General features: G+C 61.4%; 54 protein-coding genes (2 of these 54 running past the window's edge). 21 read left to right on the forward strand and 33 right to left on the reverse strand.

From position 1 onward, the window contains the following. From NE851_RS30105 to trhO, 3 genes are all read left to right on the forward strand, one after another. A protein-coding gene (locus NE851_RS30105) for a CHAD domain-containing protein (RefSeq protein WP_183906207.1) crosses the window boundary here: on the forward strand, positions 1-817 show its 3' portion. Its footprint begins 95 nt before the window's first position; 817 of the gene's 912 nt are visible here — the last part of the coding sequence; its start codon lies beyond the left edge, outside the window; it ends in the stop codon at positions 815-817. 150 nt (positions 818-967) lie between these two features. Further along, positions 968-1,444, forward strand: a complete 477-nt coding sequence (locus tag NE851_RS30110) for a VOC family protein (protein WP_127430725.1) — start codon at positions 968-970, stop codon at positions 1,442-1,444. Between the two features lie 72 nt (positions 1,445-1,516). After that, the gene (gene trhO, locus NE851_RS30115) at positions 1,517-2,446 is read left to right on the forward strand and encodes an oxygen-dependent tRNA uridine(34) hydroxylase TrhO (RefSeq protein ID WP_063475296.1); all 930 of its coding nucleotides are present in this window, start codon (positions 1,517-1,519) and stop codon (positions 2,444-2,446) included. Between the two features lie 49 nt (positions 2,447-2,495). Here trhO and NE851_RS30120 read toward each other — a convergent pair whose 3' ends face one another. Next, the gene (locus NE851_RS30120; RefSeq protein ID WP_132575832.1) at positions 2,496-4,709 is read right to left on the reverse strand and encodes a putative bifunctional diguanylate cyclase/phosphodiesterase; all 2,214 of its coding nucleotides are present in this window, start codon (positions 4,707-4,709) and stop codon (positions 2,496-2,498) included. Between the two features lie 201 nt (positions 4,710-4,910). Further along, on the reverse strand, positions 4,911-6,284 hold the full coding sequence (locus NE851_RS30125) for a GH1 family beta-glucosidase (RefSeq protein WP_047616296.1): 1,374 nt from the start codon (positions 6,282-6,284) through the stop codon (positions 4,911-4,913). A gap of 265 nt (positions 6,285-6,549) precedes the next feature. On the opposite strand from NE851_RS30125, the gene NE851_RS30130 reads away from it, so the two are divergent. Then, entirely contained in the window at positions 6,550-6,954 is a 405-nt protein-coding gene (locus NE851_RS30130) for a DoxX family protein (RefSeq protein WP_127430723.1), read from the forward strand. 76 nt (positions 6,955-7,030) lie between these two features. Here the strand turns inward: NE851_RS30130 and NE851_RS30135 are convergent, their stop codons facing one another. From NE851_RS30135 to NE851_RS30155, 5 genes are all read right to left on the reverse strand, one after another. Further along, entirely contained in the window at positions 7,031-8,218 is a 1,188-nt protein-coding gene (locus NE851_RS30135) for a Gfo/Idh/MocA family protein (protein ID WP_127430722.1), read from the reverse strand. 193 nt (positions 8,219-8,411) lie between these two features. Continuing rightward, the gene (locus tag NE851_RS30140; protein ID WP_062939707.1) at positions 8,412-9,467 is read right to left on the reverse strand and encodes a sugar phosphate isomerase/epimerase family protein; all 1,056 of its coding nucleotides are present in this window, start codon (positions 9,465-9,467) and stop codon (positions 8,412-8,414) included. Between the two features lie 250 nt (positions 9,468-9,717). Next, positions 9,718-10,665, reverse strand: coding sequence for a substrate-binding domain-containing protein (locus tag NE851_RS30145; protein WP_063475293.1), 948 nt, complete (start codon positions 10,663-10,665; stop codon positions 9,718-9,720). A 69-nt stretch (positions 10,666-10,734) separates the two neighbouring features. Next, complete coding sequence (locus NE851_RS30150) at positions 10,735-11,739, reverse strand: ABC transporter permease (protein ID WP_254959552.1); 1,005 nt, start codon at positions 11,737-11,739, stop codon at positions 10,735-10,737. A 77-nt stretch (positions 11,740-11,816) separates the two neighbouring features. Then, complete coding sequence (locus NE851_RS30155; RefSeq protein WP_063475292.1) at positions 11,817-13,343, reverse strand: sugar ABC transporter ATP-binding protein; 1,527 nt, start codon at positions 13,341-13,343, stop codon at positions 11,817-11,819. 170 nt (positions 13,344-13,513) lie between these two features. Between NE851_RS30155 and NE851_RS30160 the strand changes: the two genes are divergently transcribed. Then, positions 13,514-14,545 (forward strand): LacI family DNA-binding transcriptional regulator, encoded by a 1,032-nt coding sequence (locus tag NE851_RS30160; protein ID WP_047616282.1) that lies wholly within the window; start codon positions 13,514-13,516, stop codon positions 14,543-14,545. 63 nt (positions 14,546-14,608) lie between these two features. Here the strand turns inward: NE851_RS30160 and xylA are convergent, their stop codons facing one another. From xylA to NE851_RS30185, 5 genes are all read right to left on the reverse strand, one after another. Continuing rightward, positions 14,609-15,919, reverse strand: a complete 1,311-nt coding sequence (xylA, locus tag NE851_RS30165; RefSeq protein ID WP_047616280.1) for a xylose isomerase — start codon at positions 15,917-15,919, stop codon at positions 14,609-14,611. A gap of 162 nt (positions 15,920-16,081) precedes the next feature. Next, the gene (gene xylB, locus NE851_RS30170; protein ID WP_132575828.1) at positions 16,082-17,536 is read right to left on the reverse strand and encodes a xylulokinase; all 1,455 of its coding nucleotides are present in this window, start codon (positions 17,534-17,536) and stop codon (positions 16,082-16,084) included. Positions 17,537-17,557: 21 nt separating this feature from the next. Continuing rightward, positions 17,558-18,583, reverse strand: a complete 1,026-nt coding sequence (locus NE851_RS30175) for a LacI family DNA-binding transcriptional regulator (RefSeq protein WP_183904150.1) — start codon at positions 18,581-18,583, stop codon at positions 17,558-17,560. A gap of 208 nt (positions 18,584-18,791) precedes the next feature. Then, complete coding sequence (locus NE851_RS30180) at positions 18,792-20,390, reverse strand: DHA2 family efflux MFS transporter permease subunit (protein ID WP_254959553.1); 1,599 nt, start codon at positions 20,388-20,390, stop codon at positions 18,792-18,794. Positions 20,391-20,417: 27 nt separating this feature from the next. Further along, positions 20,418-21,632, reverse strand: coding sequence for an HlyD family secretion protein (locus tag NE851_RS30185; RefSeq protein WP_254959554.1), 1,215 nt, complete (start codon positions 21,630-21,632; stop codon positions 20,418-20,420). 152 nt (positions 21,633-21,784) lie between these two features. On the opposite strand from NE851_RS30185, the gene NE851_RS30190 reads away from it, so the two are divergent. The 5 genes from NE851_RS30190 (at position 21,785) to lysS (ending at position 27,495) form a co-directional block, all read left to right on the forward strand. Further along, entirely contained in the window at positions 21,785-22,465 is a 681-nt protein-coding gene (locus tag NE851_RS30190; protein ID WP_132575824.1) for a TetR/AcrR family transcriptional regulator, read from the forward strand. Positions 22,466-22,569: 104 nt separating this feature from the next. Further along, a complete protein-coding gene (locus NE851_RS30195; RefSeq protein ID WP_132575822.1) occupies positions 22,570-23,409 on the forward strand; it encodes an AraC family transcriptional regulator in 840 nt (279 codons plus the stop codon). Positions 23,410-23,515: 106 nt separating this feature from the next. Then, complete coding sequence (locus NE851_RS30200; protein ID WP_047616605.1) at positions 23,516-24,265, forward strand: TerC family protein; 750 nt, start codon at positions 23,516-23,518, stop codon at positions 24,263-24,265. Positions 24,266-24,509: 244 nt separating this feature from the next. Then, positions 24,510-25,976 (forward strand): glutamate--tRNA ligase, encoded by a 1,467-nt coding sequence (gltX, locus tag NE851_RS30205; RefSeq protein ID WP_047616688.1) that lies wholly within the window; start codon positions 24,510-24,512, stop codon positions 25,974-25,976. Between the two features lie 22 nt (positions 25,977-25,998). Continuing rightward, positions 25,999-27,495 carry a lysine--tRNA ligase gene (gene lysS, locus NE851_RS30210; protein WP_097543071.1) on the forward strand — a complete coding sequence of 499 codons (1,497 nt, stop codon included), beginning with the start codon at positions 25,999-26,001 and terminating at the stop codon, positions 27,493-27,495. Positions 27,496-27,662: 167 nt separating this feature from the next. Here lysS and NE851_RS30215 read toward each other — a convergent pair whose 3' ends face one another. After that, a complete protein-coding gene (locus NE851_RS30215; RefSeq protein WP_254959555.1) occupies positions 27,663-28,412 on the reverse strand; it encodes a hypothetical protein in 750 nt (249 codons plus the stop codon). A 179-nt stretch (positions 28,413-28,591) separates the two neighbouring features. On the opposite strand from NE851_RS30215, the gene NE851_RS30220 reads away from it, so the two are divergent. The 7 genes from NE851_RS30220 (at position 28,592) to NE851_RS30250 (ending at position 35,497) form a co-directional block, all read left to right on the forward strand. Next, positions 28,592-29,500 (forward strand): LysR family transcriptional regulator, encoded by a 909-nt coding sequence (locus NE851_RS30220; protein ID WP_047616258.1) that lies wholly within the window; start codon positions 28,592-28,594, stop codon positions 29,498-29,500. A gap of 118 nt (positions 29,501-29,618) precedes the next feature. Then, entirely contained in the window at positions 29,619-30,779 is a 1,161-nt protein-coding gene (locus NE851_RS30225; protein WP_183906211.1) for an ABC transporter substrate-binding protein, read from the forward strand. A 205-nt stretch (positions 30,780-30,984) separates the two neighbouring features. After that, complete coding sequence (locus NE851_RS30230) at positions 30,985-31,971, forward strand: ABC transporter ATP-binding protein (RefSeq protein WP_097543070.1); 987 nt, start codon at positions 30,985-30,987, stop codon at positions 31,969-31,971. Next, positions 31,968-32,930 carry an ABC transporter permease gene (locus NE851_RS30235; protein WP_097543069.1) on the forward strand — a complete coding sequence of 321 codons (963 nt, stop codon included), beginning with the start codon at positions 31,968-31,970 and terminating at the stop codon, positions 32,928-32,930. The genes NE851_RS30230 and NE851_RS30235 overlap by 4 nt, the downstream gene beginning before the upstream one ends. Beyond that, positions 32,920-33,732, forward strand: a complete 813-nt coding sequence (locus NE851_RS30240; protein ID WP_097543068.1) for an ABC transporter permease — start codon at positions 32,920-32,922, stop codon at positions 33,730-33,732. The genes NE851_RS30235 and NE851_RS30240 overlap by 11 nt, the downstream gene beginning before the upstream one ends. A gap of 13 nt (positions 33,733-33,745) precedes the next feature. Then, on the forward strand, positions 33,746-35,173 hold the full coding sequence (locus NE851_RS30245; RefSeq protein WP_254959556.1) for a gamma-aminobutyraldehyde dehydrogenase: 1,428 nt from the start codon (positions 33,746-33,748) through the stop codon (positions 35,171-35,173). A gap of 150 nt (positions 35,174-35,323) precedes the next feature. Further along, on the forward strand, positions 35,324-35,497 hold the full coding sequence (locus tag NE851_RS30250) for a DUF1328 domain-containing protein (RefSeq protein ID WP_003566688.1): 174 nt from the start codon (positions 35,324-35,326) through the stop codon (positions 35,495-35,497). A 61-nt stretch (positions 35,498-35,558) separates the two neighbouring features. Here the strand turns inward: NE851_RS30250 and NE851_RS30255 are convergent, their stop codons facing one another. The 8 genes from NE851_RS30255 to tal all read right to left on the reverse strand — a co-directional run bounded on the left by NE851_RS30255 (position 35,559) and on the right by tal (position 42,084). Continuing rightward, positions 35,559-36,218, reverse strand: coding sequence for a DUF3313 domain-containing protein (locus NE851_RS30255; RefSeq protein ID WP_174824462.1), 660 nt, complete (start codon positions 36,216-36,218; stop codon positions 35,559-35,561). 165 nt (positions 36,219-36,383) lie between these two features. After that, positions 36,384-37,760, reverse strand: coding sequence for an ATP-binding protein (locus NE851_RS30260; RefSeq protein WP_047616247.1), 1,377 nt, complete (start codon positions 37,758-37,760; stop codon positions 36,384-36,386). Continuing rightward, on the reverse strand, positions 37,757-38,497 hold the full coding sequence (locus NE851_RS30265; RefSeq protein WP_047616246.1) for a response regulator: 741 nt from the start codon (positions 38,495-38,497) through the stop codon (positions 37,757-37,759). Before NE851_RS30265 ends, NE851_RS30260 begins: the two co-directional genes overlap by 4 nt. Before the next feature lie 253 nt (positions 38,498-38,750). Next, positions 38,751-39,212 (reverse strand): hypothetical protein, encoded by a 462-nt coding sequence (locus NE851_RS30270; protein ID WP_244604805.1) that lies wholly within the window; start codon positions 39,210-39,212, stop codon positions 38,751-38,753. Between the two features lie 2 nt (positions 39,213-39,214). Beyond that, positions 39,215-39,706 (reverse strand): hypothetical protein, encoded by a 492-nt coding sequence (locus NE851_RS30275; protein WP_047616244.1) that lies wholly within the window; start codon positions 39,704-39,706, stop codon positions 39,215-39,217. 121 nt (positions 39,707-39,827) lie between these two features. Then, positions 39,828-40,274, reverse strand: coding sequence for a DoxX family protein (locus tag NE851_RS30280; protein ID WP_047616603.1), 447 nt, complete (start codon positions 40,272-40,274; stop codon positions 39,828-39,830). An 83-nt stretch (positions 40,275-40,357) separates the two neighbouring features. Then, positions 40,358-41,026, reverse strand: a complete 669-nt coding sequence (locus NE851_RS30285; RefSeq protein WP_047616601.1) for a DUF1345 domain-containing protein — start codon at positions 41,024-41,026, stop codon at positions 40,358-40,360. 92 nt (positions 41,027-41,118) lie between these two features. Then, positions 41,119-42,084 (reverse strand): transaldolase, encoded by a 966-nt coding sequence (tal, locus tag NE851_RS30290; protein ID WP_047616243.1) that lies wholly within the window; start codon positions 42,082-42,084, stop codon positions 41,119-41,121. Between the two features lie 422 nt (positions 42,085-42,506). Between tal and NE851_RS30295 the strand changes: the two genes are divergently transcribed. Next, the gene (locus tag NE851_RS30295) at positions 42,507-43,532 is read left to right on the forward strand and encodes a sugar-binding transcriptional regulator (RefSeq protein WP_063475277.1); all 1,026 of its coding nucleotides are present in this window, start codon (positions 42,507-42,509) and stop codon (positions 43,530-43,532) included. 61 nt (positions 43,533-43,593) lie between these two features. Here the strand turns inward: NE851_RS30295 and NE851_RS30300 are convergent, their stop codons facing one another. Beyond that, on the reverse strand, positions 43,594-44,466 hold the full coding sequence (locus tag NE851_RS30300) for a methylated-DNA--[protein]-cysteine S-methyltransferase (RefSeq protein WP_047616239.1): 873 nt from the start codon (positions 44,464-44,466) through the stop codon (positions 43,594-43,596). Between the two features lie 79 nt (positions 44,467-44,545). Then, entirely contained in the window at positions 44,546-45,043 is a 498-nt protein-coding gene (locus NE851_RS30305; RefSeq protein WP_047616676.1) for a DUF2244 domain-containing protein, read from the reverse strand. On the opposite strand from NE851_RS30305, the gene nth reads away from it, so the two are divergent. Continuing rightward, a complete protein-coding gene (nth, locus tag NE851_RS30310) occupies positions 45,042-45,848 on the forward strand; it encodes an endonuclease III (protein ID WP_174824461.1) in 807 nt (268 codons plus the stop codon). The two genes, NE851_RS30305 and nth, sit on opposite strands and share 2 nt — an antisense overlap. Here nth and NE851_RS30315 read toward each other — a convergent pair. Then, positions 45,813-46,391 carry a TetR family transcriptional regulator gene (locus NE851_RS30315; RefSeq protein ID WP_047616671.1) on the reverse strand — a complete coding sequence of 193 codons (579 nt, stop codon included), beginning with the start codon at positions 46,389-46,391 and terminating at the stop codon, positions 45,813-45,815. The genes nth and NE851_RS30315 overlap by 36 nt on opposite strands. Before the next feature lie 82 nt (positions 46,392-46,473). Between NE851_RS30315 and NE851_RS30320 the strand changes: the two genes are divergently transcribed. Further along, positions 46,474-46,899 (forward strand): VOC family protein, encoded by a 426-nt coding sequence (locus NE851_RS30320; protein WP_127430713.1) that lies wholly within the window; start codon positions 46,474-46,476, stop codon positions 46,897-46,899. A 3-nt stretch (positions 46,900-46,902) separates the two neighbouring features. Here the strand turns inward: NE851_RS30320 and NE851_RS30325 are convergent, their stop codons facing one another. After that, the gene (locus NE851_RS30325; protein ID WP_183906215.1) at positions 46,903-47,619 is read right to left on the reverse strand and encodes a sulfate transporter family protein; all 717 of its coding nucleotides are present in this window, start codon (positions 47,617-47,619) and stop codon (positions 46,903-46,905) included. Positions 47,620-47,852: 233 nt separating this feature from the next. Between NE851_RS30325 and NE851_RS30330 the strand changes: the two genes are divergently transcribed. Beyond that, entirely contained in the window at positions 47,853-48,707 is an 855-nt protein-coding gene (locus NE851_RS30330) for a MurR/RpiR family transcriptional regulator (RefSeq protein ID WP_047616230.1), read from the forward strand. Between the two features lie 34 nt (positions 48,708-48,741). Here the strand turns inward: NE851_RS30330 and NE851_RS30335 are convergent, their stop codons facing one another. The 8 genes from NE851_RS30335 to NE851_RS30370 form a co-directional block, all read right to left on the reverse strand. After that, the gene (locus tag NE851_RS30335; protein WP_047616229.1) at positions 48,742-50,325 is read right to left on the reverse strand and encodes an FGGY-family carbohydrate kinase; all 1,584 of its coding nucleotides are present in this window, start codon (positions 50,323-50,325) and stop codon (positions 48,742-48,744) included. Next, positions 50,325-51,014 (reverse strand): HAD family hydrolase, encoded by a 690-nt coding sequence (locus NE851_RS30340; RefSeq protein WP_047616227.1) that lies wholly within the window; start codon positions 51,012-51,014, stop codon positions 50,325-50,327. Before NE851_RS30340 ends, NE851_RS30335 begins: the two co-directional genes overlap by 1 nt. A gap of 98 nt (positions 51,015-51,112) precedes the next feature. Beyond that, complete coding sequence (locus NE851_RS30345; protein ID WP_047616225.1) at positions 51,113-52,594, reverse strand: mannitol dehydrogenase family protein; 1,482 nt, start codon at positions 52,592-52,594, stop codon at positions 51,113-51,115. A gap of 79 nt (positions 52,595-52,673) precedes the next feature. Continuing rightward, positions 52,674-53,672 carry an ABC transporter ATP-binding protein gene (locus NE851_RS30350; RefSeq protein WP_047616223.1) on the reverse strand — a complete coding sequence of 333 codons (999 nt, stop codon included), beginning with the start codon at positions 53,670-53,672 and terminating at the stop codon, positions 52,674-52,676. Positions 53,673-53,689: 17 nt separating this feature from the next. After that, positions 53,690-54,526, reverse strand: a complete 837-nt coding sequence (locus NE851_RS30355; protein ID WP_254959557.1) for a carbohydrate ABC transporter permease — start codon at positions 54,524-54,526, stop codon at positions 53,690-53,692. Then, a complete protein-coding gene (locus tag NE851_RS30360; protein WP_047616221.1) occupies positions 54,523-55,395 on the reverse strand; it encodes a carbohydrate ABC transporter permease in 873 nt (290 codons plus the stop codon). The genes NE851_RS30355 and NE851_RS30360 overlap by 4 nt, the downstream gene beginning before the upstream one ends. A 139-nt stretch (positions 55,396-55,534) precedes the next feature. After that, positions 55,535-56,845 carry an ABC transporter substrate-binding protein gene (locus NE851_RS30365; protein ID WP_047616219.1) on the reverse strand — a complete coding sequence of 437 codons (1,311 nt, stop codon included), beginning with the start codon at positions 56,843-56,845 and terminating at the stop codon, positions 55,535-55,537. A 145-nt stretch (positions 56,846-56,990) separates the two neighbouring features. Further along, positions 56,991-57,671, reverse strand: the 3' portion of a protein-coding gene (locus tag NE851_RS30370) for a sugar-binding transcriptional regulator (protein ID WP_047616217.1). Its footprint extends 273 nt past the window's final position; the window shows 681 of its 954 coding nt (coding positions 274-954); the start codon falls outside the window, past its right edge; the stop codon is at positions 56,991-56,993.

A 57,671-nucleotide genomic window follows, 5' to 3' on the forward strand; every position in this document is an offset into this window, starting at 1 on the left:
ACGGCCGGACGGCACCGATGAGGCAATCCATTCCTTCCGCAAGAGCCTGAAACGACTGCGCTCGCTCTACCGCCTCGTTCGTCGCAAGGTGCCGGATTTCCAGGCCCAGGAAAACACGAGGCTGCGCGATGCCGCAGTGTCGCTTTCGGCGATCCGCGACGCTGCCGCCCTCATCGGCACCGCACAATATCTCCAACAATCAGCCCGGGGGAACGAGGAAAGCGAGGCGCTCGGCCGCATCGTCACTGTTCTCGAAGGACGCCGTGACTGGATGGCCGAAGCCGAAAGCGGCCTGGAGCAGCGGCTGACGGAAACCTCTGCCGTCCTGACGGCGGCGATCGCAGCCCTGGATAAAGTGTCCTTCGACGGCAGCCACCGCAAGAATGCCCGCATGCTGGCAAAGAGCTGGCGCCGCACCGCGCGCAAGGCGAAGACCGCGCTTGCGGCCTGCCACGGCGAGGCATCGGCCGACGATTTCCACGATCTGCGCAAGCGCGCCTACGACTATCGGCTCTACCATGCTCTTCTGCGTGACGTCTGGCCGGGCGCGATGAAGGCCAAGCGCGATGCCGCCACGGAACTTGTCGAAGATCTCGGCCATATACACGATCTCGCCGTGCTCTCCGAACTGGTGGAGGCCGAACCGCAGCTCTTCACCCGCAACGACGATCTCGCACACCTGCTTGACGCCATCATCTTCCGCCAACAGGAAGACCGGCGGCAGGCGCTTGTCAAAGCCGAAATCGTCTTCACCGATGATCCCGACGAGGAAGCCGACCGCATCGAGCTTCTCTGGCTGGCCGCCGGGAATCGATAGGTGGCGACACCGGCAGTGCTTGCGAACGCTGCATTTCCGAATGCCTCAGCGCATCTGAAATATCATGGGCAAACCCATTGACCTCAACCAGTCTTGAGGTCCTAGCCTCCGGTGGTCGAACAAGCAAAGACCTGACGCTGCGAGGAAAAAATGACCGCCGAAAATGCCGCTATGCCGAAGGTGCTCGGACTCTACGAGACCCATCTGACCGTTGCCGATCTCAAGACCTCTACGGATTTCTACCGCGATGTCGTCGGGCTAGAGCCCGCAGGATCGTTCGAGGAGCGCAAAGTCACGTTCCTCTGGGTGGACGACCGGAAGACCGGCATGCTGGGCCTTTGGGAAACCGGAACCGGACCCTTGAAGATGCGGCTGCATATCGCCTTCCGCATGACCGCCGATAGTGTGCTGCAGGCTCCCGCCTTGCTCAAGGCAAAGGGCGTGGAGCCTCTCGGCTTTAACGGTGAACCGGCAACGGAACCGGTGGTTCTCGGCTGGATGCCGGCGCTGTCGATCTATTTCAAGGATCCGGACGGGCACTCGATCGAGTTCATCAGCATTCTCGACGCCATCCCCGACCGGAGTTTCGGCGTGCGGCCGTTTTCCGAATGGCAGGCGCGAGCGTAGTCCGCCACCTGTCGAAATCGCCTCTGGCGAAGGCAATTGCGTGGCCCGCCGATTTTCTGTATTTCCAGGCCTATGACCGACAGCCTCACACACACCAGCCCGTTCCTCGTGGCGGCCCTCTACCATTTCGTTTCCGTGCCGCGTTTTGCCAGCCTGCAGGCACCGCTGCAGGCGCTTTGCGAGGAAAACGGCGTCAAGGGAACGCTGCTTCTGGCGCATGAGGGCATCAACGGCACGATCGCCGGACCGGATGCCGGGATTGGCGCCGTGCTCTCCTTCCTGCGCGCCCAGGCGGAATTTTCGGGCCTGGAGCACAAGGAAAGCCGCGCCTCGAAAATGCCCTTCCTGCGCATGAAGGTGAAGTTGAAGAAGGAAATCGTCACCATGGGCGTCGAGGATATCGACCCCAACAAGGTGGTCGGTACCTATGTGGCCGCCAAGGACTGGAACGCGCTGATCTCCGATCCCGATACGATCGTCATCGACACCCGCAACGATTATGAGACGGCAATCGGCACCTTTCGCGGCGCGCTCGATCCGAAGACCAAGACCTTCCGTGAATTTCCGGATTGGGTGCGCAACAATCCCGGCCTGCACAACAAGCCGAAGGTCGCCATGTATTGCACCGGCGGCATACGCTGCGAGAAGGCCACGGCCTTCATGAAGGCTGAGGGCTTCGACGAGGTCTATCATCTGAAGGGCGGCATCCTGAAATATCTGGAGGAAGTGCCGCAGGAGGAAAGCCTCTGGGATGGCGCCTGCTTCGTCTTCGACGAGCGCGTCTCCGTCGAGCACGGGCTGACGGAAGGCGAACACAGGTTGTGCCATGCCTGCCGTAACCCGATCACATCAGAGGAGATCACCTCGCCGCTCTACGAGGAAGGCGTTTCCTGCAGCCACTGTTATCCCAAGCGCACGGAAGAAGACCGGCTGCGCTACCGTCAGCGGCAGCACCAGATCGCCCTCGCCAAAAAGCGCGGCCAGCGGCATATCGGCAGCTGAGCCGGATTCTGTGTGAATCAAATTTGCTTTCTGAAGATCAGGCCGCCGGTCAGGCTGCGCCTATACGACGCCGGCCTGTCGGCTCCGCTGCCCGTCGCTCGCTCAGCATCTTGGTGATGAGGTCTGCTGTAACAGGCTTTCCGAACAAATAGCCCTGCAGGCAGTCGCAGCCGAAAAGGCGCATGGCGATCGCCTGCTCCTCGGTCTCGATACCTTCGGCCGTCACCGGAATGTCGAGCGAACGGGCAAGCGCCACTGTCGCCTGCAGCATCTCGCGCTGGCGCTTATCCTCGTTGACGCCCATGACCAGCGAGCGGTCGATCTTGATGCGGTCGAAGCCGAACTGCCTGAGATAACCGATCGAGGAGAAGCCGGAGCCGAAATCGTCAAGCGCCACCTTGACCCCCAGCCCCTTCAGCCGTTCGATCGACTGGCGGGTCCGCTGCGGATTCTGGATCATGTAGCCTTCGGTAATCTCGAGCGTGATGCGGCTGGCTTCGATCTCCGTCTGCTTCAGCACGTAACGCACATAGTCGCTGAAGGCGGGATTGCGGAACTGGCCGGGCGAGACGTTGACCGAAACGTTGAGTTCCGGCCATTGCTTGGCCGTCTCGCATGCCTTGCGCAGCACGAACAGGCCAAGCGATTCGATGAGGCCGCTGGTCTCCGCGATCGGGATGAACAGCTCGGGCGAAACAGGACCGTGGCCCGGGCGATTCCAGCGCACCAGTGCTTCGACGCCGGTCATCGCCTGGGTGGTCGCATCGATCAGCGGCTGGTAGGCGAGCGTCAGGTCACCGCTTTCGATGGCGATCCGGAGATCGAGTTCCAGCGCGTTGCGCTGCTCTCGATCCGCATCCATCGACGGATCGTAGAGCGTCATCCGCGCGCGGCCGGCCTCCTTCGCCTTGTACATGGCAAGATCGGAGCGGCGCACCAACTCCTCCCGGCCGATCGAACCGAAGGGTGACATGGCGATGCCGATACTGGCCCCGACGACGACGACGCGGCGCCCGATCTCCAATGGCTCGACAAGAAAATCGAGGATCTGCTCGGCAAGCTGCAGTGCGGCGGCATTCTCGCTGTCGGAGAGAAAGGCGATCGCAAATTCATCGCCGCCAATGCGCGCCAGAACCGCATCCTGTGGAATGAGCACTTCGAGCCCGGCAGCGACCGCACGGATCAACTGGTCGCCGGTGCCATGGCCATAGCTGTCATTGACTTCCTTGAAGCCATCGAGGTCGAGATAGAGGAGCAGCACGTTGCGCCTGGTCTGGCGTGCTTCGACGACAAAACGATCGACGGCGAGCCCGAGCCCGTCGCGATTGGAAAGGCCGCTCAGCCTGTCGCGCAACGCCTCCTCGCGGGCGCTGCCTTCCTCTGCCTTCAGGCGGCGGCCGGCAAGCAAGCCGATGACCAGCAGTACCGCGAAAAACAATCCGACGAGGCCGAGCGCCTGGATGACCATCGGCCGCACCTGCGCATAGGCGATGTCGCCGGGTGAACGCGAGGTCCAGACGAGCTTGCCGAGCGTTGCCCCCGTCGGATCGACGATCGGGACGCGATAGTCGGCCGCAAAGCTGGGTGGCGCCAGCCTCAGGCCGCCAATGACATAGGTCTGGCCGAGAGCGGTCACCCTGTCGTCATCGAGATGGCGGGCGAAAACGAGATACCGGTGCTGGCCGGCGGGCACGTCAAGCGCACCGGACTTCTTCCGAACCAATGCCACGCCGACAGCGGCAATGCCCCGCTTGGTGGTGACGAAACCGACCGCTTGAGGACGATCTGCCGGGCCGGCCGCCTTCACCGTGTCGAGCAGGGTCCAGAGCGACGGCGCGAAGAAATCCGTGAGCGGCTCCTCCATCGGTTTGCCGTCGCGATAGGCGATGATCGCCTTCTTCGCGTCATCGATGACGATCGCCATGTCGAACAGCGAGCTGTTGAGCGACATCTCGCCGTAATTGCTCACCGTCCAGTCCATACCGTCAGGCGCGTAGACGTTGACGGCAGCGTCGTCCCAGGCGGCATAATCGTCGAGTGTCGCGCCGAGCTGATCCTCGAAAGTCTTCACCGCGCCGATCGTCGTTTCGCGCGAGCGCTCGTCATCGAGGAGATTGGCATTTTCGGCCACGCGTTCAAGCGCCGTCAGCACCATGATGGTGACGACGGCGACGACGACCGCGAAGGAGAAAAGCACGCCGGTGACGGCGATGTGGCGGCCTATTCCCGATCCCTTGCTTTGCGACTTTCCGACTGTCTGCATTACGACTCCCTGACCGTTGGACTTTGCCAGTCAAGGGTTCAAAAACGTTTAAGCAACCGCCTGTTGTACGTTTCTGACAATCTATTTTTATGCGTGCCGCCGGCCGCCGTGACATTGACGGCAGGCAGCGTCAGCTTGCCGTGCCGGCCGGTAGTTCGAGTTCAAGAGGCGCCTTATCAACTGCCCGCGCGAGGAATGGCGCTAACCCGCTTTGTAATTGCCCTTCGGGAATTGAGCCGCAAGGTCGCGATACCATTTGCCGCTCTTCTTCACCGTGCGCTGCTGGGTCTCGTAATCGACGTGGACGAGGCCGAAGCGCATGCGGTAGCCTTCCGCCCATTCGAAATTGTCCATCAGGCTCCAGGCGAAATAACCGCGCAGGGGATAGCCGTCCTTGACGAGGTTGGCGACGACATCGAGGTGCTCACCGACATAGTCGAGGCGCATCGCGTCATCGACCTCGCCATCGACGACATCGGTGTTGTCGCAGGCACCGTTCTCGGTGATGTAGCATTCCGGCAGTTCGTAGCGGCGGTAGAGGTCCTCGACGGAGAGCTTCAGACCCGGCGCATAGATTTCCCAGCCGATATCGGTCTTGACGTCGCTTGCCGGCGGCGCCTCCACCGTCCAGGGGAAATCGCCTTTGCGATCGGCATCATCAGTGACTCGCTCGGGCTTGTAATAGTTCAGGCCCCACCAGTCGAGTTTCTGGCTGATGAGCTTCATGTCGCCATCTTCGATGACGGGCATGCGGTCGCCGAGCGCTTCGACGAATTCCTTCGGATATTCGCCCTTGAAGACAGGATCGAAGAAGGCGCCGTTGTGGAACTGATGCGCACGCTCGCCGGCGGCAAGATCGGCGGGGCTGTCGGAGCCAGGGATGATCGAGGCGGCGTTGAGCACGAGCCCGACAGGCACATCAGGGGCTTCCGAGCGGATCGCCTCGACGCCGAGGCCATGGGCAAGGTTCATGTAGTGCATGGCGTGAAGGGCGGCCTGCATGTTGCGCTCGCCCGGAGCATGGATGCCGTAAAGGTGGCTCAGCCAGACGATGCACCAGGGTTCGTTGAAGGTCGCGACGGCATCGAGGCGGTCGCCAAGGCGGTTCATCACCGTCTTGGCATAGCGGTGATAGGCATAGGCGGTCGAGCGCGCCGTCCAGCCGCCGTCGCCGGCGAGCAGCAGAGGCAGGTCCCAGTGGTAGAGCGTCGCAAAGGTCTTGATCCCCCGCGCCTTGCAACCGTCGACCAGCCGGTCGTAGAAATCGAGGCCGGCCTCGTTCACCGGACCCGTGCCGTCGGGGATAATGCGCGGCCAGGCAATGGAGAACCGGTAGGCTTCGACGCCCATATCCTTGATGAGATCGAGATCCTGCTCCAGGCGATTGTAGTGATCGCAGGCAACGTCGCCATTATGGCGATGATAGACGCGACCCGGCATATTGCAGAAGGCATCCCAGATGGACGGCTTGCGGCCGTCTGCCTTGCTGGCGCCTTCGATCTGGAAGGCGGCGGTGGCAACGCCGAAAGTGAAATCGCCTGGAAAGCGGTCTGCGAGTTTTTTCGGATCGATCATCTGTAAATCCCGTTCTCGGCGTGTGGGTGAACCGTTTGGGTTCGGATTTAGCCAAGCCGAAAAGCAAAGTACAGGCCCGGACGCAGAAAAACTGCAACGTTACAGTACGGCCGCGAAGCGGCGGTGACTGCAGTATTCGGTCGCCCTGACCTGCGGCACTTTCCGGCGCGGACTGCTCCCATAACGTGAACGTCAGAAGTCGTGACTTGCCGGCGCGCCCGCGATCGTTGCACAGCCAAGACATCACAAACAGGAAAGGAATCCAATGCTGTCTTCGATCCATCTGCTGCAGCCGCATCTGTTGAGCTTGCTGCGCATCATCTCCTCACTTGTGCTTTTTAGCTACGGAACGCAGAAGATTTTGCATTTTCCGGTTGCGGCAAGCGTGCCTCCCGTCGGCTCGCTGTCCTGGGTTGCCGGTCTTCTCGAACTCACCCTCGGCTTCCTGGTGCTGGTCGGATTCCAGACCCGTATCGCCGCCTTCGTGCTCTCGGGCCTGATGGCCTTCGCCTATTTCATCGGGCATGCGTCGAAGGGCATCTATCCCGCGCAGAACGGCGGCGTCGCGGCAATCCTGTTCTGCTTCGTATTTCTTTATCTGGTGGCGGCAGGCGCCGGACCCTTGAGCGTCGACAACCTGCTGAAGCGTGGCCGCACGGCTGCGGCCTGATCGAGAATAAACAAAAACGCCGAGGCGACTCGAGCCCGCCTCGGCGTTTTTCATTGAGTGACTGGGAACGTCAAATTCAGACCTTGACCCAGGCGCCGTTCTTCTTCGAAGATGCGACGCAAGCCTCGACGAAGGCCACGCCCTTCACGCCGTCATCGACCGTCGGGTAGACCACCGCCTTGTCGACAGCTTTGCCCTTCTTGCGGGCGTTGATGGCATGCGCCGCTTCCGTATAGATCGTCGCAAAGGCTTCAAGATACCCCTCCGGATGCCCTGACGGCACGCGCGAGACACGGCCGGCAGCCGCGCCCGAACCGGCGCCGCCCCGGGTGATCAGCCGCTTCGGCTCGCCGAAAGGCGTGTACCAGAGATAGTTCGGGTCCTTCTGGGTCCATTCCAGCCCGCCCTTGGTGCCGTAGACGCGCACCATCAGGCCGTTTTCATGGCCGGGCGCCACCTGGCTGCACCAGAGCATGCCCTTGGCCGGCTTCTCCGAGCCTTTTGCCTTGAAGCGCAGCAAGACATGGGCGTTGTCATCCAGCCGGCGGCCCGGGACGAAGCTGTCGAGATCGGCGGCAAGGCTGTCGAGTTCCAGGCCCGATATGAAGGCGGCAAGATTATAGGCATGCGTGCCGATATCGCCTGTGGACCCACCGACGCCGGATTGCGCCGGATCGGTGCGCCAGGCGGCCTGTTTCTGGCCGGTCTGCTCGACCGCTTCCGTCAGCCAGTCCTGCGGATATTCGGCCTGAACGACTCTTATATCGCCGAGTTCGCCGTTCGCGATCATCGCGCGCGCCTGGCGGACCATCGGATAGCCGGTGTAATTATGCGTCAGCACGAACAGCGCACCGCTCTCGTCGGCGATCTTCTTCAGCTTCTTCGCATCGGCCAGGTTTGACGTCAGCGGCTTGTCGCAAATCACATGGATGCCGCGCCTCAGGAATTCCTTGGCCGCATCGTAATGCACATGGTTCGGCGTCACGATCGCCACCGCCTCGATGCCGTTCTTCAGCTTCGCCTCGCGGATCGCCATCTCGCGATAGCTGGAATAGGTCCGCGACGGATCGAGGCCGAGGTCGCGGCCGGACTGCACGGCCTTCTCGGGCGTCGACGACAGCGCGCCGGCGATGAGATCGTACTGATCGTCGATGCGCGCAGCGATACGGTGCACGGCGCCGATAAACGCGCCCGCGCCGCCGCCCACCATGCCGAGCCGGATGCGCGGCTCGCGTGTCTGTTCGGATGATGCTTCGATTGCCATTAATTCCTCCTGAAATTTAAACTTGGTGCGGACGCATGCCCCTCATCCGGCTGCCGCCACCTTCTCCCCGTAAACGGGGCGAAGGGGATATGCCGCGATGTTTACGCCCATCTCAACGGCTGGTGCGGCAACTCCCCTCTCCCCGTTTACGGGGAGAGGGTTAGGGTGAGGGGCACCCACGAGATGCCCTGTTTTAGGAAAGCCCCAGCATCCGCCGGTTCGCCGCCTGATCCGTGCCGCTGCCGGCGAAATCGTCGAAGGCTTTCTCGGTGACGCGGATGATATGGGCGGCCACGAATTCGGCGCCTTCGCGGGCACCGTCTTCCGGATGCTTCAGCGCACATTCCCATTCGACCACGGCCCAGCCGTCGAAATTATTGGCGGTCATCTTCGAGAACACCGCACCGAAATCGACCTGGCCGTCGCCGAGCGAGCGGAACCGGCCGGCGCGTTCCACCCAGCCCTGATAGCCGCCGTAGACCCCCTGGCGCCCGGTCGGATTGAACTCCGCATCCTTGACGTGGAACATCTTGATGCGGTCCTTGTAGATGTCGATGTTGTCGAGATAATCCAGGCACTGCAGGACGTAGTGCGAGGGGTCATAGAGCATGTTGGCGCGCGGATGGTTCTTCACGCGCTCCAGGAACATCTCGAAGGTGATCCCGTCATGCAGGTCTTCACCGGGATGGATCTCGTAGCAGACGTCGATGCCGTTTTCGTCCGCATGGTTGAGGATCGGCGTCCAGCGGCGGGCGAGTTCGTCGAAGGCCGTTTCGACCAGACCGGCAGGGCGCTGCGGCCAGGGATAGATGAACGGCCAGGCAAGCGCGCCGGAGAAGGTCGCATGCGCCTTGAGGCCGAGATTTTTGGATGCCGTCAGCGCCATCTTGACCTGCTCGACAGCCCATTCCTGGCGCGCCTTCGGATTGCCGCGCACCTCCGGTGCCGCGAACCCGTCGAAGGCTTCGTCATAGGCCGGATGAACGGCGACGAGCTGGCCCTGCAGATGGGTGGAGAGTTCGGTGATCTCGATGCCGTTTTCGCGCGCCTTGCCGGCGAATTCGTCGCAATAATCCTTCGACGTGGCAGCCTTCTTCAGATCGATCAGCTGACTGGCCCAGGTCGGCACCTGGACACCCTTATAGCCGATGTCGGCCGCCCATTTGGTGATGGCGTCCCAGGAGTTGAAAGGGGCAGTATCGCCCGCGAACTGGCCAAGAAAAAGGCCCGGGCCCTTGATCGTCTTCATGTCAGATTCCTCCCTGAATATGGACCGTAAACGTTTCTGAAGTGTTGTAGCACGCTATTTTGCGGGCGCAAGGCGCCTCCTCGCCCTTGCCAGCGGATTTGGCGCAAAGCCATATGCGGTATGGCCGCGAGCTAATCATGATGGGCTTTGGCGGGCAAGAGGTACGTGCAGCATTTTCGGCCGCACACTGTGTGGAAGCATTAAAAATGCGCCCATCCTTACGAATGGGCGCATGTCTCCAATCGATGGATCAGAACGGCGAATCCGGGAAGTAGAAGTCCTTGGCATTTTCCTTGGTGACGAGCGTCGCGTCGAGGATATAGCTGCCGTGAACCGGGACCTGATCGTAAAGGGCTGCCGCCGTCAGTTCCATCGCCGTGCCGACCATTGCCGGCGGATAGAGGACGTCGACCGGGATCAGCTTATCCCCGTCCATGACCTTCTTGACCATATCCTTGGAGCCGGCACCGGCGACAACATATTTGATGTCGGTGCGCTTGGCCTGCTCGATCGCCTGCAGAACGCCGACGGCCATGTCGTCGTCCTGGCACCAGACGACGTCGATCTTCTGGTACTTCGTCAGGTAGTCCTGCATGACCTTGAAGGCATCGTCGCGGTTCCAGTTGCCGTACTGGCGGTCGAGAACCTTGACGTTCGAGCCGGCAATGCCCTTGTCGAAACCGTCCTGGCGCTGCTGGTCGATCGGGATCGGCAGACCGCGGATGATGACCACTTCGGCATCAGGCGTGTTGTCCTTGATGTATTTGCCGGCGACTTCGCCGAGAGCCGGGTTGTTGCCGGCGACATAGAGGTCGCGCACGGAATTGTCGTTGTTGCTCGGCGCACGGTCGACGAGGGCGACAAACTTGCCCTTGCCCTTGACTTCCTTGATGGCGTTGACGAGCGGATCCGGATCCGACGGCAGGATGACGAGGGCGTCGATGCCTTGCGTATCGAGATCCTGCACGGCGTTCGCCTGGCTGGCGGCATCCGGCGAGGTCTTGACGATGACGTTGAGACCGGGATGTTCGGCCATCAGCAGCTTGGCGACGCGCTCGGCATGGAACACCACGCCCGAAGTCCAGCCGTGGTCGGCCGCCGGAATGGAGACGCCGATGGTGAATTTCTTGTCCTGGGCGTGAGCGGCGCCGGCGAACGTCACCGCCGCAACCGCGAGACCCAACATCAATCTACGCATGCTATTTCCTCCCACTAACTTCAGGGACTTTTCCATATCGGGACCGGACGCCCTGTCAGCCCGGTCAATTCATGATTTGCGCACCAGCGAGCGCTGGACGAACATGGCAATGATGATGATCGCACCCTGGATGGCGCCGATCAGATATTCGCTGATGAAATTCGAAAGCAGCATGATGTTGCCGACGAGTTCGAGAATAAAGGCGCCGCAGATCGTGCCCCAGACCCTGCCCGCGCCGCCCTTGAGCGCCGTGCCGCCGACGACGACGGCGGTGATCGCCTGCAGCTCCCACAGGATGCCCGTCGTCGCCGAGGTCGAGCCGAGACGCGGAACGTAGAGCAGCACGGCAATGGCTACGCACAGTCCCTGGATGGCGAAAGCAATCGTCCTGACGCGGTTGACCGCGATGCCCGAATAGCGGGCGACATCGCTGTTCGATCCCACTGCGACGACATGGCGCCCGTAGCGGGTGCGATAGAGGATGAAGGCTGCAACCGCCGTCACCGCCAGGATCACCACGATCGGTATCGGCACGCCGGCGATATTGCCGAAATAGGCAGGACGATAGAGCGTCTGGATATCGGCGGAGCGAAGCGTGATGGCGCCGCCCTGCGACAGCCATGTCGTCAGGCCGCGATAGATGCCCATCGTGCCGAGCGTCGCGATGAACGGCTCGATCTTGCCCACTGTGGTGATCAGGCCGTTTGCCAGGCCGCAGAGCGCGCCGGCGACGATGGTGAAGGCGACCGCGACCGTCAGCATCAAAGCCGGGTTTTCGACGGCGCCCGAATTCATCAGCAGGATCATCAGGCTGGCGACGAAGGCCACCATGGAGCCCACAGACAGATCGAGGTCGCCCGCTGATATCACGAAGGTCGCGCCGACCGCGATGATGGCGATGAAGGCGCTACGCGTCGCGACATTGGCAAGGTTGGTGATGCCGATGAAATTGGGATTGACCAGGGCTCCGACGATCAGGAGCAGGGCCAGGGCGACAAAGGGCGCGACCGCACGCAGGTCGACATCCCGCCAGGATCGGCGCCGGATTTCCCTGGTCTCCTCGTTGACACTCATTTCCAAAACCAACCTCCCGTCCCATATTTTCTGGGCATCTTATCTGTCGTCCTGATCGGCGAAGCCCTGCTTCAGCCTCAGGCGGCCGCCTTCTTCTTGAGCCCGGCGGCGTAACGCATGATCTCCTGCTCGGAAATCTCGTCTCCTTCGAGCATGCCGACGATACGCCCTTCGCGCATCACCGCCACTCTGGTGCAGAGACCGATAACCTCCGGCATCTCCGACGACACGACGATGATCGACCGCCCGTCCCGGGCGAGCGCCGAAATGAAATGATAGATTTGCTGCTTGGTGCCGACATCGATGCCGCGCGTCGGCTCGTCGATGATGATGATATCAGGATCGGTCTCCATGACCTTGGCCAGCAGCAGCTTCTGCTGGTTCCCGCCCGACATGCGCCCGGCGACGATATTGCCGTCGCGAACCCTGATGTCGAAGCGGCGTTTGGCCTTTGCCATGGCGGCCGCCTCGCTTCCCGGGCTGAGATAGCCGTGACGCGCATGCCTTCCGAGCGATTGCAGCGTCAGATTGGTCACCATGCCGGAGCGCAGCAGCAGGCCCTTCGACTTGCGGTCCTTGGTCATATAGGCGAGCCCGCAGCGATTGGCGGCATGCACGTCGCCGGAGGGAACCGTTTCGCCCTTGATGACCACCTCGCCCTCGAGACGGGTCCGCAATCCGGCGATCGCTTCCATCAGTTCGGTGCGGCCGGAGCCGATCATGCCGGAGAAACCGATAATTTCGCCCTTGCGCACCTCGAAACTCGCATCCTTCACATAACCGGTCGACACCGAATCGACGCTGAGAACGACCTCCTCGTCGATATCGGGCTCGACCTTGGCGGGATAGAGGCTGGAAAGTTCGCGGCCGACCATCAGCTGGGCGATCGATTCCCCGTCCAGAATGGACGTCGGCGACGTCTTGATCCATTGGCCGTCGCGCAGCACGGTGACGCGGTCGGTCAATTCCATCACCTCGTCGAGCTTGTGGGACACGAAGACGAAGCTCGTGCCCTGGTCGCGCAGCTTGCGAACCTGCTTGAAGAGCATGCTGGTCTCTTCCCGCGACAGCACCGCGGTTGGCTCGTCCATGAACACCACCCGCGCATCGCGGCTGATCGCCTTGGCGATTTCGACCATCTGCTTGTCGGCGATGGAAAGCGTGCTGATCAATGCGTTCTCGTCGACATGCGAACCGAGCACGTCGAGAACCTTGCGGGTCTCCGACCGCATATATTTGCGGTCGAGCACACCGAAGCGCGTGACTTCTCGCCCGAGGAAGAGGCTCTCCGTTACGGTCAGGTGGTCGGCGAGGTTGAATTCCTGGTGAATGATGACGATGCCGAGCGCCTCGGCAGCACCATTGGGCGGCAGGACGACGGGCTTGCCGTCGAGCAGGATCTCGCCGGAACTCGGCTGTTCGAAACCGGACAATACCTTGACAAGCGTGGATTTGCCGGCCCCGTTTTCACCCATCAGGGCATGGATTTCGCCGGCGCGAAGATCGAAGTTCACGCTGAAGAGGACCTGCACCCCACTGAAGGATTTGCATATGCGCCTGGCGGACAGCACCACGGGTGCGGTGTCGGCGGCTTCCACGGTCATCTGATCCTCCCCAAAGCGGCTCTCCATCCGCTCTGGACCCTATGTAAACCTTTACATACATCGTGTAAAGGTTTACATCGTTGATTTACACAGATCAGTTGAAGCCTGCCTTTGACCTCTCGACAAGTCTGTGTAGTGTCTCGGCGAAGACAGCCCCAAGGCAGAGCCCAGTGTCGAATTCCACGCCCGCAACCATCGAAGACGTCGCCCGGATCGCCGAGGTCTCCATCGCGACGGTGTCCCGGGCGATCCATATGCCCGAGAAGGTCGCCAACTCCACACGGCTCAAGGTCAACCAGGCGATCGCCATCACCGGTTATACGACCAATGCGATGGCGCGCAGCCTGAGGCTTGGCCGCTCCAACATGATCCTGGTGGTGGCGCCGGATATCGGCGATCCCAATTTCTCCAACATTCTCGTCGGGCTGGAGAACGAGGCGCGCGCGCATGGCTACGGCATCCTGATCGGCCACACGCAGAACGACGCCCAGCGCGGCCTCGAATATCTGAAATTCTTCAATTCCAACCAGGCGGCCGGATTGATCCTCTTCACCGGCATCCTGCCCTTCGGGCATCAGACGATGACTGCGCGGCTGCCGCCGAGCGTCGGCGTTTTCGAGCCTGTCTTCAACGGCGGCATTCCCTATGTCGGTGTCGACGATACCGAAGGCGCCAGGAAAGCGGTGGATCTGCTGCTGGCCGAAGGGCATCGCAAGATCGCCTTCATCGGCGATTCACGCACCCGGCTTGCCTATACCAGGCGCCGCATGGGTTACGATGCCGGTCTCGACGCCGCCGGCATCCCGCCCGACTTGAGGATCGTGCTCGAAGGCGACGGCACGATCGAAAGCGGGCGGCATGCGGTCGAACAGCTTTTCATGCGTGACACGCTTCCCACAGCCTTCATGTGCGTCAACGACCAGACGGCGATCGGCGTCATGGTCGGGCTCGGCGCGCGGGGTTACGACATTCCGCGGGATTTCTCGGTGACCGGTTTCGACGACGTGCCGCAGGCCGTCTTCATATCCCCGCCACTGACCACGATCCGCCAGCCGAGAACGGCAATCGGCAAACAGGCAATGGCGCTGCTGTTGGAACTGCTGTCCGATGGCCGGCCGACCGAAACGGAAATCCTGCTGAGGCCGGATCTGGTGGTTCGAAACTCCGTCTCGGCGCCGTCGCGCAACTGGTTGAAACGGTAAATCCATATAGGCTTCCGGCCGGAGAGGGCTGCGCCGGCGGCCGATGACCGCCGGCGCGCTTTATCAGACGTAACGATTGACGACGTTTTCCAGCAGCTCCTGCTTGCCGGATCTCGGCTGCGGGTTGACGTCGTGGCTTTCGACATAATGGCTGATCTCATCCAGCGAATACTCGCCGCGGAAGAGCTTCTGCGCCTCGGCGGATTCCCAGCCGGCATAACGATCGGCGAGCGGCTGCGACAGAGCCTTGTCCTCGATCATCTTAGCAGCGGCCTTCAGACCGCGGGCGCAGCAATCCATGCCGCCGATATGGCCGATCAGTAGATCCGCCGGGTCGAGCGACTGACGGCGAAGCTTCGAGTCGAAGTTGGTGCCGCCGGTCTTGAAGCCGCCGCCTGCCAGAACGTGATAATAGGCCAGCGCCATTTCGGGAACATTGTTCGGGAACTGGTCGGTATCCCAGCCGGACTGGTAGTCGTTGCGGTTCATGTCGATCGAGCCGAAGATGCCGAGCGCATTGGCAAGCGCCAGCTCGTGCTCGAAGGAGTGGCCGGCAAGAATTGCGTGGCCCTGCTCGATATTGAGCTTCACCTCGTTTTCAAGGCCGTGCTTCTTGAGGAAGCCGTAGACGGTCGCGACGTCATAGTCGTACTGGTGCTTGGTCGGCTCCTGCGGCTTCGGCTCGATCAGGATCGTGCCCTTGTAGCCGATCTTGTGCTTGTATTCGACGACGAGGTTGAGGAAGCGGCCGAGCTGGTCGAGCTCGCGCTTGATATCGGTGTTGAGCAGCGTCTCGTAACCTTCGCGGCCGCCCCAGAGCACGTAGTTTTCGCCGCCGAGCTTCTGCGTGGCATCGATGCAGGTCTTGACCGTCGCGGCTGCGAAAGCAAAGACATCTGGATCCGGATTGGTCGCCGCACCCGACATGTAACGGCGGTGAGAGAAGAGGTTCGCCGTGCCCCAGAGCAGCTTGGTGCCGGTTGCGGCCTGCTTCTCGGCGAAATAATCGACGATCTCGTTGAGGTTTTTGGTGTTCTCGGCGAAATTCTTGCCCTCCGGACGCACGTCGGCGTCATGGAAGCAGTAGTAGGGCGAGCCGAGCAGCGAGAAGAATTCGAAGGCGACGTCGGCCTTGAGCTTGGCGGCCTTCATCGTGTCCTCGAACCAGGGACGCAGGAAGGTCTGGCCGCCGAAGGGGTCGCCGCCCGGCCATGTGAAGGTGTGCCAATAGGCCACCGCAAAGCGCAGATGGTCTTCCATGCGTTTGCCCATGACGATCTCGTCCGGCTGGTAATAGCGGAAGGCCAGCGGATTGGTGCTGTCGGGGCCTTCGTATTTCACTTTCTGGATATCGCCGAAAAATCCGGTGCTCATGTTGGGTCTCCTTGGGTTCGTATCTTTTCGAAGTTCTGAATTGTTAGTCTATGCCAGAGGCCCCCTCATCCGCCTGCCGCACCTTCTCGCCGGCGGGGAGAAGAAACCTGTGGCAACGTCGCGGCTCCCTCGAATGAGGGTAGGGTGAGGGGCGCCTCGATCTCAATGCGCCAGCGACTTGATCGCCGGATAGAGCGCCCGATAGCGCTTGTAGGCATCCTCGTAAGCGCCGCTCAGCGCCGACACCGGCTCGATCGTTCCGGCCGTTACCGGCGGCGTGCAGACGGCAATGGGATCTGCCCCCGTTGCCGCGATCAGGCCGAGGCGGGCAGCGCCGAAGGCGGCGCCGAAATCGCCGTCGGCCGGCAGGTCGACGGGAACGCCGAGCGCGGTCGCAATCGAGGCCAGCCAGTAACGCGAGCGCGACCCGCCGCCGATTGCCGTGACCCGGGATATGCCGGTGCCGGCCGAACGCAGCGCTTCGAGATTGTCGCGGATGGCGAAGGCGACGCCTTCGAGCACCGCCTGGGTAAGCACGACACGGCTGCTTTCATGCTCAAGGCCGATGAAGGCGCCGCGGATGACGGCATCGTTGTGGGGCGTGCGCTCGCCGGAGAGATAGGGCAGGAAGGTGACGCCGGCGGGCGCCTTCAGCGTCTCGCCAAGTTCGCCGGTGAGATCGGCGGCCGACTTGCCGGTCACACCGGAATGCCAGTTGAGCGCATCGGTCGCCGACAGGATGACTCCCATCTGGTGCCAGGTGTTCGGCAGCGCGTGGCAGAAGGCATGCACGGCGCTTTCCGGCTTCGGCAGATAGGAACCGTTGGCGGCAAAAAGCACGCCTGACGTGCCGAGCGAGACGAAGGCGGCGCCATCGCTGACCGTGCCCATGCCGCAGGCCGAGGCCGCATTGTCGCCCGCGCCGCCGGCAACGACGACATCGCCTGATATACCCCATTGCGCCGCGAGTTCAGACCGCAGCTTGCCGGCCTGCGCGGTGCCTTCGACAAGCGCCGGCATCTGCTCCTCGGAAAGGTTGGTGGCGGCGAGCAGTTGCGACGACCAGGCGCGTTTGCCGGTGTCGAGCCAGGACGTGCCGGCCGAATCCGACATTTCCGAAATATATTCGCCGGTCAGCCAAAGACGCAGATAATCCTTCGGCAACAGCACCTTGGCGATCTTGGCGAAGACATCGGGCTCATGCTTTGCGACCCAGGCGAGCTTCGGCGCCGTGAAGCCCGGGAAGACGATGTTGCCGGTCAGCGCGCGAAAGCGGGGATCGGCATCGAGCGCCGCGGCCTCGACGTAGCTGCGCGTATCGTTCCAGAGGATGCAGGGGCGCAGGACCTTATCGCTGGCATCGATGAGCGTCGCGCCGTGCATCTGGCCGGAAAGGCCGATGCCCCTGACCGCGGCGAACTCCTTCGGATGTTTCGCCTTGAGACCGGCGATAGCCTCCTCGGTGGCCCGCACCCAGTGGGCCGGCTCCTGCTCCGACCAGCCGGAATGCGGACGTGAGACGTCGAGCGAACCATTGGCCGAGCCGACGATCTTCTGATCACCATCGATCAGCATCGCCTTGACGCCGGAGGTTCCGAGATCGAGACCCAGATACATGTGGTATTTCTCCCTTTGCCGCTACGGCAGATTGTCTTTCAGAAATATGTCGAGGCGGATGCGCTCCTGCGCCTCGATGACGGCAAGCCCGTCCGCCTTGGCTTTCAGCACGCGGATCGCGCTGCGCACCTCATGGCCGGCATCCTGGTTGAGGATCGCATCGATCGTATTGTCGATCAGGGCTGCACGCGTGTGGGCGGTCAGTTCGTGGGCAATCACCGTCAGCACGCGATCGACGGCCTTCTCCTTCAACGCCCGGATGAGGCCGCGATTGCCGGCGCCAAGGCTGTAGACGCCGATGATGCCGGCATTCCTGGAAAGCGCGTCGGCAACGAGCATATGGGCGATCTCGGGGTCGTCGCGGCCTTCGAGGACTGGCAGAATCGCCAGATCGGGAAATTCCTCGGCCATGACGGCGGTGAAGCCCTCCAGCCGCTCGCGATGGTCGCGCACCAGCATGGAGCCGGCAAGCACGGCAATCTCGCCTTTTTTCGGTCCGAGGAATCGGCCGAGCAGGCGAGCCGCCGTGCGCCCGGCGGCGATATTGTCGACGCCGGCATAGTGATGGCGCAGCGAGCCGGTGAGATCGGAAACCAGGGTGACGATGGGAAAACGCTCGCGCACCAGCCTGTCGACGACAGCGCGCACGTCAGGCGCATCGGTCGCAACCAGTGCGATGCCACAGGGCTTTTCCCGGGAAAGCTCCTCGAGCACCGAGACAAGCGCTGCGGGATCGAAGGCCGGCACCTCGATCGTGCGGATATCGGTGCGCTCGGCCGACGATCGGAGGACTGCCTGGCGGATCTCGGCATTGAGCCCGTGCATGAAGGAGTTGTCGCTGGCCGGCAGGATGAAGACCAGCGGATAGGTGCGCCCTTTGGCAAGATTGGCGGCGGCGACGTCTCTGACATAACCGAGCTCGCGGATCGCGGTCTCGACCTTTTCCCGCGTGACGTGGCGCACACCGGGCCGCTGGTTGAGAACCCGGTCGACAGTCGCCAGACTGACACCGGCGGCGGCGGCGATATCGTGAACGGTTGGTCTCATCATTCCTCCTGACGAGACCATTAGCGCCAATTTTGATGTACGTAAATCAAAAAATCGAACGGGCCGGTTTCCGCGTGGTTTTCCGGCATGGCCTACCCGATTCGGATCGATCCGACCGGCGATCATTCGCCTGATGACACGACGGCCGGAAAACAGCAACAAAAAGGCCCTCCGAAGAGGGCCTTTTCAAGGGGCGGCAGGCCGGAGGTCAGTGGCCGCCACCGCCTCCCCCGCCTTGCGGCGCGGGTTTCTTGATCATGGCGACACCGAGGATCATCGCCAGGAAAAGCGCGGTCAGGATCAGGAATACGTCGCTGAAGGAGAGAACGATCGCCTGCTTGGTGGCAAGGCCGACCATCTGCTTGACTGCGACCGAGGCGCCATCCATGCCGTAGGTGTTGAAATTGGCGGCCATGTTGTTCATCTGGTCGACCGCCGCCGGATTGCCCCAATCCATATTCTCCCGCAGCCGCTCGTAGTGCACGTCCTGCCGGTTGGTGAGCACGGTGTTGATGACGGCAAGGCCGACGGCGCCGCCGAGGTTTCTGGTCAGGTTGAACAGGCCGGACGCGCCGCGAATGCGCGAAGGCGGCATCGTGCCGAGCGCGATGTTGTTGATCGGCACCATGCACATCATCAGCCCGAAGCCGCGCAGGATCTGCGGGATGAAGAGTTCGTAGAAATCCCAATCCGCCGTCAGATGCATCATGATGAAGGTGCCGGCGGCAAAGCTGACGAAGCCGATCACCATCATCAGGCGCAGGTCCATCTTGGTCGACAGTCGGCCGGCGATCGGCGCGGTGAAGAACATCGCAAGCCCGGAGACGAACATCGTCTCGCCGATCATCAGCGAATCATAGCCGCGGATGCGGCCGAGATAGACCGGATAGATATAGGTGAGGCCATAGAGGCCGATACCCATGACGAAGGAGAAGACCGAGCCGAAGGAAAAATTCCGGTTCGCAAAGGCCTTGAGGTCGACGACGGGGAATTCCACCGTGAAGGCGCGATAGAAGAAGATGATCGCGGCAGCGCCGGAAGCGACCGCCGCTATGGTGATCGAGCTGTCGTTGAACCAGTCGTTCGAATTGCCCTCTTCGAGCACATATTCCAGCGCGCCGAGAAAGACGCCCATCGAGATCAGACCCCACCAGTCGAACTTCTTGAAGAGCGACAGTTCCGGTTTGTCGAAATCGATGAAGTTCCAGGTGACGATCGTGACGATGATGCCGGGCACGATGTTGACGAGAAACAGCCAGTGCCAGGAGAAGGCGTGGCTGAGGTAGCCGCCGACGGTCGGGCCGATGGTCGGCGCCAAAGTCGCGATCAGGCCGATGATCGGCGAGACGATGCTGCGCTTCGACGGCGGGAAGATGGTGAAGGCGGCCGCGAAGACCGATGGGATCATGCCGCCGCCGATGAAGCCCTGAATGACGCGGTAGACAATCATCTGGTCGATATTCGTCGCCGTCGCCGCCAGCGCGCTCGCCATGGTGAAGCCGGCAGCCGAGATCGCGAAGAGATAACGCGTCGAGATGATGCGCGCCAGCGTGCCGGATAGCGGGATCATGATCACTTCGGCGATCAGATAAGACGTCTGCACCCAGCCGATCTCGTCGCTGCCGGCCGAAAGGCCGGCCTGGATTTCCGCAAGCGAGGCCGAGACGATCTGGATGTCGAGGATCGACATGAACATGCCGAGCACCATCGCAAAGAAGGCGATGAGCTTCTTCGGGTCCATGCGCTCGTCGGCATGGGCGGGTGCCGCCGGCATCGTCCCCGCCGTTGCTGTCGCGCTGCCGGCCATCAGATCACCTCTGCCTTTCCTGAAGGCTTACTTGCTCGGCGCCGTACGGGTGTCAACATCGACGACGACGCTCAGGCCCGCGCGCAGACGGCCGCTATCGAGCGCATCCTGCGGCAGCGCGATGCGCACCGGCACGCGCTGGATCACCTTGGTGAAGTTGCCCGTGGCGTTTTCCGGCGGCAGCAGCGAAAAGACCGAGCCGGATGCCGGCGAGATCGATTCGACGGTGCCGACGATCGGATGATCGCTATAGGCATCGACATGCACGTTAACCTTCGATCCCGCCACCAGATGCTGGATCTGCGTTTCCTTGAAATTGGCGTCGATATAGAGCTGGCGCACCGGAACGAGCGCCATCAGGCGCTGGCCGGGCGAGACGAGATCGCCTTCCTGGACCGAGCGGTTGCCGACAATGCCGTCATAAGGCGCCTTCAGCACGGTGAAGGAAAGGTCGCGGGCAGCCTTGTCGCGCGAGATCTCGAGCGAACGGACCGAGCCTTCGGCCTCTTTGCGCTGGGCCTGGAGAATGGTGACATTGGCCTGCGCAGCCACGATGTTGGCATCGCCGCCGGAAAGATTGGCCTTGGCCTGATCGAGAGCGATGTTGGCGTTGTCGAGATCGGCGGCAGTGCCGACCGACTTCGCCTGAAGCTCGCTCTGGCGCTTCTGGGTGATCTCAGCACCGCGAACGGCCGCTTCGAGTGCCACCTTCTGCGCCCGCGCCTGCACGAGGCTCGCATTGGCGCCTTCGATCTGCGCGTCGATACGCTGCAGCGAAAGCTGTTCGGTGGCGATCTGGGCCTGGGCCTGGTCGAGGGCGTTCTGATAGTCGCCGTTATCAAGCGTGGCAAGCACGTCGCCCGCTTTGACTTCCTGGTTGGCGACAACATTCACCTTCGCGACGTAGCCCGTGACCTTCGGCGAAATCGTTGCAATATCGCCCTCGATATAGGCGTCGTCGGTCGACACCATGAAGCGGCCGTTCGTCCACCATTCATAACCATACCAGCCGCCGCCCGCGAGAAGGGCGAGCACGACGATCGGCAGCACCGGGCTACGGCGCTTCTTCGCAGCCGCAGGTGCGGCGACCGAAGCCGGCGCCGACTGCGCGGGAGTGGAAGGGACTTCGCGGGCTTCCGCCGTCGGAGCTTCCGCAACAGCCGCGACCTCGGCCTTGACCTCTTCGGTCTCGGCGTTTTCGCTGACAATCCGCGCGACGTTGCTCTTCTGGTTGCTCGACATGGCCACTTTACCGATCTTGGAGTAAATAATCGAACTGAACGGTTCGGTTCAGTTGACTTAAACCTGTTTTACCGTCATATCAAGATGTATAGAACCAATCGGTTCGATTTCTTTTAAAGAAAATACGAAACCGTCAACACGGTTAAGGAGACATGACGCTGAACCCCGACCACGCCGCCGTCTTCAGCCCTCCCGCGCCCGGAGGCCGATTTGCCGCAGGCGAAGATCCGGCCAAGCGCCAGCAGATTCTCGCCGGCGCCAAGCGTGTCTTCATGAAAATGGGTTTCGACGCCGCCAGCATGAACGACGTGACGCGCGAGGCCGGTGTCTCCAAGGGAACGCTCTACGTCTATTTCACCAACAAGGAAGAATTGTTTTCGGCGATGATCGAGGCAGAGCGCGCCGCCTTCGTGGCGGCCGTGCGCACGGCGCTTGCCGAACATGACGATCCCGAAGCCGGCCTGTATGAATTCGGGATAAGCTTCGTCACCCATATGACCGATGAAAAGGTCATCAACGCGATGCGCACCGTTCTCGGCGTTCGCGACCGCATGCCGGTTCTCTGTCAACGCTTCTTCAAGGGTCCGGAAAACCTGCGCACCATCATGCGCGACTTCCTGGAACGGCACATCGCCGGAGGCAGATTTGAGATCGACGACATCGATCTGGCCGCCGGCCAGTTTCTCGATCTCGCCAGCGGCAGTTTCTTCAAGCTCCGCCTGTTCGGAAGCATGGAAGAACCGCCGTCTCGCGACGAAATCGAGCGCGTCATCCGCGGCGCCATCCGGGTCTTCATGGCCGCCTACGGTGCGCCCCGGCACAAGACCGACTGACCGCACCTTGACTGCCCGCCTCCATCGGCCAAAATTCCGCAACTGCGATCAAACCCGGCTGCAGGCTTTTCTTTAAGGAAGAAGCCGCAACCAGGGGAGTGAGGATGAGCGCCGTTGGACGGGCGATCTGGTTCATAGAGAGCCATTTCGAAAACGATATATCGCTGGAAGAGATTTCGGAAGCCGCCGGATTGTCGCGCTACCATCTGTCGCGCGTCTTCGGGCTCGTCACCGGCCACTCGATCAGCGGCTATATCAGAGGGCGGCGCCTCAGCCGCGCCGTGCCGGCCTTGGTCGGCGGTTCATCGACCATTCTCGAGGTTGCGCTTTGCGCGGGCTACGGCTCGCACGAGGCTTTCACCCGTGCCTTCCGCGACCAATTCGGCATGACGCCGGATGCGGTGCGCAGACAGGGACACGCCCGTAACCTTATCTTGCTGGAGCCGATCAGAATGGACCCCGCCCACCTCAACGACCTCGAACCGCCCCGCTTCGAAACCCTTCCGCCGATGCTCTTTGCCGGCCTGCAGGAGATCTATCCCTATGGTGGCAATGCCGCCATTCCCTCCCTCTGGCAGAAGTTCAATGCCCATTTCGGTCATATCCCCGGCCAGAAGGGCAACGTCGCCTACGGCATCTGCACGCATATCACCGGCGAAGCGGAGAAATTCCGCTATATGGCCGCCGCCGAAATCGCCGATGCTGGCGATCTGCCGGCGGATTTTGCAACGCTCAAGCTTCCCGGCCAGCGTTACGTCGTCTTTAGCCATCGCGGCCATGTCTCGGGCATTCCGGCGACGATGAACCGGATTTTTGGCGCATGGTGGCCGACATCCGGCCTGGAGCACGGCGAGATACCCGACATGTTCGAACGCTACGACGAGCGCTTCGATCCCTATACCGGCATGGGCGTCACCGAAATCTGGTTGCCGATCAAGGAATAAAAGTCACATCACTTTCGTATACCCCCTTGCGGCGCTTGTCTGGCAGGCCGGTGTCATTACATTGCGAGCGTCATTTATCCATATGACGCAAAAGGGATATACGCTGATGCAGGAAATCATGACGCTCATTCAGGATCCGGCCGCCTGGGTGGCGCTCATCACGCTGGTGGTGATGGAAGTCGTTCTCGGGATCGACAACCTGATCTTCATTTCCATTCTCACCAACAAGCTGCCGCCCGAGCACCGGGAGAAGGCCCGCAAAATCGGCATCGGCCTTGCGCTCGTCATGCGCCTGGCTCTGCTCGGCACCATCGCCTGGATCGTGCAACTGACCGAACCGCTATTTGAAGCCTTCGGCCACGGCTTCTCCTGGAAGGATTTGATCCTGATTGCCGGCGGCCTGTTCCTCGTCTGGAAGGCCACCAAGGAAATCCATCATACCGTCGACCCGGAAGACCATCAGGAGGATTTCATCGCCACGTCGGCAACGACCGGCTTTGCATCGGCCATCGGCCAGATCCTGCTGCTCGATCTCGTCTTCTCAGTCGACAGCATCATCACCGCCGTCGGCATGACGCCGCATCTGCCGATCATGGTGGTCGCAGTCGTCGCCGCCGTCACCGTCATGCTGGTTGCGGCGACCCCGCTGGCCAACTTCATCGAGAGGAACCCGACGATCGTCATGCTGGCGCTCGCCTTCCTGCTGATGATCGGCACGACGCTGATCGCCGAAGGCATGGGCTTCCACGTGCCGAAGGGCTACGTCTACGCCGCCATGGCCTTCTCGGCGCTGGTCGAGGTGCTGAACATGTTCGCGCGCAACGCCCGCAAGCGAAAACGCGACGCCGCCCATTGAGGCTTGGACTGGAGGGCGCGGCCGAACCGCCGCGCCCTCACCCGCCGCCATCAGGCCTTTGCAAACGTGGTTTTTCTTGACGCGCCCGGTTGAATATGGCCTAAGGCCAGCCGAACGGACGATCGGCGGAGAGTGCGGGCGCATGCCCTTTCCGGCCGGTTTGCCGATGAAGATATCTGCATCCTTCCGGCCGAACGTCGCTTTCCCATGAAAGCCGTCCGGCATTCATTGACGGGCACACACAATGACAGTTTCCGGGACAGCTACCGGCGTCCGCGTCCGCATCGCTCCCTCGCCGACCGGCGAGCCGCATGTCGGCACCGCTTATATCGCTCTCTTCAACTATCTTTTCGCCAAGAAGCATGGCGGCGAGTTCATCCTGCGCATCGAGGATACCGATGCGACGCGCTCGACCCCGGAATTCGAAACGAAGGTGTTGGACGCACTGAAATGGTGCGGGCTGGAATGGAAGGAAGGCCCGGATATCGGCGGCCCCTACGGCCCCTATCGCCAATCCGACCGCAAGGAAGTGTACCAGCCTTACGGGCAGGAATTGCTGGACAAGGGCCATGCCTTCCGCTGTTTCTGTACGCCCGCTCGGCTGGAGCAGATGCGCGAAACCCAGCGCGCCGCCGGCAAGCCGCCGAAGTACGATGGTCTCTGCCTCAACCTCACGGCCGAGGAAGTCACCTCGCGCATGGCCGCCGGCGAAACGACCGTCATCCGCATGAAGATCCCGGCCGAAGGCTCCTGCGACTTCACGGACGGCGTCTACGGCGATGTTTCCATCCCGTGGGATTCGGTCGACATGCAGGTCCTCATCAAGGCCGACGGCATGCCGACCTATCATATGGCCAACGTCATCGACGACCATCTGATGAAGATCACCCATGTGGCGCGCGGCGAGGAATGGCTGGCTTCGGTGCCGAAGCACATCCTGCTCTATCGCTACTTCGGCTGGGATCAGCCGGTCTTCATGCATCTGTCGCTGATGCGCAATGCCGACAAATCGAAGCTGTCGAAGCGCAAGAACCCGACCTCGATCTCCTATTACTCCGCGCTCGGCTATATCCCGGAAGCGCTGATGAACTTCCTCGGCCTGTTCTTCATCCAGATCGCCGAAGGCGAAGAGCTGCTTGAGATAGACGAGCTCTCCGAAAAATTCGACCCGGAAAACCTCTCCAAGGCCGGTGCGATCTTCGATATTCAGAAGCTCGACTGGCTGAACGGCCGCTGGATCCGCGAGAAGCTGTCGGAAGAAGAATTCCAGGCGCGCGTGCTGAGCTGGGCGATGGAAAACGATCGTCTGAAGCAAGGCCTGCGGCTGTCGCAGACGCGCATCTCCAAGCTCGGCGAGCTGCCCGATCTCGCCGGTTTCCTGCTGAAGTCCGATCTCGGCCTGCAGCCTTCCGACTTTGCCAAGATCAAGTCGCCGCCGGAGGAGATCCTCGAGATCCTCAACACCGTTCAGCCGGATCTCGAAAAGATCCTGGAATGGAATGTCGAGACGATCGAGGCCGAGCTGCGCGCGATCGCCGACCGCATGGGCAAGAAACTGAAGGTCGTGGTCTCGCCGCTCTTCGTCGCCGTGTCCGGCTCGTCGCGGTCCCTGCCGCTCTTTGATTCCATGGCGATCCTCGGCCGCTCCGTCGTACGCCAGCGCCTGAAGCTCGCCGCACAGGCGGTCGCCGCCCTCGTCGGCTCGAAGTAAGAACAGTCAGAGGATTTCGACAGTGGCTGACAACAAGACCGAAAACACCCTCTCCTCCGACGCGACTGAGGTGCGCGCCCAGAAGCTGAAGCTGCTGCGCGAACAGATCGGCGAGGTCTATCCGGCGCATTTCCATCGGACGATGGGCAATGCCGAGCTGACCGCGAAATACGAGAGCCTGGAGCCGGATACAGAGACGCAGGATGTCGTCACCGTCGCCGGCCGCGTCTATTCCTCGCGCAACTCCGGCATGTTCATGGATATCCATGACGCCTCCGGCAAGATCCAGATCTTCTCGCACAAGGACGTCACCGGCGAGGAGGCCCGCGCCCTGCTGCCGATGATCGACATCGGCGACATCATCGGCGTCACCGGCATCGTCCGCCGCACCAAGCGTGGCGAGCTGACGATCAATGCGCAGAAGATCGAAATGCTGACGAAGTCGCTGCTGCCGATGCCCGAGAAGTGGCACGGCCTCTCCGACATCGAGCTGCGGTACCGCAAGCGCCATCTCGACATCATGACCAACGAGGATTCGAAGCTCCGCTTCCAGCAGCGCTCGAAGATCGTCTCCGGCATCCGCCGCTTCATGGAAAATGACGGCTTCATGGAAGTCGAGACGCCGATGCTGCATTCGGTCTATGGCGGCGCCACCGCCGAGCCGTTCAAGACGCATCACAACACGCTCAAGCTCGACATGTATCTGCGCATCGCGCCGGAACTGTTCCTCAAGCGCACGCTGGTCTCGGGCCTCACCGACAAGGTCTTCGAGATCAACCGGAACTTCCGCAACGAGGGCGTCTCCACCCGGCACAATCCCGAATTCACCATGATGGAATGCTATTGGGCCTATGCCGACTACGAGGACGTCATGGACCTCGTCGAGCGGCTGTTCGAGACCCTGGCGCTCTCCATTCACGGCACGACGGAATTCGACTTCGGCGACAAGCGGATCTCCTTCAAGGGACCGTTCAAGCGCGTGCCGATGCCCGATGCCGTCAAGGAAGCCACCGGCATCGATTTCCGCGCCATCAAGACCGATGACGAGGCACGCGCCGCCGCCAAGGCTGCCGGCTTCGCGGTCGAGAAGGATTGGACCTGGGGCGAATGCCTCGCCTTCATCTTCGAGGAAAAGGTTGAATCGACACTGATTCAGCCGTCGCATGTCACGCATTTCCCGAAGGACATCTCGCCCTTCGCCAAGGAAGTGCCGGGCGAGCCGCGCCTCGTCGAACGTTTCGAGACCTATTGCAACGCCTGGGAACTCGGCAACGCCTTCTCGGAACTCAACGATCCCGAAGAGCAGCGCCGCCGCATGGTCGAGCAGCTCGAACAGGCGCATGCCCGCGGCGAGAAGGAAAAGCAACTGGACGAGGAATTCCTCGACGCGATCGATCAGGGCATGCCGCCGGCCGGCGGCCTCGGCATCGGCGTCGACCGCCTCATCATGCTTCTCACCAACGCGCCGTCGATCCGCGACGTCATCCTCTTCCCGGCCCGCCGCAACAAGGCCGACTGACGGAAAAAGACGCAGAGAAACGAAGCGGAGTGCCATTGCATAATTCCTTAAATCGGAATCGATTTACGGATAAAATTATGCAGCCATTCAAAGTGCGACAGCGTCCTTTGCGCGTCTGAAAGACGCGCGGCGCTGTAGCCGGCGCTCCGCTTTTTCATGCCGTTTAATCAGTGTTTCTTGGCAGGCGCGGTTTCCGGCGGCTCTTCGGCCGGGGCCTCCGCCACCACATCGGCGCTCCCGCCCTCTGCGGCAGGCGCAGCTTCGCTTTCGCCCGCCGGTGCGCCACCATGGCCGCCGCCGGCGGCCTTCGTTTCCTTGGCTTTTTCCCCATTCTTCGTCGAGCCCACCGCGACCGGATCGACGCAATCCTCGGGGTCCTTGAAGGCAGCGCTGATCATGGCGACCTCCTCGGACGGCATCTCTATCCGTTCGCCGAAGAACAGCCCGTTTTCGCTGGCCTTGCCGTCATAATAGCGCGCCGTATAGGACTTGTCGTCGAGGCCGGGAACGGTCTGATCGGGATGCGGGATATAGACGACATCGGCGCCGATCGCCCGGCCGCGAATGTCGGCACGCAGCGTCGGCCCGTTCTCGTCGAGCACCACCACCTGCACCAGATCCGGCTTTTGCGCGGCGTAGACGGCCTGGGCGACACGAAGTGCTGTCTTGACGCGTGTCATCCCGTCGGTCGGTTCGGTCTTGATGTATTTCCGTATCCAGATGTGGTTCTGCTTGCGGATGGTCACGAGGTTGACGTCGCTGCATTCGAGCCCGTAGCCACCGCCAGTTGCACCGATCAGCCTGTCCTTGCCGACATAGACCGCCGCGCCGCCGGAAACGCCCGCCAGAAGAGCGACTCCACCGATGATGATTGCCAATTTCCGGGAAGGCCGGAAGATGCGCAGTAAGGCCTTCACGCCAACTGCTCCGCCATCTGAAACTCCAACGCAGGACTAGTGCTGAGAACGCTAAGGAAATGACGTTTCAGAAAGTTTAAGTGGGCGCATAAAGCCTGCGCCATTTTGGAAAAACACCAAAAAAGGTCCACTTTTTTAGGCCGCTTGCCACGGCCTGTTCCGCCATGCTCTAAACGCCCATGGCCTTCACGCTTCGTCAGGTTCAATATTTCGTCGCCGTCGCCGAACAGGGTTCGGTAACGCGCGCCGCGCAGAACCTTTCGATCTCGCAATCCTCGGTAACGGAAGCGCTGAAGGAGCTCGAAACCGACCTCGGCGTCGAGCTGTTCGAGCGCCATCCACGCGGCCTGACGATCACTCACAACGGCCACCAGTTCCTGCGTCACGCGACGAAGATCCTGGCTTCCGTCTCCGATGCGCGAACCAGCTTCTCCGGCCAGCAAAGCACCCTTTCCGGCACGCTGAACATCGGCGTCACCTCGCTCGTCGCCGGCTACGTCCTCTCCGATCTCCTGGCGCGATACCGACGCGCCTGCCCGGGCATCGAGGTCAGCGCTATCGAGGACAATGGCGGTTACCTCGAACATCTCCTGGTCGGCGGCGAACTGGATGTCGCCGTCATGGTGATCTCAAACCTGCGCGACCGCATGGCGCTGCAGGCGGAAATCCTCGAAACCTCCCCCTATCGGCTGTGGCTGCCGATGGGCCATCCGCTGGTGTCGGCCGACATCATCTCGGTCGCCGACATCGCCCGCGAACCGTTGATCATGCTGACGGTCGACGAAATCGAGGAGAATACCGGCAAGCTGCTCTCGGCACTCGGCGCCCGCCCGCATGTCGCCTTCCGCACCCGCTCGGTGGAGGCAGTGCGCAGCCTGGTTGCAACGGGCGCCGGCGTGGCGCTGCTTCCCGATCTCGTCTACCGACCATGGTCGCTCGAAGGCGACCGCATCGAGAGCCGCGACGTCTCCGGTTCGCTGCCGGTCGTCCAGGTCGGCATGGTCTGGCGCAAGGGCTCCAGCCTGCCGCAGGCGGCGCGCGATTTCGTCGGCATCGCTGAAAGCCTGCGTTCCGGCCGCATCCGCTGATATCGGAATTTCCGATAACGCCCTTCTGATAAATGAATTTGCGAAAGCGACCTTTTCGCGTCACCTTTTCATCCGGGAACAAACCGCCACAAAAGTGGCATCAGACCGGGAGACGATGATGACGAATCTCTTGAAATCCTGCACGGCAGCGCTTGCCTGCCTGAGCTTCGCGACGCAGGTGATCGCCGCCGAACCGCTGAAGGCGCTCGGCAAGGGCGAAGGTGCGGTCAGCATCGTCGCCTGGGCCGGTTATATCGAACGCGGCGAAACCGACAAGAACTATGACTGGGTCACCGATTTCGAAAAGGAGACCGGCTGCAAGGTTTCCGTCAAGACCGCCGCCACCTCGGATGAAATGGTCTCGCTGATGAACGAAGGCGGTTTCGATCTTGTCACGGCATCCGGCGACGCCTCGCTGCGCCTCATCGCCGGCAAACGCGTCCAGCCGATCAACACCGATCTGATCCCGAGCTTCAAGACCGTCGACGAGCGTCTGCAGAATGGCCCCTGGTATACGGTCGGCGGCGTCCATTACGGCGTGCCCTATCTCTGGGGCCCGAACGTGCTGATGTACAATACCGATGCCTTCAAGGACAAGGCGCCGACCAGCTGGGGCGTCGTCTTCGAGGAGCAGACGCTGCCCGACGGCAAGTCGAACAAGGGCCGCGTCCAGGCCTATGACGGCGCGATCTACATCGCCGACGCCGCCATGTATCTGATGGCCCACAAGCCGGATCTCGGCATCAAGGATCCCTACGAACTGACCGAGGACCAGTACAAGGCCGCCCTCGACCTATTGCGCGGCCAGCGCAAGCTCGTCTCGCGCTACTGGCACGACGCAATGATCCAGATCGACGACTTCAAGAACGAAGGCGTCGTCGCTTCCGGCTCCTGGCCCTTCCAGGTGAACCTGCTGCAGGCCGACAAGCAGAAGATCGCCTCCACCTTTCCGGAAGAAGGCGTTACCGGCTGGGCCGACACCACCATGCTGCATGCCGACAGCGAACATCCGAACTGCGCCTATATGTGGATGGAACATTCGCTGAAGGCCAAGGTCCAGGGCGATGCCGCCGCCTGGTTCGGCGCCGTGCCCTCGGTTCCCGCCGCCTGCAAGGGCAACGAACTGATGGGTGAAACCGGCTGCGCCACCAACGGCTTCGATCATTTCGACAAGATCAAGTTCTGGAAGACGCCCGTGACCAAATGCGCGACGCAGAGCGAATGCGTGCCCTATCATCGCTGGGTGTCGGATTATATCGGCGTGATCGGCGGGCGATGAACAGGGCCGGTCCGCGCGCATAAGATTCCCTTCCCACAAGGGAGAGGGCGTTGAGCGGCACCGCCGAATCCTGCCGAAACACCAAGGTATTTGCGAAAGGGTACGGCAGGTTAAGCCCCTCCCCCTTGTGGGGGAGGGGTTTGGGGCCGGGTCTTTATTGACCAAGACCGAGCCTCTCTCTGAACACACAGGACCCGGAACTCCCATGACGTCAGCCGTCCGCTTCCAGCAGGTATCGCGCCATTTCGGCCAGGTTCGCGCCGTCGACGGCGTCGATCTCGAGATCGCGCCCGGCGAATTCTTCGCCATGCTCGGACCTTCCGGCTCCGGCAAGACGACCTGCCTGAGATTGATCGCCGGCTTCGAACAGCCGACATCGGGCCATATCCAGATCTTCGGCGAGACGGCCGACGGCGTTCCGCCCTATCGCCGCAACGTCAACACCGTATTCCAGGACTACGCGCTTTTTCCGCACCTCAATATCTTCGACAATGTTGCCTATGGGCTGATGGTCAAGGGTGTCGGCAAGGCGGAGCGGATGAAGGCGGCGGGCGATGCTCTGGAACTCGTCAAGCTGCCGGGCTACGGCGCCCGCCGCCCCGGTCAGCTGTCCGGTGGCCAGCGGCAGCGCGTGGCGCTCGCCCGCGCGCTGGTCAACAAGCCGAAAGTGCTGCTGCTCGACGAGCCGCTCGGCGCGCTCGACCTGAAGCTGCGCGAGCAGATGCAGGAGGAATTGAAGAGCCTGCAGCGCGCGCTCGGCATCACCTTCGTCTTCGTCACCCACGATCAAGGCGAGGCGCTGTCGATGGCCGATCGCGTCGCCGTCTTCAACGATGGCAACATTGTCCAGCAAGGCACGCCGCAGGATATCTATCGCTGCCCGAAGACCCGCTTCGTCGCCGATTTCGTCGGCTCCTCGAACGTCATCGCGCCCGATCTCATGGCCTTGCTCGGCGGTGAGAAACGCTGGGCAAGCCTGCGTCCCGAGGCGATCCGGCTGACAGGCGACGGCGTCGAGGCGAAAGTCGAAAACGCAAGTTTCCTCGGCGCAGCCACGCGTCTCAGCGTCGACCTCAAGGGCAGCCGGCTGCATGTCATGCTGCCGGCAGGCACGCCGGTGCCGGATGTCGGAGCCGGCATCCACCTCGCCTGGCAGCCGGCCGATATCCACTATATGGACGATGCGGCATGACGGCGCTCACCATGTCAGGCGGCAAGACATCGATCCTTCCGGGGCGCGGCGGCTTCTTCGGCCAATTGTCGGATGCCTTCTGGCGGCACCCGAAGCTGCTGCTCTTGCTGATGCTGACGCCGCCGCTGCTCTGGCTGGGGATCATCTATATCGGCTCGCTGATCGCCCTGCTTCTGCAGAGCTTCTTCTCGATCGACGATTTCTCCGGCCTGGTGAATTACGAATTCACCCTCTCGACCTATGCCCAGCTGCTGAATCCTGCGAATTTCGACATCATCATCCGCACCGTCGTCATGGCGGCGCTGGTCACCGTCGCTTCCGCCCTGATCGCCTTTCCGATCGCCTATTACGCGGCGCGTTATGCGCAAGGCAAATGGAAGGCGCTCTTTTATCTCGGCGTCATGCTGCCGCTCTGGTCGAGCTATCTCGTCAAGATCTACGCCTGGAAGCTGATCCTCGCCAAGGAAGGCATCCTCACCTGGATCTTTGAGAAGCTCCATCTCTCCTGGCTGCTCGACGCCGTCCTGAATCTGCCCGTCATCGGCGGCAATTCGCTGTCGGTGAGCTACCTCGGCACCTTCATCGTCTTCGTTTATATCTGGCTTCCCTATATGATCCTGCCGACGCAGGCGGCCCTGGAGCGCGTGCCCGGCAACCTGATCGAGGCCTCGGCGGATCTCGGCGCCACGCCGCGCCAGACCTTCCGCACCGTGCTGCTGCCGTTGGCGCTGCCCGGCATCGTCGCCGGTTCGATCTTCACCTTCTCGCTGACATTGGGCGATTACATCATCCCGCAGATCATCGGCTCGTCCAGGCTGTTCATCGGCCAGGCGGTGTATGCCCAGCAGGGAACGGCCGGCAACGTGCCGCTGGCGGCCGCCTTCTCCGTCGTGCCGATCGTCATCATGGCGCTCTACCTGTCGCTCGCCAAGAAGATGGGGGCCTTCGATGCGCTCTGACCTCAAGACATCGCCGCTGGCTTTGAAGATCGCCGCAGCCGTCGGACTGCTCTTCCTGCATCTGCCGATCCTGTTGATCTTCGTCTATGCCTTCACGACCGAGGAAAAGAGCTATCAATGGCCGCCACCGGGGCTGACCCTGCAATGGTTCCCCGTTGCCTGGAACCGGCCGGACGTCTGGTCGGCGCTCAGCCTCTCCGTACAGGTCGCAGTCATCGCCACGGCGATCGCGCTGGTGCTCGGCACGCTCTGTGCTGCGGCCGTCAGCCAGACGAAATTCTTCGGCCGCGAGGCGATCTCGTTGCTGGTCATCCTGCCGATCGCCCTTCCCGGCATCATCACCGGCATTGCGCTGCGCTCCGCCTTCAGCCTGTTCGACATCCCGTTTTCGGTCTGGACCATCGTGCTCGGCCACGCCACTTTCTGCGTGGTCGTCGTCTACAACAATGCGGTCGCCCGCTTCCGCCGCACCTCCGGCTCGCTGATCGAGGCTTCGATGGATCTCGGCGCCGACGGCTTCCAGACCTTCCGCCATATCATCCTGCCGAACATCGGCACCGCTCTTCTTGCCGGCGGCATGCTCGCTTTTGCGCTGTCTTTCGACGAGGTCATCGTCACCACCTTCACCGGCGGCCAGCAATCGACCTTGCCGATCTGGATGCTCGAAGAACTCATCCGCCCACGCCAGCGCCCGGTCACCAACGTGGTCGCCATGCTCGTGGTGCTCGTCACCTTCCTGCCGATCCTGGCAGCCTACTACCTCACCCGCGACGGCGACCAGATCGCCGGCGCCGGCAAATAACAGGGAGAACATCATGGATACCCAAATGCTGATCGGTTCCCGCTTCGAAAAAGGCACGGAGACGGAAGAGCACATCCTGAACCCGAAGACGGGCGAGACGGTGATCGACCTTCCAGAAGCCTCGCTTTCCCAGATCGACGCCGCCGTCGACGCTGCTGAAAAGGCCTTCGCACGCTGGTCGCAGACGACGCCGGGCGAGCGTTCCGGCTACCTGCTGAAGATCGCCGACGCCATCGAGAAGGATGCTGTCGGCTTCGCGACTCTGGAAGCGCTGAACTGCGGCAAGCCGATCAATGCCGTGCTGAACGACGAAATCCCGGCGATCGTCGATTGTTATCGCTTCTTCGCCGGCGCCGTGCGCAACCTGCACGGCCCGGCCGCCGGCGAATATCTGCCTGGCCACACCTCGATGATCCGCCGCGATCCGATCGGCATCGTCGGCTCCATCGCGCCATGGAACTATCCGCTGATGATGATGGCCTGGAAGCTGGCGCCGGCGATCGCCGGCGGCAACACCGTCGTCTTCAAACCATCGGAACAGACGCCGCTGACGTCGCTGAAAATGGCGAAACTGCTCTCCGAAATCCTTCCCGAAGGCGTCGTCAACGTCATCCTCGGGCGCGGCGAAAGCGTCGGCAACGCCCTGATCAACCATGCCAAGATCGGCATGGTCTCGATAACAGGCGATGTCGCCACCGGCAAGAAAGTGCTGCAGGCCGCCGCCAAGACGGTCAAGCGCACCCATCTGGAACTCGGCGGCAAGGCCCCGGTCATCGTCTTCGACGACGCCGATATCGATGCCGTCGTCGCCGGCATCCGCACCTTCGGCTATTACAATGCCGGTCAGGACTGTACCGCGGCCTGCCGTATCTATGCTGATGCCAGGGTCTACGACAACTTCGTCGCCGATCTCTCCTCGGCCGTCGGAAGCATCCGCTTCAACCAGGCCGACGATACCGAAAACGAGATCGGGCCGCTGATCTCCAGGCGCCAGCGCGACCGCGTCGAAAGCTTCGTCGCCCGCGCTTCCGAACACAAGCACATGGAGATCACCACCGGCGGCAAGGTCTCCGGCGACAAGGGCTTCTTCTTCGCCCCGACCGTCATAGCAGGCGCTCTGCAGGACGATGAGATCGTCCGCCGCGAAGTCTTCGGTCCGGTCGTCTCGATCACCCGTTTCTCCGATGCCGATGATGCCGTTGCCTGGGCAAACGACAGCGATTACGGCCTCGCCTCCTCCGTCTGGACCAAGGATATCGGCCGCGGCATGAGAACCGCCGCCCGCCTGCAATATGGCTGCACCTGGATCAACACCCATTTCATGCTGGTCAACGAGATGCCGCATGGCGGCCTCAAACAGTCGGGCTACGGCAAGGACATGTCGGTCTACGCGCTGGAGGACTACACTGCCGTGCGCCATGTGATGATCAATCACGGCTGATCGGGAGAAGGCAAGGATACGAAATTCGACGTTAGACCCATCAGCAGCGCCGGGAGGGGCAGGCCGAAGATCAGCGCCATTGCATTCCGACGATCTGGAACATTTTCCCGGTTGCTGCGTCTTCCCAGGCAAAACGCAAAGGATGACGCCATGCTGAAATGGGCTCTGATATTTTTCGTGATTTCGATCGTCGCCGGCTTCTTCGGTTTTTCCGGCGTATCGGCAGCAACCGCGACGATCGCCCGCGTTCTTTTCGGCATCGCGCTGGTGATCTTCCTGATTTTCCTTGTCCTTGCGCTGATGGCCGGGCAGGCGATCTTATAACGGAAACGAGGCGGCAATGAGCGTGGACGCAGAACATGCCCACGCGCTTTGACTCCACCGGCTATTTCAACTCCGCAAGGAGCGCGTCGGCGCCTTTCCGGACGCCGACCATCGAGGCATCCATCGCCGTGAAGCTTGCACCGATATTCATCGCATTCGGATATTGCTTGGTGACATAGGAAGACAGGAGACGATTGCTCGCAGCATCATAGATCTCCACGGCATAGTTCACCGAACCGGTCATCGAGCCTTCTCGGCCGCGCGCCGCCTGGACGGTGTTGTACAATCCGCCGGCGACGTCGATGCGCGTGACCGTTCCGAGCACCGCAGTTGTTGCCTTCGCGCCCGTCAGCGTCAGATGCAATCTGAGCGTTGCCGGAGCAGGGGTGCTGACGACGGCAAAGCGTGTCTTCAATTTTTCCGTGAATTGCTGCTGCATGTAACTGGCGAGGAAAATCCTGTCCTTTTCAGAAACCTTGCCGAACTGATTGTCAGGGCCGTTATAGACCGTAACGGGATCTACGATGATCCTGTTGTACTGGCTCCAGATGACATTCGTCTGATAGCGATATGGCACGCGGCCGGTCTTATCCTCAATGTTCGGTCGAAGCTGTGATGCCGAAGCAAGTCCGGAATACACCGTCGGGTCAGGGGTCGTGCATGCGGCAACGCTCAAGCAGGCTAGCATCAGTGCGGCGCCGATTTTCAAATTTTTTATCAATGGCTTGGCTCCAGCTTTGGAAATGCCGAACGGCATCTGCTGGCACCGGTTTTATGGAATTCGGATGTTGCTGTGTTTGTTATGATATGCGGAAATGTTCGCAAACCCTCTTTGCGACCAAGCAGCGCGACGCGACGCATGACCACGCCGTCGGTCGGCCGGCAGTCAGTGTGATGAAGGGATCGACGGCGAGCCTTCGGGCTGGATCACCTGACGAGCGGGCAGATCGATCACGACGACCAGGCCGCGTGGTTTCCCGTCCAACAACGTCAATTGTCCGTTATGCGCTTTGGTGACGATCCCTTGGGCGATCGGAAGACCAAGCCCAAGCCCGGAACCGCCTGCGGCGGCGATCTGCCGCGATTTGTCCCCCTTGAAGAATGGCTCCAGAACCTTCGCCTTGAGCTCGTCCGTCAGACCGGGACCATTGTCCCTCACCTCTATCCGGATCCCGCCATCGTCACGGCCTTGCAACTCGATGTCGACCTGCGTTGCATAACGGGACGCGTTTTCGACCAGATTGGTCATCGCGCGGGTCAGCGCCTGAGGTTTGCAGACAAACGCCAATCGCCGCGGACCGATGAACCGCACATCGACGCCGGTGTCGGAGAAATCGGTCGCAATCGTCTGCAGCAGGCTTGAGATATCGACCTTTCGATCGACCGCCCTCACCGAGGGATCTTTGAAATAGGCCAGACACTCGTCGATCATGAAATTCAAAGTGGCGATATCGGCGAGCATCAGGCTGCGAAGTTCCGGCTCTGCGGAACGCTCGGCACGCATCCGCAATCGCGTCAGCGGTGTCCTGAGATCATGGCCCACGCCGCTCAGCACTCTTGTTCGATCCTCCGCCATGCTCTGGATCCGGTCGCTCATGACGTTGAGCGATTCCGCCAGGCTTCGGATCTCGGCTGCACCATCCGGTTCGAAAGGCTTTTCCAGGCTGCCTTCCATGCTCGCGCGTTTGGCAGCGGCGGCAAAGCGCCTCAGAGGTTCGGTAATGAGCCGGCTGCTGAAATATGCGAGCAGCACCAACGGAATGACGATTTTCAAAAATCCGCTTGCAGCTGCCGGAACGAACCACAGATAGCTGGGAAAAACCGGCAGTTGAAAGATGAGAGCACGCCTGTCGTCAATTCCGACAGTCAGCACGTCTGGATGCGATGGACCCATGACGAAACGATGAAATGCCGCGAAAATATTGTCGGCGAGCAGCGCGTCGATGCGCGCCACGATCTCGCTTGCAGCTATCATCGGCTGTTTGCCGGCAAGCGGCTGATCCAGGGACAATTTTTCGACCTCAACGCCGAGTGCCGCTGCTCTCTTGAGAACCGCGGCTTCGTCCTCGACTGACCTTGCCTGTGCAAATTGCTCGGCGACCATCGCCGCCCTGCCGGCAAACAGGCCGTTTTGAAAGCCGCGATCATGACGGCCGTAGATATAGGGCTCCATCGCGGTCGCCACGACGGAAACCAGCACGACAAGAAAGGTCGCCAATATGAGGATCTGGCTCTGGATCGAAGCGCGCCGGAAATTTCTCACGAGAGACGCTCTACCTTGGATGCGAAAAGATAGCCCCCCAAGCGCACAGTCTTGATGAACGTCGGGTCTTTCAGATTTGGCTCTATTTTTTGCCTGACCCGGCTGATGTGGGCGTCGATGCTGCGTTCCACCGGCCCTGCCGACCCTGCATGTGTCATCGACAAAAGCTGTTCGCGCGTCAGAACCTTATTGGGATTGCAGCAGAAGGCCAGGAGGATATCGAACTCCGCGGTTGTCAGGGAAACCTGCGCGCCGTCCGCGTCGAGAAGTTGACGGCTTTTCGGATCGATGCGCCATCCCGAAAACGTCATAGGCCCAAGCGTTTCCTCGTGATGGTGCGCATATGATGATCTGCGGAGAATGCTCTTGATCCGGGCCAGCAGCTCGCGTGAGTTGAATGGTTTCGTGACATAGTCGTCAGCACCGAGCTCCAGGCCGAGAATGCGGTCGATATCCTCCTGGAGCGCCGTCAGCATCAGGATCGGCACCGAGCGCGAAGCGCGAAGCCGCCTGCAGATGCTGAAGCCGTCCTCCCCCGGCAACATCGCATCGAGGACGATGAGATCGAATTGCTGTCGCGCCATCATTCGGTCCATGGCCGCGCCGCTCTCCACCGACAAGGCTTCGAAGCCGCTGGTCCGGACGAGGTCCACCAGCATATCGGCGATCGCGGAATCGTCTTCGACGATGAGGATATGAGCCTGATTGGGAACTGCCATTTCATATGCCATCGTCATTTGCTCTCTTGCCAGGAGTCCTGTCGGCGCGAAATTATCACGTTTCCGCCTTTATCAATCAGGCGGCCTCATCCGCCATCGATCACGGTGGTTAAAATCTCCAATGTCGTGTCGCCAGGCATTTTTCTCCGTACGATATCAGCTGCCACACCGATACGGCTCCGCCTTATCAGGTCTCGTGCAATGCTATGTTCGATAATGTTGCGAAATGTTGCGAACAGGGATGCCAACGTCGCCGACACGGCGCCCGGTATCAAAACTGCCTTTCGGGATCGCCACTGACTTTCACATGGTCATCTCGGATTGTGCTGTCGATGATAACCGTGGCGACGAAACAGACGCGGATGACCAGCAGACAAAAGAATAACAGCGAGAGGCTCGCCGTCGCATAGTGCTTCAACGCGGAACGCTTGGGGAGCCGGGCGGTGAGTTTGTGAAGGGCGTTTCTGGCGAGACGACCGATCGCCACGAGCAGAAACAGTGCCGTAATGATGTACCCGCTTGCCGAGGCCGCCCCCAATAGCTGGAACATCAAAAGACACCCGCACCAAGTGAAGACTTCGCGTTTTGGAATGACGCCTTCAAACCGACGAAACCCGATGGAACGACGCCGATGAGATCCGTCCGCAAGGCGCGTGATCGGTCGGCAAGGCGGGGCCGGATGGTCCGGATCCAGGCCCAGCGAAGTCCGGTTCTGCGACGGGAATTCGGCCACCGCTAGTCGGCTCGCTCTGCGCGGGGCGAGGCGCGGCGACTTAGAAGCAGAGATGTGGCGGCACGCCACCGGGATGCCTTCGCCGCGGCTGCAATCACCGTCTCATTGAGAGTTGGCGTTCTTTGGACCGCAGCAATCCTGGCTGTCTTTGACTCCGTGAGCGCCGCGATCCTTCTCAGAAAGGCATCGCTGTCGAATTCTTTCGAGGAAGGAACCGACTTTGCTGTCGGCTTGATGGCATGGAAAAACACCTCCAGATTGATGACTGGTATCGGCTTGATGTTTCGCACCAGGTCGATATCCGCCCGCATCGTTACCGCCAGACAATATCGGTCCGAGCGCAAAGCGTCGAAGAGCTCCGGTATGGAAGACACAGCCGTCGCGGCATATCCGTTCTCATTCAGCTTCGAGACGATACCGCAGGCAGCGCCTTTGCCGAGAAAGACGAGAATTGGCTTTTGCTGGTTGCTTTGCACTGATGACATCACTGGCATACTCCTGACCTGTCGCCAGAAGTTTAGCCCGCATCGGCGCTGCTGTTTGTTCGGTTTTATTCGGTTTTATTGCGCCGCGAAGCGCCCGCGAAGTTCAGGCAAGCGCGGCGGACCTCGCTATTTACGACAACGCTGCCCTGAGCCAGGGATGCATCGAGGCCCTCTTTCTGAGCAGCCTGTCGATCGATATCGATCCCGCGCCGGAAGCCGAAAGCACAAACATGCCGCCGGCAATCGCCAGGTCCTTCTCGAAATGCAGCAACTCGTTCTGGCTTGCGAAATTCGTATGGAAGAGCAAGGCGGTCGCCAGGCAGAAGAGCGCCAGCGCCAGTGCGCCAAGCCGGGTGAGGAAACCTGCCGCGACGGAAAGGCCGGCGCCGATCTGAAGGGCGATGGTAGCAAGTGCCATCGGCGTCGACAGCCCCAGTTTTGCGAAAGTGTCGATGGTCGCAGTGAGATCTGCCGCAAGGGACCAGCCCTCATGCAGAAAGATCAGCGCCAGCAGAAACCTGCCGAGGAGCAGAACGAAATCGGCCGGTCGGGACCGGCTTGAGGCGCTTTCCATCATACCCTCCGGTTTGAAGAGCAGGCGGCGCGGCCCGCTCATGCCTTCGGCTCCTCAGATCCTCGCAGCCGCTCTGGCAAGATGCATTATAGCAGGCTTGCCCCGACATTGATCGCCAGCGCCAGGATCGTCGTATTGAAGAGGAACGACAGCACGGCATGCAACAGCGTCAGCTTGCGCATGCTGGTCGAACTGACCGCGACATCCGCCGTCTGTGCGGCAACGCCGATGGTGAAGGAGAAATAGAGGAAATCCCAGTAGCCGGGCTCTTCGATCCCATCGGGAAATTTGAGCCCGCCCTCCTCGTCCGCCCCGCCGTAGAAATAATGGGCATAGTGGATGGTGAAGAGCGTATGCAGGAAGAACCAGGAGATCAGGATCGTCAAAATCGCCGCACTTGCCCGTGCCAGCGCGACGTCAGGTGCCGCCTCCTTGATCGAATGAAGCTCGATGCCGATGCCGGCGATGCTGGCAAGTGCGGCACCGATCGAAAGCGCCAAGAGCACGGTATCGGAGAAATCAAGATCCGCGGAGCGTTTTCGGATGCTGTCAACCGTCGCCCGCAGCATCTTGCGCCAGCTCAGCGCGACAAAAACGCCGGCGCTGACATTCCAGCCGAACAGGATATTGCCGGCGCTGACCTCGCGCGAGGTCACAGCCAGGAAGACCGCCAGTCCAGCAAGAGTGGCGATGATGAAGCTCGCATGCTTGTAGACAAATGCCGCAAGCGAATTCGTCCTTTCCTCATCCGCCATATCGGTCTCCGACAGCATATGCCCTTGATAACAGCACGAAAAAGGCGCGCCTGCCAGCCGGCAGCCGCGCCTCCGATTGCATGCCGTGCCGATCAGGCGGCGGCGAGCTGCAGTTCCTTCTGCACCATGGTCCGCAACGTCCCCAGATCCTTGGCGAAGGCGCGAATGCCTTCGGCGAGTTTTTCCGTCGCCATCGCATCTTCGTTCATCAGCCAGCGGAAGGTCTTCTCGTCGACGGTGATCTTCGCAGCCGGCTTGATGATCTCGGGCGAAAGCTTGCGCTCGAGCTTGCCTTCGTCCTTGGAGAGTTCGTCGAGCAGGTTCGGAGCGATCGTCAGGCGGTCGCAACCGGCCAGCGCTTCGATTTCGCCAGCGCTGCGGAACGAAGCACCCATGACGATCGTCTTGATGTCGTTGGCCTTGTAATAATTGTAAATGTCGCGAACCGAAATGACGCCCGGGTCTTCCTCAGGGGTGTAATCCTTGCCCGTCGACTTCTTGTACCAGTCGAGGATACGGCCGACGAAGGGCGAGATCAGGAACACCTTGGCGTCGGCGCAGGCAACGGCCTGTGCCTTCGAGAAGAGAAGCGTCAGATTGCAATCGATGCCTTCCTTCTGCAGCACTTCGGCAGCGCGTATGCCTTCCCAGGTGGAGGCGAGCTTGATCAGGATGCGATCCTTCTCGATGCCGCGTTCCTTGTACCCGGCGATGATGCTGTGAGCCTTGTCGATCGAAGCTTGTGTATCGAAAGAAAGGTCGGCATCGACTTCGGTCGATACGCGTCCCGGAACAAGCTTGGAAAGCGCAGCGCCGACGGAGATGGCGAGGCGATCAGCGACGGCGGATGAAACGGCTTCGGGATTGCCGCCTTGCTTCTTGCCCCAGGCGACGGCTTCCTTGATGGCGTCGGCGAACATGGGCGTGCCGAGTGCCTTCAGCACGATGCTCGGGTTCGTCGTGCAATCAACCGGCTTCAGGCGGGCGACGGCCTCGATGTCGCCGGTATCGGCGACGACGGTGGTAATCTCGCGAAGTTGGTCAAGCTTGGATGTCATGGTCAATAATCCTTGTTGAACTTGGGCTGCGACCGGCGCGAGTTCCGCCCGGCAAAGGTGATCTACCGGCAGGTTGTTTGCATGCTGCAGGCGAAAATGCGCGCATCCGTCACGGATGATTTATAAACGTGAAGGACAGTCGCCGTGTTCCAGCCGCCAACGAACGACGGCTCGAACGCAAGCGATGCCGCCTGCGGCTGGAAGGCCGGTCGTGACTTTCGGCATGCCCGCACTATGTCCTCCTCGACGGACAAGAACGACTTGTGTCACCCGGACTATCGCCACTCACCCAAGGAAAAGTCAAGGACATTTGTGCATTTCAATTGACATAAGTGTCACACCCGTCATTATCCCCCAACAAAAGCGTCGTTACGGCCCTTCATCCCATGGGGGATTGAGGGCGGGCATCCTGCGGAGGAGATGTGGTCAAGCTCAAACGCGGCACGCACACGGCCTATTCCGAAGCATCCTCGCTGCGGCTGAGGGCGGCATGGCTCTATTATAACGAGGGCCTCACCCAGAAAGACGTGGCCGAACAGCTCGGCATCAGCCGCACCACCGTGATCCGCCTGCTCGACGAGGCGATGAAACGCAGCGAAGTCCAGATCTGGATCAACGATTCGATCGGCGATTGCGTTGAACTTTCGGTGAAGCTGGAGCGCGCCTACGGCCTCGACGAGGCGATCGTCGTACCCGCACCGATCAGCTGTGATGTGAATTCGCTGGCGAAAAATGTCGGCCTGGCGCTTGGCCAGTTCCTCTCCGAAGCCATTCCCGACGACTATACGATCGGCGTCGGCTGGGGCCGCACCATGACCGCCTCGCTGTCAAGCTTCCGGCCGCCGCGCCGCACCAATTGCAAGGTCGTGTCGCTGCTTGGCGGCATCGTCGCCGTGCACCAGACCAACCCGATCGACTACACATGGCGGCTGGCAAATCAGCTCGGCGCCGAATGCTACATGTTCCTGGCGCCGCTTCTCGTCGATTCCATCGAGACCAAGCGCAATCTGATCGAAAAATGCGGGCTGGACACGATCTATCGTCTCGCCGAGAACCTCGATCTGGCGATCGTCAGCTGCGGCGATATCGGCCCGCATTCGACCTCACTGTCGGAGGGCTGGATCTCCAAGGCCGAGTTGCAGGAACTGATCGATGCTGGCTGCGTCTGCGACACCATGTTCAACTTCCTCGACAAGGACGGCAATTCGGTCGACCACTCGATCAATCGGCGCGTCATGTCCGTCGATCTCGACACGCTGAAGGAGGCCAAACATATCGTGCTCTCTTCCGGCGGCGCTCATCGGGCCGTGGCGATCCGCGCCACGATCAAGCGCATTGGCTGCAATACGCTGATCACCGACGAAAGGGCTGCACGGGCATTGCTGGAACTGGCGGAGACATCGCCGTCCGCGCCTTCTCCCCAGTGGGGAGAAGCGCAGGAGCGATAGCGAGCGGAGCAAGACGAACGGGTCGGGGGTTGAACGGCCCGCCGCTCCGCCCGGGAAGCCATCAGGCGTGCGCCGATTCCCAGCCGAGCATCGCCCGTTTGCGGGTGAGGCCCCAATGGTAGCCCGTCAATGCGCCGTTCTTGCCGAGCGCCCGATGGCATGGCACCACGAAGGAGATCGGGTTAGCCCCCACCGCCGCACCGACGGCGCGCTGCGCCGTCGGCCGGCCGATATCGTTGGCGATATCGGAATAGGTCACGGCCTTGCCGAACGGGATCTTCAGCAGGCTCTGCCAGACGCGCACCTGGAAGTCCGTGCCGATCAGCACGACGCGCAGCGGCTGCTCCGAGGACCATTTGCCGGGTTCGAAGATGCGGGCCGCATAGGGAACCGTCGCCTGCAGGTCTTCGACATAAGAGGCGTTCGGCCAGCGGCAGGTCATATCCTCGAGGCAGGCCTTCTCGTCGCCGGAATCGCTGAAGGCAAGGCCGGCAAGGCCGCGGTCGGTCACCATGATCAGCGCGACACCGAAGGGGCAGATGTGGAAGCCGTAGCGGATGGTGAGGCCGCCACCCTTGGCCTTCCATTCGCCGGGCGACATCGCCTCATGGGTGACGAAAAGGTCGTGCAGGCGGCTCGGCCCGGAGAGGCCGACCTCGATCGACGTCTCGAGCAACGGCATGTCTTCGCTACGCAGCAGCCGCTTGGCATGGTCGAGCGTCACCGCCTGCAGGAAGCCCTTGGGCGACAGGCCGGCCCAGCGGGTGAAGGTCTTTTGCAGCTGGGTCGGCGACTGGTTGAGCCGCGCCGCGATCGCCTCCAGCGAAGGCTGATCGCGGTAATCCTCGGTGATGAGTTCGATTACCCGACGGACAATGTCATAATCAGGGCCGTCAGGCGTGATGTCTGTCTGAAGGTTGGCAATCATATTCATCGTCTTTCTCCTTGTCACAAGGAGATAGTCAATAGGGGGTGAGCAAACCACCCGATTCTTGCGCATCCGCCGGATAGTCTCAGATCCGCTGCTTGACCGTCGCGAGTGCGCCCTTGAAGGCCTTGGCGAAGCTTTCCCGATCGTCGGGATTGAGGAAGGATCCGATATCCGTGCGCCGCCCCTCGCCGAAGATATGCATGGAGAGGATGCCGATCTCCTGGTGCCGGCGAACGAGGAAACGCGCCCAGAACGGATTGAAATGATGCTCCACCATCCGTCCCGATGGTGCAAACTTGCGCACCGACACGTCCATGCGCGACACCGTCACCTGTTCGCGCGCTTTCCCGGAGCGGTAATTCAGCCAGAAGGCGCCGTACAAAAGCACGAAATCCAGTCCGAAGAAGAAGCCGATCGGCCAGGCGCCTGTCACGACGAAGAACATGCCGTAGAGGAAGCAGACGGCGCCGGACAAAGCAAGCAGCACCTTGAAGCCCCGACGGCCAAGTGACCGGTGGGGAAAGAGCTCGGCGGCGAAAACAGGCTGCTCGTTGGAGCTGTCGGCGTTGCTTTCCATCATGGCTGCTGAGTATAGAGTTTCCATGGCAAATCCGAAACTCAAATCCGTTACCAAGATGCCTCAGGGTGCGAATGTGATCGCCCGCCGCAAACCGGCGGCAGCGGTGCGCACGGTCTATTCACTGGCCGAGCGCGAGGAGATCTTCCGCCGCTTCTCCGTTCAGCGGCCGGAACCGAGAGGCGAGCTCGAACACACCAACGCCTTCACACTCGTCGTCGCCGTGGCACTTTCGGCGCAGGCGACCGATGTCGGCGTCAACAAGGCGACACGCGCGCTCTTCAGGATTGCCGATACGCCGGAAAAGATGCTCGATCTCGGCGAGGAACGGCTGCGCGACTATATCAGGACGATCGGCCTCTATCGCAACAAGGCGAAAAACGTCATCGCGCTCTCACAGATGCTGGTTGAGCAATTCGGCGGCAAGGTGCCTGAGACGCGCGAGGAGTTGGTCAGATTGCCGGGCGTCGGCCGCAAGACCGCCAATGTCGTGCTTTCCATGGCCTTCGGCCAGGCGACGATGGCCGTCGATACGCACATCTTCCGCATCGCCAACCGCATCAGGCTCGCCCCCGGCAAGACGCCCGATGAGGTCGAGGCACGGCTGATGAAGGTGATCCCGAAACATTACCTCTATCACGCCCATCACTGGCTGATCTTGCATGGCCGCTACACCTGCAAGGCGCGCCGCCCCGAATGCGAACGCTGTATCATCGCCGATCTCTGTAAGTCGCCGGAGAAGAGTTCGGATATACCGGCGGCGCTGGTCACGCTACCGCCGCAGGTGATCGGCGAGGCCGTCGAGTAGAACAGCGATCGCCTGCTCGTATTCCCGCCTTTCCCCGCCCGCCTCGATCGCGATCGCCGCGCGGTCAAAGGCTGCCGATAGCAGCAAGGTCAGCGGTGCGAGCATAGCACCGGCTTGCGGAAGCATGGCTGCAAGCCCTGCCCGCAGCGTCGCTTCCGCATTTTCTGCGTCGATCGTCGCGGTCGCCGGCAGGCCGAGAACGGCAGGCGCCTCGATCAGCAGCAGCCGTGTGCGCCCTTCTGCCATCATCGCGTCGAAATAGGCCGAGGCACCGGCGATCAGCGCGGCACGCGGCGCGTCGTGCGACGCCGAATGCGCCTCGATCGTCCCGGCCACTGCGCGCGCCTCGCATTCGATCACCGCGCGAAAAAGCGCCTTCTTGTCTTCAAAATGATGATAGAGCGCGCCTCGCGTCACACCCGCCGCCGCCACGATCTCCGGCGTCGCGGTCTCGGCATAACCCTTCTCGACGAAAAGACGCCGACCGGCATCGATCAGCGCCTGCCTCGTCTGTTCCGTTCTCTCGCGATTGCTGCGGCTCATGCGTTTTCTTTACATACAAACAGAATGTATGCTAATGGAAAAACATACAGAATGCATGTAAATGGAAAGATGGAGGAAAAAGATGAAATCGACGAGCTATTATCCTGTCATCATGACTGGCGATGTCGCCGGCACTGCCAGCTTCTATTGCAGGCATTTCGGCTTCAAGGCGCTGTTCGAAAGCGACTGGTACGTTCACTTGCAATCGATAGCGAAAGAGCATATCGCGCTTGCCATCCTTGACGGCAGCCACGAAACCATCCCGGCCATGGCCCGCGGCAGGGTGTCCGGCCTGCTCCTCAATTTCGAGGTCGCCGACGTCGATCCGATCTATGCCGCCTGCCGGAGCGCCGGCCTGCCTATACTGAGAGAGATCCGTGACGAGGATTTCGGCCAGCGGCATTTCATCACCGCAGATCCGAACGGCGTCCTGATCGACATCATCAAGCCGATCCCGCCGAGCGCCGAATTCGCGGCGATGTACGACACCGCCGCCCTGCCGGGCTGAGCCTCAGGGGTGGTGCAACGCGACATCCCTGGCGGAAACCAGCTTGTGCAGATGCACCATCATGCCGGCGGCAAAGAGCGGCGTCAGAAGATTGACGAAGGGGATCGCCAGGAAAAGGGCGATCACCAGCCCGCCGAGAAAGACGGTGGAAGCATGCTTGGCGCGGAAGAGCCGTGCCTCCTCAGGCGAACGGAATCGCATGGCGGCGAATTCGAAGAATTCCCGTCCGAGCAGATAGCCGTTCACCAGAAAGAACGCGACCAGATTGACCCCGGGGATGAACAGCAGCAGCAAGGCGACGATATTGCCGAGGATCACCACGCCGAGGAACTTGATCGAGCTTGCCATCGCCGGACCGAGCGGCATGGCGGTGCCCGGCGCATCCCCGGGATAGTCGCGTTTTTCGATGACGTCGGCGACATCGTCGAGAAACAGGCCGGCGATCAGCGCCGTGACCGGCGAAAGCAACAGCGCCAGCATCAGGGCGAGGCCGATACCGGCAAGGATCGCGAAGACGAAAGCGAACCACCCCGCCCAATCCGGCACATCGGGAAAGAAGCTCGTGAGCCATGGAAAGAGAAAGGCCACGAAGGCCCCGCGCAGCGCAAACCAGAGGCCGACGAGCACGAGAATCGTCAGGCCGAGCACCTTCCAGAAGACCGAGCGCGTTTCCGCCGCGAAGAGATTGGTGAGCGATAGTCGAGCGGCGTCAAGAATCATGTCTCAGGCGTCTCCGGTTGCGCGCAAGATGTAGGAAAGGTGGGGGTCGCCGACAAGAGAATAAAATTACATGCAGTAATAGAAAACTTGTCGAAAACTAAATACTAATATAATATTGTGACGTATATGAAATACGCACAGGCCTGAGAAGCAGCTTCCGAAATAGTTGCAAAGACAAGGGGTCGCAACAGCGCATCCACGGAACGCCTCTGAGGGAAGACGGGGAGGCCGATGTGGAAGACTTTGTGCAAAAACTCAGGCAATACGCAAAAAACGGCACACCAGCCGAACGCCGTATCGCGAAATATTTCACCGAACACCTGAATGACCTGCCGTTCGAGACAGCTGCATCCGTCGCTGACAGGCTGGATCTCTCGCCGATGACCGTCGGCCGGTTCCTGCGCGCGCTCGGCTATCAAGGGTTGGACAGCGTCAAGGTCGAGATTCGCGAGACCGTGACCACATCGCCGGCGCAATTGCAGAGCGCCATGAGCGAGCTGCATCAGGACGCCGCGGAGGGCAAACCGCTCGCCGTGCTGGTTGCCGAACAGATCCAGGCGCTCCATCATATCTATCATCTGACGGCGCAGCCGCATTGGTCAGAAGCCGTCGGCTTGATCAGCACGGCCCGAGAAGTATCAATCGCCACGCATGCGCGGCTCGCGAGCCTCGCCAATCATTTCTGCCAGCGGCTGACACAGGCCCGCGACGGCGTGCGCACGCTCGACGCCGCCGACAACCGTTTTGCCGAGCTCTTCGCCCGGCTGGCGGTCGATGACGCGCTGCTTGTCATTATCGACTGTCGCCGCTTCGCCAAGGCGCGACTGCTGGCCAGGACGGCGCGGCGCTACGGCTATAAGGTCGTGCTCATTTCGCCGCAACAGGCGGACTGGATGGCGGACCAGTCGAACGTCATGCTGCCCTTGCCGCCAGCGCGCGCGCCCGATCTCGACAACCTTCCGCCGCTGATCGCGCTGCTCGATTGCCTGTCGGAATCCGTTATCCTCGAAGTCGGAGAAGAAGCGGCCCTTCGCCGTCGCCGCATGATGGAATTCGCGACCGTGCTCGGCGAGGCCGCAAACCACTGAGGTCCTTAGCGCGTCTCAAAAGACGAGCGGCGCGCTATAGCATCGTTTCCAGTTCGGCGCGGTGGCGGTGCATGGCGAGAAGACGGCGGTAGTCGCGGTCGTAGAGCGCCTGTTTCGCCTTGTCGGGAAGCCGTTCGTCGCCACCTGGATACATCGCCTCGCCGGCCGCCGCCAGATCCTTGTACAAACCGCAGGCGACGGATGCGGCGACCGCCGTGCCGAGCAGCACCGCCTCGTTCATTTTCGGCACCACGACCTTGCAGCCGGTCGCATCGCTGTAAAGCTCCATCAGCACCGGGTTCTTCACATGCCCGCCGGCAATATGCAGCGTATCGGGCATGTAGCCATATTCCTTCATCATTTCCAGGATATGGCGGATGCCGAGGGCAATCCCCACCGCAGACCGCCAATAGAGCGCGCAGAGCCCGTCGAAGGACGTATCGAGCGTCAGCCCGCTGACGACGCCGACGGCATGCGGATCGGCGAGCGGCGAGCGGTTGCCATGGAAATCCGGCAGCACGAAAATCCGCGCACCGAAGGCATCGCCCTCCTCGGCCCTCAATTCGGCGATGCGCGCGACGATCCTCTGATGCAGCGCCGCCGTCGGCTCGCCGCCGGCCGCATGCATACGCACGATGTGGTCGAGCAGCGCGCCGGTCGCCGATTGCCCGGCCTCCACCAGCCAGGATTGCGGGAAGACCGCCTCGTAATAGGGTCCCCACATGCCATGGCTCGGCTTGCGTTCCCGGGAGAAGGTAACGATGCAGCTCGACGTTCCGGCAATCAGCGCCAGCTGGTGCTCGCGTTTTACAGGATCGGCGGCATAGCCGCCGAGCGCGCCCAGTGCACCCGCATAAGCGTCGATCATCCCGGCAGCGACATGGCAATCCGTCGTCAGCCCCAGCGCTTCCGCCGCTTCCGGTGTCAACTGCCCGACACTGTCTCCTACAGGCGTGGTCTCGTCCGGCAGATGGCCGCGCTCATGAAGGTCCTCGAGGCCGATCCGCTCCAGGAAATCCTGCTGCCAGCCCTTTTCGAGATGGGCGAGATAATTCCATTTCGCCGTCAGCGTGCAGCGTGAACGGGCAGGCGAACCGGTCGATTTCCACGTCATGAAATCGGCGAGATCGAAGAAGTAGCCGGACTTTTCCCAGGTGGCCGGCAGCTTCTTCTTCAACCACATCAGCTTCGGCATTTCCATCTCGGGCGACATCACATGCCCGGAATGTTCGAGCACCCTGTGCTCCGTCGCCGTGCAGAAATCGGCTTCCTTCAGCGCCCGGTGATCGAGCCAGACGATCGTGTCGAAACGCCGCTCGCCGCCGGTGGAAACGCTGAGCTGACGTCCCTCGACGTCGCGGACGACCAGCGAACAGGTGGCGTCGAAGCCGATCGCTCCAACCGAGGCGGCGGCGATGCCGGATTGCTCCATCGCCCTGCGCACTGCCGTGCAGGCGGCCGACCAGATATCTTCGGAATCGTGCTCGGCATGGTTTTCACGCGGCCGGTTCATCACGATCGGATGTTCGGATTTGGCGAGCAGGCGGCCGCGTGCGTCGAAGACGCCGGCGCGCGCGCTGCCCGTGCCGATATCCACCGCAACCACATGATCACGCATCAAATCTTGGTCCCGTCCAGCTTATGGTTGCGGACAAGGTGTATCAAATCCGGCATGGCGTCAAACACCACCTCAGGCGAAAGACGATCGAGTTCGGCGCGGTATCCGGCGAAATTGGCGTGGGACCCACCGGTGAAGGCGAAGACCGTCATGCCCGCCGCCTTGGCGGCAGCAATACCGGCCGGGCTGTCCTCGACGACAAGGCAATGTGCCGGCTCGACCCGCATTTCACGCGCCGCATGCAGGAAAAGATCGGGCGCCGGTTTGCCGCGCTTGACCATCGTCGCGCTGAAGATGTCGGGCAGCTTGCCCAGAAGTCCGGTCACCGACAGCGACAGGCGGATTCGCTCCATCTGGCTGGACGAGGCAACGCAACAGGGCACGCCAAGTCCGTCGATCGTCGCGGCGACACCCTCTATCGGCTTCAACTCGGTGCGGAAACGGGCATAGAGATCGGTGCGGATGCGCTCGAGGAATTCCTCGCCGGCATGGACGTTGAATTCGGTTTCGAGCGTATCGATGAGGGTCGACAGGCTACGGCCGAGAAACCGCTCATAGGCCTGGTCCTCGGTAATCGAGACGCCGAGATCGTTCATGGCGCCGACGAGCACGCTGATCGAAATCGGCTCGCTGTCGACAAGCACGCCATCGCAATCGAAGATGACCAGCCGTGTTTCAGCATCAGCCATGGAAGACCCAACCTGAGTTCAATTCGGACGCATGACCGTCCCGCTTTGCTCGCAAGGCCGGATGGATGGTGACAACAGCGTGCCGCCATCCCATTCCCTTACACTGCGAGCTTGCCGTCGAGATAGAGTTGCAGCGTCTCCCGCGTGCCCTTTTCCCACAGGGTTTTGAGTGCGTGGGCGAAACGCTTGCGGAAAAGTTCGGATTTTGCCACTTCGCCAAAAATATCGTCGAAGGCGAGGAAGGCTGACGGATCGTCCTTGGCTTTCAGCGCCGCCGCATGCAGGCGATCGGCACTGGCGTCGTTGAAGACGATATCCTTGCCACTGTCGGTCTTGCCGGCGAAATAACGGCACCAGAGTGCTGAAACCAGCGCCAGGCCGACGACGTCCCTGCCCTGATGCAGATTGTCGAGCGTCGACGGCAGGATGAATTTCGGCTGGCGGTTCGAGCCGTCCTGCGCCAGTCGCGGAATGGTGTCGGCAATCTTCGGATTGAGCAGGCGGTGCTCGATCAGGGCGAAATAATCCGTCAGCGACGTGTTCGGCACCGGCGGGACGATCGGGATGATCTCATCTTTTTCGAGCTTGGCGAGGAAGGCGCGGATCAGCGGCTCTTCCATGGAATCGTGAACGAAATGAATATCCATCAGCGCCGCCGGATAAGCGATCGCGGCATGCCCGCCGTTGAGGATGCGGATCTTCATATGCTCGTAGGGCGTGACATCGAGAACGAAGGTCACCCCGACCTTTTCCAGCGCCGGCCGGCCGGCAGTGAACTTATCCTCCAGCACCCATTGCTTGAATTCCTCGCAATAAACCGGCCAATTGTCCTCGATCCCAAAATTGTCGCGGAGGAAATCGACCTCACGCTGGCTGGTCGCCGGCGTGATGCGATCGACCATGGCGTTCGGGAAGGCGACATTCGCCCTGATCCAGTCGGCAAGGGCAGGGTCTGAAAGTGCGGCCGTGCCGACGACGGCATTGGCGGTGACAACGCCGTTGTGGGGAATGTTGTCGCAGGACATGACGGTGAACGGTCCGATGCCCCTGGCCTTGCGCGCCTTCAGGCCGGCGACGATCAGGCCGAACACCGTCTTCGGCGCATCGGGATTCTGTCCGTCGGCAGCGATCGCCGGATGAGCCGGATTGAACCTGCCCGATGCGTCGATGAAATAGCCGCCCTCGGTGATCGTCAGCGAGACGATCCGGATCTCGGGATCGGCGAGCCTGGCGATGATGGCGCTCGCATCGCCGACCGGCAGGATGTCGATCATCGGCGCAGTAACGCGCGCCGCCGTCTTGTTGTTGTCCTGCTCGACCACCGTCGTCAGGAAATCCTGCGCCGCAAGTTTTTCGCGCATGGCGGCATCCGACGGCAGCACGCCGGCGCCGACGATCGCCCAATCGTGATCCGTGCCTGCATTGAAGAGATCGTCGAGATAGATCGCCTGGTGGGCGCGGTGGAAATTACCGACGCCGAAGTGCACGATGCCGGCTTTCAGCGATGCCCTGTCATATCCAGGGATAGCCGCCGTGCGGGCCACATCCGAAAGCGTTGCCAGCGATAATTTGCACGTCATGTTTCAGTCCTCTTGAAGGTCTTGCCGAGACGGCCGGGCGTCATCGTCCGGCTCGCATGCCTGCCCCCCGGCCGCCTGCTCAGATGGCAAGGCCGCCCTCGTTGAATTTATGGATGCGTGAACGGTCCGGCGTCAGATAGACCGTATCGCCCGCCTTGGCCGCGAAATCGCCGCTGCCGCGCGCCGTCACCATGCCGATGCCCTCGGCATCGATATGCAGGAAAGTGTCGGAGCCGAGATGTTCGGCGACCACGACCCTGCCCTTCCAGTCGCCGCTCTCCATCGACAGCAGCACATGCTCGGGACGGATACCGATCGTATGGGCTCCGAGCTGGGCCGCATTCTGGCCCTTGATGAAATTCATCTTCGGCGAGCCGATGAAGCCGGCGACGAACAGGTTGCGCGGGCGGCTATAGAGCTCGAGCGGCGAGCCGACCTGCTCGATATTGCCCCTGTTCAACACGACGATCTTGTCGGCCATGGTCATCGCCTCGACCTGGTCGTGGGTGACGTAGACCATCGTCGTCTTCAGCTGCTGGTGCAACTCGCTGATTTCGAGGCGCATGTTGACGCGCAGTGCCGCATCGAGGTTCGACAGCGGTTCGTCGAACAGGAAGGCCGAAGGCTGGCGCACGATGGCGCGGCCGATCGCCACGCGCTGGCGCTGGCCGCCGGACAGCTGGCGCGGCTTGCGTTCGAGATAGTCGGTCAGGTTCAGCACCCGGGCGGCATCCGTCACCTTGCGGTCGATCTCCGCCTTGTCGACACCCGCCATCTTCAGTGGGAAGGCGATGTTGTTGCGCACGCTCATATGCGGATAGAGCGCATAGGATTGGAACACCATGGCCAGGCCGCGCTCCGAGGGCGCCTTTTCGGTGGCGTCCCTGCCGTCGATGACGATCTTGCCGCCGGAGACGTCCTCGAGCCCGGCAATCAGCCTAAGCAAGGTGGACTTGCCGCAGCCCGACGGGCCGACGAAGACGACGAACTCGCCGTCCTTGATGTCGAGATCGATCGACGGGATGACCTTGGCTTCGCCGAAGACCTTCGAAACCTTCTGAAGGGTAATGCTGCCCATGTTTCTCTCCCTTTATCTTATTTCACAGCGCCGAAGGTCAGGCCGCGGACGAGTTGTTTCTGGCTGAACCAGCCAAGGATCAGGATCGGCGCGATCGCCATCGTCGATGCCGCCGACAGCTTGGCATAGAACAAGCCCTCGGGGCTGGAATAGGAGGCGATGAAGGCCGTCAGCGGCGCCGCCTTCGAAGCGGTGAGGTTGAGCGTCCAGAACGCCTCGTTCCAGGCCAGGATGATGTTCAAAAGCAGCGTCGAGGCAATGCCGGGCACCGCCATCGGCGTCAGCACGTAGACGATCTCCTTCATCAGCGATGCCCCGTCCATGCGCGCCGCTTCGAGGATCTCGCCGGGGATTTCCTTGAAATAGGTGTAGAGCATCCAGACAATGATCGGCAGGTTGATCAGCGTCAGCACGATCACCAGGCCGGTGCGCGTGTCAAGCAGACCTGAATTGCGGAACATCAGATAGATCGGGATCAGTGCGCCGACCGGCGGCATCATCTTGGTCGACAGCATCCACATCAGCACGTCCTTGGTCCGCTTGGTCGGCGAAAACGCCATGGCCCAGGCGGCCGGAATGGCGATGATCAGGCCGATCAGAGTCGAGCCGAAGGAGATGATCACCGAGTTCATGAAGTGGCTGAGATAGTTCGACCGGCTCTGCACCTCGGCATAGTTTTCCGTCGTCCAATGGAAAAACAGGAACTGCGGCGGCGAGGCGATGGCGTCGGCTTCCGACTTGAAGCTGGTGAGAAAGGTCCACAGAATCGGGAAGAAGATCAGGATGCCGAGCGTCCAGGCGATTGCGGTGACGATGAGCTTGCGCTTCGTTGTGACTTTGTCTGGCCATCTCAAGCCTCCAGATTCTTGCCGACGAGGCGCACGAGGAAGATCGCAACGATATTGGCGAGGATAACCGCCACGATGCCGCCGGCCGATGCGCCACCGATATCGAACTGCAGCAGCGCCTGGGCATAGACGAGATAGGTGAGGTTGGTGCTGTCGGTGCCCGGCCCGCCATTGGTGGTGACGAGGATTTCGGCGAAGACCGAAAGCAGGAAGATCGTCTGGATCAGGATCACCACGGTGATGGCGCGCGCCATGTGCGGCAGGATGATGTAGATGAATTTCGAGATCGGCCCGGCGCCGTCCATCTCTGCCGCCTCCTTCTGCTCCTCGTCGAGCGACTGCAGCGCCGTCAGCATGATGAGGGTGGCAAAGGGCAGCCATTGCCAGGCGACGATGAGAATGACGGAAAACAGCGGCACATTGGCCAGCCAGTCGATCGGCTGCAGGCCGAGCGCCTTGGCGAGATGGGCAAACAACCCGTTGACCGGGTTCATGAACATGTTCTTCCAGACCAGGGCTGCCACCGTCGGCATGACGAAGAACGGCGCGATCACCAGGATGCGCACGATGCCCTGGCCGTACATCGGCTGGTCGAGCAGCAGTGCAAAGGCGATGCCGCCAATGACGGTGATCAACAGCACGCCGGCGACGAGCAGCAGCGTGTTGATCAGCGCCGCAATAAAGGCCGGGTCGGACAGGAAATATTCGTAGTTCAGAAAACCGACGAAGCTTTCCATGCCGGGGCTGAGCAGATTGTAGTTCAGCAGCGAGAAATAGATCGTCATCGCCAGCGGGACGATCATCCACGCAAAGAGCAGCAGCACGGAGGGCGCAATCATCAGGCGCGCAGCGGAGCGGGTATGTAAGGTCGCCATGGCAATCACCGATCTGGACTGAAGCGGGGAGCGGCCGCAAGGCAGCTTTGTCTGAAAAAAGAGGCCGCCGATGCAGTTCGGGCAATCGGCGGCCCAGAGAGGCGGATTGTCAAGGATCCGCCTCTTGCTCGGGAGGCTTTTATTTAATGTAGCCGGCCTTGGTCATTTCGCGGGTGGCGAGCTGCTGTGCGCTCTGCAGGGCCTGGTCGACCGAAATCTGGCCGGCAAGGGCTGCCGAGAACTGCTGACCGATCGCCGTGCCGATGCCCTGGAATTCCGGGATCGCCACGAACTGGACGCCGACATAGGGGACCGGCTTGACAGTCGGCTTGCTTGGGTCGGCCGAGTTGATCGAGTCGAGCGTCGTCTTGGCGAAGGGGGCCGCCTTCTGATACTCCGCATTCGCATAGAGCGAGCTGCGGGTGCCAGGAGGTGCATTCAGCCAGCCTTCCTTTTCGGCAACGAGGTTGGTGTAATCCTTGCTCGTGGCCCAGGCGACGAACTTCTCGGCCGCTTCGGCCTTCTGCGAACCTGCCGGGATGGCGAGGCTCCAGGCCCACAGCCAGTTGCCGCGCTTGCCGAGGCCCTTATCCGGAGCGAGCGCGAAGCCGACCTTGTCGGCGACGGTCGATTCCTTCGGGTTGCTGACGAAGGATGCAGCAACGGTCGCATCGATCCACATGCCGCACTTGCCGGTCTGGAACAGCGCCAGGTTCTCGTTGAAGCCGTTGGAGGAGGCGCCCGGAGGGCCGGCATCCTTCATCAGCTTGACATAGAAGTCGAGCGTGTCCTTCCACTCGGGCTGATCGAACTGCGGCTTCCAGCTTTCATCGAACCAACGAGCGCCGAAGGAGTTGGACATGGCCGTCAGGAAGGCCATGTTCTCGCCCCAGCCGGCCTTGCCGCGAAGGCAGATGCCGTAGACTTCCTTATCCTTGTTGGTGATCTTGCGGGCAGCGTCGGCAATGAAGTCCCAGGTCGGGGCGTCGGGCATCTTCAGGCCGGCGGCGTCGAACAGGTCCTTGCGGTACATGACCATCGAGCTTTCGCCGTAGAACGGCGCCGCATAGAGCTTGCCGTCCAGGGTCAAGCCGCTGCGGATGGCCGGCAGCAGGTCGTCGACGTCATAGTTGGCGCCGAGATTGTCGAGCGGCACCAGCCAGCCCTGCTTTGCCCAGATCGGAACTTCATAGGTGCCGATCGTCAAGACGTCGTACTGGCCGCCCTTGGTCGCGATGTCGGTCGTGACCTTCTGGCGCAGCACGTTTTCTTCGAGGGTTACCCATTCAAGGTCGATGCCGGGATTCTTCGCCTTGAAATCATCCGTCAGCTTCTGCATCCGGATCATGTCGCCGTTGTTCACGGTCGCGATTGTCAGCGTCTCGGCCGAAGCCATGCCGGCAAACGCCAGTGCTGAGCAGGCGCCCAGCAGAAAAGTTCTCAATGTCATATCTTCCTCCCAGAAGATGGAGTGTGAGCATTCGCTTTGCTCATGGGCAATTACTCAACAATCAACAAAGAATGTCAATCGGCAATCGTTGCTGCGATGCCGAAGGCGATAGTCATCTCATTGATTTAACTAGAATATTTTTTGCTCAATTCCTGAGCAAAAACTCAGCAGTTTCTTCATCGGTGATCAGAGCATTGATTTGATGGCCGACAATGGCAGCCCTGATCGCCTTGAATTTGCGCTTGCCCTTGGCCAGTCCAATGACGATCGACGCGTCGCGGGACGGGATCGGCGCCGACGCGACGCGCTCGTTGATCGGGTTGTCGAGCAACCTGCCGTCGACATCGAAGATCCAGCCGCAGATCTCGCCGACCGCGCCGCCGCGCATCAGCTCCATCATCTCGTCCTTCTCGAGAAAACCGTCGACGCAGAGCGGCCCGTCGATGCCGAGTTCGCCGATGCCGACGAAGGTAACATCGGCTTGCGCACTCATGTCGAGCGTCGAACGCACCAGTTGCTGGCCGTGCAGCAGCTCCCGTTCCTCCGCCGAGGTGACGAGCACCGGCAACGGCATCGGATAGTGCCGCGCCTTCACCGCATCGGCCATGCTGAAGATGACGTTGTAATAGGCCGCCGACCCGTCCGGGGCGATATTGCCGGTCAGCGAAACGATGCGGTGATTCGGACATTCGATCGCCGGCAGTTGGTCGACGGCCGCTTTCAGCGTGCGGCCGGTGCCGATGGCGAGGACGATTGGCTCCGGCCGTTTCAGCCACCGCTCGATCTCGGCGGCCGCCGCCTCGGCGATACCGACCGTCGTCGATGA

The sequence above is a fragment of the Rhizobium anhuiense bv. trifolii genome, assembly GCF_024346605.1.
In the GTDB taxonomy this organism is placed as follows: Bacteria; Pseudomonadota; Alphaproteobacteria; order Rhizobiales; family Rhizobiaceae; genus Rhizobium; species Rhizobium anhuiense.

Excerpts from the sequence above, each read along its gene's own strand:
- NE851_RS30230 (WP_097543070.1), top strand. The coding sequence starts at position 30,985 with ATGACGTCAGCCGTCCGCTTCCAGCAGGTATCGCGCCATTTCGGCCAG.
- NE851_RS30175 (WP_183904150.1), bottom strand. The coding sequence starts at position 18,583 with ATGAGACCAACCGTTCACGATATCGCCGCCGCCGCCGGTGTCAGTCTG.
- nth (WP_174824461.1), top strand. The coding sequence starts at position 45,042 with ATGGCTGCTGAGTATAGAGTTTCCATGGCAAATCCGAAACTCAAATCC.
- NE851_RS30130 (WP_127430723.1), top strand. The coding sequence starts at position 6,550 with ATGCTGTCTTCGATCCATCTGCTGCAGCCGCATCTGTTGAGCTTGCTG.
- NE851_RS30265 (WP_047616246.1), bottom strand. The coding sequence starts at position 38,497 with ATGACGATGGCATATGAAATGGCAGTTCCCAATCAGGCTCATATCCTC.
- NE851_RS30185 (WP_254959554.1), bottom strand. The coding sequence starts at position 21,632 with ATGTCGAGCAACCAGAAGAGCAACGTCGCGCGGATTGTCAGCGAAAAC.
- NE851_RS30235 (WP_097543069.1), top strand. The coding sequence starts at position 31,968 with ATGACGGCGCTCACCATGTCAGGCGGCAAGACATCGATCCTTCCGGGG.
- NE851_RS30335 (WP_047616229.1), bottom strand. The coding sequence starts at position 50,325 with ATGCGTGATCATGTGGTTGCGGTGGATATCGGCACGGGCAGCGCGCGC.
- NE851_RS30305 (WP_047616676.1), bottom strand. The coding sequence starts at position 45,043 with ATGATGGAAAGCAACGCCGACAGCTCCAACGAGCAGCCTGTTTTCGCC.
- NE851_RS30120 (WP_132575832.1), bottom strand. The coding sequence starts at position 4,709 with ATGCAGACAGTCGGAAAGTCGCAAAGCAAGGGATCGGGAATAGGCCGC.
- NE851_RS30220 (WP_047616258.1), top strand. The coding sequence starts at position 28,592 with ATGGCCTTCACGCTTCGTCAGGTTCAATATTTCGTCGCCGTCGCCGAA.
- tal (WP_047616243.1), bottom strand. The coding sequence starts at position 42,084 with ATGACATCCAAGCTTGACCAACTTCGCGAGATTACCACCGTCGTCGCC.
- NE851_RS30110 (WP_127430725.1), top strand. The coding sequence starts at position 968 with ATGACCGCCGAAAATGCCGCTATGCCGAAGGTGCTCGGACTCTACGAG.
- NE851_RS30240 (WP_097543068.1), top strand. The coding sequence starts at position 32,920 with ATGCGCTCTGACCTCAAGACATCGCCGCTGGCTTTGAAGATCGCCGCA.
- NE851_RS30365 (WP_047616219.1), bottom strand. The coding sequence starts at position 56,845 with ATGACATTGAGAACTTTTCTGCTGGGCGCCTGCTCAGCACTGGCGTTT.
- NE851_RS30285 (WP_047616601.1), bottom strand. The coding sequence starts at position 41,026 with ATGGCGGATGAGGAAAGGACGAATTCGCTTGCGGCATTTGTCTACAAG.
- NE851_RS30150 (WP_254959552.1), bottom strand. The coding sequence starts at position 11,739 with ATGAGTGTCAACGAGGAGACCAGGGAAATCCGGCGCCGATCCTGGCGG.
- NE851_RS30300 (WP_047616239.1), bottom strand. The coding sequence starts at position 44,466 with ATGAATATGATTGCCAACCTTCAGACAGACATCACGCCTGACGGCCCT.
- NE851_RS30140 (WP_062939707.1), bottom strand. The coding sequence starts at position 9,467 with ATGAAGACGATCAAGGGCCCGGGCCTTTTTCTTGGCCAGTTCGCGGGC.
- NE851_RS30225 (WP_183906211.1), top strand. The coding sequence starts at position 29,619 with ATGACGAATCTCTTGAAATCCTGCACGGCAGCGCTTGCCTGCCTGAGC.
- NE851_RS30275 (WP_047616244.1), bottom strand. The coding sequence starts at position 39,706 with ATGCCAGTGATGTCATCAGTGCAAAGCAACCAGCAAAAGCCAATTCTC.
- NE851_RS30190 (WP_132575824.1), top strand. The coding sequence starts at position 21,785 with ATGACGCTGAACCCCGACCACGCCGCCGTCTTCAGCCCTCCCGCGCCC.
- NE851_RS30200 (WP_047616605.1), top strand. The coding sequence starts at position 23,516 with ATGCAGGAAATCATGACGCTCATTCAGGATCCGGCCGCCTGGGTGGCG.
- NE851_RS30145 (WP_063475293.1), bottom strand. The coding sequence starts at position 10,665 with ATGCGTAGATTGATGTTGGGTCTCGCGGTTGCGGCGGTGACGTTCGCC.
- NE851_RS30280 (WP_047616603.1), bottom strand. The coding sequence starts at position 40,274 with ATGATGGAAAGCGCCTCAAGCCGGTCCCGACCGGCCGATTTCGTTCTG.
- trhO (WP_063475296.1), top strand. The coding sequence starts at position 1,517 with ATGACCGACAGCCTCACACACACCAGCCCGTTCCTCGTGGCGGCCCTC.
- xylA (WP_047616280.1), bottom strand. The coding sequence starts at position 15,919 with ATGAGCACCGGATTTTTCGGCGATATCCAGAAAGTGAAATACGAAGGC.
- NE851_RS30125 (WP_047616296.1), bottom strand. The coding sequence starts at position 6,284 with ATGATCGATCCGAAAAAACTCGCAGACCGCTTTCCAGGCGATTTCACT.
- NE851_RS30360 (WP_047616221.1), bottom strand. The coding sequence starts at position 55,395 with ATGGCGACCTTACATACCCGCTCCGCTGCGCGCCTGATGATTGCGCCC.
- NE851_RS30350 (WP_047616223.1), bottom strand. The coding sequence starts at position 53,672 with ATGGGCAGCATTACCCTTCAGAAGGTTTCGAAGGTCTTCGGCGAAGCC.
- NE851_RS30180 (WP_254959553.1), bottom strand. The coding sequence starts at position 20,390 with ATGGCCGGCAGCGCGACAGCAACGGCGGGGACGATGCCGGCGGCACCC.
- NE851_RS30250 (WP_003566688.1), top strand. The coding sequence starts at position 35,324 with ATGCTGAAATGGGCTCTGATATTTTTCGTGATTTCGATCGTCGCCGGC.
- xylB (WP_132575828.1), bottom strand. The coding sequence starts at position 17,536 with ATGTATCTGGGTCTCGATCTCGGAACCTCCGGCGTCAAGGCGATGCTG.
- NE851_RS30195 (WP_132575822.1), top strand. The coding sequence starts at position 22,570 with ATGAGCGCCGTTGGACGGGCGATCTGGTTCATAGAGAGCCATTTCGAA.
- NE851_RS30325 (WP_183906215.1), bottom strand. The coding sequence starts at position 47,619 with ATGATTCTTGACGCCGCTCGACTATCGCTCACCAATCTCTTCGCGGCG.
- NE851_RS30135 (WP_127430722.1), bottom strand. The coding sequence starts at position 8,218 with ATGGCAATCGAAGCATCATCCGAACAGACACGCGAGCCGCGCATCCGG.
- NE851_RS30245 (WP_254959556.1), top strand. The coding sequence starts at position 33,746 with ATGGATACCCAAATGCTGATCGGTTCCCGCTTCGAAAAAGGCACGGAG.
- NE851_RS30345 (WP_047616225.1), bottom strand. The coding sequence starts at position 52,594 with ATGACGTGCAAATTATCGCTGGCAACGCTTTCGGATGTGGCCCGCACG.
- NE851_RS30340 (WP_047616227.1), bottom strand. The coding sequence starts at position 51,014 with ATGGCTGATGCTGAAACACGGCTGGTCATCTTCGATTGCGATGGCGTG.
- NE851_RS30320 (WP_127430713.1), top strand. The coding sequence starts at position 46,474 with ATGAAATCGACGAGCTATTATCCTGTCATCATGACTGGCGATGTCGCC.
- NE851_RS30155 (WP_063475292.1), bottom strand. The coding sequence starts at position 13,343 with ATGACCGTGGAAGCCGCCGACACCGCACCCGTGGTGCTGTCCGCCAGG.
- gltX (WP_047616688.1), top strand. The coding sequence starts at position 24,510 with ATGACAGTTTCCGGGACAGCTACCGGCGTCCGCGTCCGCATCGCTCCC.
- NE851_RS30315 (WP_047616671.1), bottom strand. The coding sequence starts at position 46,391 with ATGAGCCGCAGCAATCGCGAGAGAACGGAACAGACGAGGCAGGCGCTG.